This is a genomic window from Nocardiopsis salina YIM 90010 (genome assembly GCF_000341025.1).
Classification (GTDB): domain Bacteria; phylum Actinomycetota; class Actinomycetes; order Streptosporangiales; family Streptosporangiaceae; genus Nocardiopsis; species Nocardiopsis salina.
Window position 1 is genome coordinate 1 of sequence record NZ_ANBF01000169.1, and the last position, 57,671, is coordinate 57,671.

The 57,671-nt window shown below is 68.7% G+C and carries 49 protein-coding genes, 3 tRNA genes and 5 pseudogenes (1 of these 57 running past the window's edge); 27 read left to right on the plus strand and 30 right to left on the minus strand.

Translation table 11 applies throughout. The features are described from left to right. The first annotated feature begins 442 nt into the window (after nt 1-442). The 3 genes from D474_RS0118635 (at nt 443) to D474_RS0118650 (ending at nt 3,597) form a co-directional block, all read left to right on the plus strand. Nucleotides 443-1,369: a universal stress protein gene (locus D474_RS0118635; RefSeq protein ID WP_017615033.1), complete on the plus strand. Its 927-nt coding sequence runs from the start codon at nt 443-445 to the stop codon at nt 1,367-1,369. A gap of 58 nt (nt 1,370-1,427) precedes the next feature. Then, complete coding sequence (locus D474_RS29265; protein ID WP_449289361.1) at nt 1,428-2,249, plus strand: formate/nitrite transporter family protein; 822 nt, start codon at nt 1,428-1,430, stop codon at nt 2,247-2,249. Nucleotides 2,250-2,943: 694 nt separating this feature from the next. Continuing rightward, nucleotides 2,944-3,597, plus strand: a complete 654-nt coding sequence (locus tag D474_RS0118650; RefSeq protein WP_017615035.1) for a GntR family transcriptional regulator — start codon at nt 2,944-2,946, stop codon at nt 3,595-3,597. Nucleotides 3,598-3,603: 6 nt separating this feature from the next. Here the strand turns inward: D474_RS0118650 and D474_RS0118655 are convergent, their stop codons facing one another. The 9 genes and pseudogenes from D474_RS0118655 to D474_RS0118700 form a co-directional block, all read right to left on the minus strand. Continuing rightward, nucleotides 3,604-4,941 (minus strand): (Fe-S)-binding protein, encoded by a 1,338-nt coding sequence (locus tag D474_RS0118655; RefSeq protein WP_040703940.1) that lies wholly within the window; start codon nt 4,939-4,941, stop codon nt 3,604-3,606. Nucleotides 4,942-5,011: 70 nt separating this feature from the next. Continuing rightward, on the minus strand, nt 5,012-6,184 hold the full coding sequence (locus D474_RS0118660) for an FAD-binding oxidoreductase (RefSeq protein WP_026118613.1): 1,173 nt from the start codon (nt 6,182-6,184) through the stop codon (nt 5,012-5,014). A 2-nt stretch (nt 6,185-6,186) separates the two neighbouring features. Next, entirely contained in the window at nt 6,187-7,413 is a 1,227-nt protein-coding gene (locus tag D474_RS29270) for an FAD-linked oxidase C-terminal domain-containing protein (RefSeq protein ID WP_338045294.1), read from the minus strand. Then, nucleotides 7,391-7,615 (minus strand): annotated as a pseudogene (locus D474_RS34120) (FAD-binding oxidoreductase); the annotation flags it as partial. The pseudogene D474_RS34120 and the gene D474_RS29270, both read right to left, overlap by 23 nt. Before the next feature lie 53 nt (nt 7,616-7,668). Then, nucleotides 7,669-9,402: a lactate permease LctP family transporter gene (locus D474_RS0118670; protein WP_083931875.1), complete on the minus strand. Its 1,734-nt coding sequence runs from the start codon at nt 9,400-9,402 to the stop codon at nt 7,669-7,671. A gap of 253 nt (nt 9,403-9,655) precedes the next feature. Continuing rightward, a complete protein-coding gene (locus D474_RS32355) occupies nt 9,656-9,817 on the minus strand; it encodes a hypothetical protein (RefSeq protein WP_017615039.1) in 162 nt (53 codons plus the stop codon). Nucleotides 9,818-10,976: 1,159 nt separating this feature from the next. After that, a complete protein-coding gene (locus tag D474_RS0118685) occupies nt 10,977-11,819 on the minus strand; it encodes a hypothetical protein (protein WP_017615041.1) in 843 nt (280 codons plus the stop codon). Nucleotides 11,820-12,024: 205 nt separating this feature from the next. Further along, nucleotides 12,025-12,945 (minus strand): LysR family transcriptional regulator, encoded by a 921-nt coding sequence (locus tag D474_RS0118695; RefSeq protein WP_017615043.1) that lies wholly within the window; start codon nt 12,943-12,945, stop codon nt 12,025-12,027. Nucleotides 12,946-13,388: 443 nt separating this feature from the next. Next, nucleotides 13,389-14,780: a YcaO-like family protein gene (locus tag D474_RS0118700; RefSeq protein WP_017615044.1), complete on the minus strand. Its 1,392-nt coding sequence runs from the start codon at nt 14,778-14,780 to the stop codon at nt 13,389-13,391. Between the two features lie 289 nt (nt 14,781-15,069). Between D474_RS0118700 and D474_RS0118710 the strand changes: the two genes are divergently transcribed. Beyond that, nucleotides 15,070-16,005, plus strand: a complete 936-nt coding sequence (locus D474_RS0118710; protein WP_017615046.1) for a class I SAM-dependent methyltransferase — start codon at nt 15,070-15,072, stop codon at nt 16,003-16,005. 663 nt (nt 16,006-16,668) lie between these two features. On the opposite strand, the gene D474_RS0118715 is transcribed toward D474_RS0118710, so the two are convergent. Beyond that, nucleotides 16,669-17,121 carry a hypothetical protein gene (locus tag D474_RS0118715; RefSeq protein ID WP_017615047.1) on the minus strand — a complete coding sequence of 151 codons (453 nt, stop codon included), beginning with the start codon at nt 17,119-17,121 and terminating at the stop codon, nt 16,669-16,671. 541 nt (nt 17,122-17,662) lie between these two features. Between D474_RS0118715 and D474_RS33515 the strand changes: the two genes are divergently transcribed. Beyond that, a complete protein-coding gene (locus D474_RS33515; RefSeq protein WP_017615048.1) occupies nt 17,663-17,941 on the plus strand; it encodes a CRISPR-associated endonuclease Cas1 in 279 nt (92 codons plus the stop codon). Nucleotides 17,942-18,077: 136 nt separating this feature from the next. Beyond that, nucleotides 18,078-18,275 (plus strand): annotated as a pseudogene (locus tag D474_RS29280) (MerR family transcriptional regulator); the annotation flags it as partial. Between the two features lie 399 nt (nt 18,276-18,674). Here the strand turns inward: D474_RS29280 and D474_RS0118730 are convergent. Continuing rightward, nucleotides 18,675-19,601, minus strand: a complete 927-nt coding sequence (locus D474_RS0118730; protein WP_026118615.1) for a universal stress protein — start codon at nt 19,599-19,601, stop codon at nt 18,675-18,677. A 384-nt stretch (nt 19,602-19,985) separates the two neighbouring features. Here D474_RS0118730 and D474_RS0118735 point away from each other — a divergent pair, with 384 nt between their 5' ends. Continuing rightward, nucleotides 19,986-20,759 (plus strand): peptidoglycan recognition protein family protein, encoded by a 774-nt coding sequence (locus tag D474_RS0118735; protein WP_017615051.1) that lies wholly within the window; start codon nt 19,986-19,988, stop codon nt 20,757-20,759. Nucleotides 20,760-20,923: 164 nt separating this feature from the next. Here the strand turns inward: D474_RS0118735 and D474_RS29285 are convergent, their stop codons facing one another. From D474_RS29285 to D474_RS29300, 6 genes and pseudogenes are all read right to left on the minus strand, one after another. Then, nucleotides 20,924-21,592 (minus strand): HIT family protein, encoded by a 669-nt coding sequence (locus D474_RS29285; protein WP_017615052.1) that lies wholly within the window; start codon nt 21,590-21,592, stop codon nt 20,924-20,926. Between the two features lie 11 nt (nt 21,593-21,603). Beyond that, the gene (locus D474_RS0118745) at nt 21,604-22,533 is read right to left on the minus strand and encodes a DUF2797 domain-containing protein (protein WP_017615053.1); all 930 of its coding nucleotides are present in this window, start codon (nt 22,531-22,533) and stop codon (nt 21,604-21,606) included. Beyond that, nucleotides 22,530-22,937 (minus strand): hypothetical protein, encoded by a 408-nt coding sequence (locus tag D474_RS33520; protein ID WP_239647115.1) that lies wholly within the window; start codon nt 22,935-22,937, stop codon nt 22,530-22,532. The genes D474_RS0118745 and D474_RS33520 overlap by 4 nt, the downstream gene beginning before the upstream one ends. A 527-nt stretch (nt 22,938-23,464) precedes the next feature. After that, entirely contained in the window at nt 23,465-24,124 is a 660-nt protein-coding gene (locus D474_RS0118755; RefSeq protein ID WP_017615056.1) for an AAA family ATPase, read from the minus strand. Continuing rightward, nucleotides 24,117-24,755, minus strand: coding sequence for a hypothetical protein (locus D474_RS0118760; protein ID WP_017615057.1), 639 nt, complete (start codon nt 24,753-24,755; stop codon nt 24,117-24,119). Before D474_RS0118760 ends, D474_RS0118755 begins: the two co-directional genes overlap by 8 nt. A 636-nt stretch (nt 24,756-25,391) precedes the next feature. Continuing rightward, nucleotides 25,392-25,541: pseudogene (locus D474_RS29300) on the minus strand (helix-turn-helix domain-containing protein); the annotation flags it as partial. A gap of 141 nt (nt 25,542-25,682) precedes the next feature. Here D474_RS29300 and D474_RS0118775 point away from each other — a divergent pair. The 3 genes from D474_RS0118775 to D474_RS0118785 all read left to right on the plus strand — a co-directional run bounded on the left by D474_RS0118775 (nt 25,683) and on the right by D474_RS0118785 (nt 28,316). Continuing rightward, a complete protein-coding gene (locus D474_RS0118775; protein ID WP_040703943.1) occupies nt 25,683-26,234 on the plus strand; it encodes a site-specific integrase in 552 nt (183 codons plus the stop codon). A gap of 129 nt (nt 26,235-26,363) precedes the next feature. Further along, nucleotides 26,364-26,720 carry a hypothetical protein gene (locus D474_RS29305; protein WP_239647116.1) on the plus strand — a complete coding sequence of 119 codons (357 nt, stop codon included), beginning with the start codon at nt 26,364-26,366 and terminating at the stop codon, nt 26,718-26,720. Nucleotides 26,721-26,972: 252 nt separating this feature from the next. Further along, the gene (locus tag D474_RS0118785; protein ID WP_026118617.1) at nt 26,973-28,316 is read left to right on the plus strand and encodes a tyrosine-type recombinase/integrase; all 1,344 of its coding nucleotides are present in this window, start codon (nt 26,973-26,975) and stop codon (nt 28,314-28,316) included. 64 nt (nt 28,317-28,380) lie between these two features. On the opposite strand, the gene D474_RS0118790 is transcribed toward D474_RS0118785, so the two are convergent. Beyond that, on the minus strand, nt 28,381-28,749 hold the full coding sequence (locus D474_RS0118790) for a hypothetical protein (protein ID WP_017615061.1): 369 nt from the start codon (nt 28,747-28,749) through the stop codon (nt 28,381-28,383). A gap of 97 nt (nt 28,750-28,846) precedes the next feature. On the opposite strand from D474_RS0118790, the gene D474_RS0118795 reads away from it, so the two are divergent. The 4 genes from D474_RS0118795 to D474_RS0118810 all read left to right on the plus strand — a co-directional run bounded on the left by D474_RS0118795 (nt 28,847) and on the right by D474_RS0118810 (nt 31,196). Beyond that, nucleotides 28,847-29,623 carry a helix-turn-helix domain-containing protein gene (locus D474_RS0118795; RefSeq protein ID WP_017615062.1) on the plus strand — a complete coding sequence of 259 codons (777 nt, stop codon included), beginning with the start codon at nt 28,847-28,849 and terminating at the stop codon, nt 29,621-29,623. Then, nucleotides 29,620-29,802, plus strand: coding sequence for a DUF397 domain-containing protein (locus D474_RS0118800; RefSeq protein ID WP_017615063.1), 183 nt, complete (start codon nt 29,620-29,622; stop codon nt 29,800-29,802). The genes D474_RS0118795 and D474_RS0118800 overlap by 4 nt, the downstream gene beginning before the upstream one ends. Before the next feature lie 417 nt (nt 29,803-30,219). Beyond that, nucleotides 30,220-30,996 (plus strand): replication-relaxation family protein, encoded by a 777-nt coding sequence (locus D474_RS0118805; protein WP_083931876.1) that lies wholly within the window; start codon nt 30,220-30,222, stop codon nt 30,994-30,996. Next, a complete protein-coding gene (locus D474_RS0118810) occupies nt 30,987-31,196 on the plus strand; it encodes a helix-turn-helix domain-containing protein (RefSeq protein ID WP_017615065.1) in 210 nt (69 codons plus the stop codon). The genes D474_RS0118805 and D474_RS0118810 overlap by 10 nt, the downstream gene beginning before the upstream one ends. Nucleotides 31,197-31,328: 132 nt before the next feature. Here D474_RS0118810 and D474_RS0118815 read toward each other — a convergent pair. The 3 genes from D474_RS0118815 to D474_RS0118825 all read right to left on the minus strand — a co-directional run bounded on the left by D474_RS0118815 (nt 31,329) and on the right by D474_RS0118825 (nt 31,601). Beyond that, nucleotides 31,329-31,405: transfer RNA gene (locus tag D474_RS0118815), tRNA-Val, on the minus strand. A gap of 11 nt (nt 31,406-31,416) precedes the next feature. Further along, nucleotides 31,417-31,487: transfer RNA gene (locus tag D474_RS0118820), tRNA-Cys, on the minus strand. A gap of 41 nt (nt 31,488-31,528) precedes the next feature. Continuing rightward, nucleotides 31,529-31,601, minus strand: a tRNA-Gly gene (locus D474_RS0118825). 275 nt (nt 31,602-31,876) lie between these two features. Here D474_RS0118825 and D474_RS0118830 point away from each other — a divergent pair. Beyond that, on the plus strand, nt 31,877-33,070 hold the full coding sequence (locus tag D474_RS0118830; RefSeq protein WP_026118618.1) for a molybdopterin molybdotransferase MoeA: 1,194 nt from the start codon (nt 31,877-31,879) through the stop codon (nt 33,068-33,070). 76 nt (nt 33,071-33,146) lie between these two features. Here the strand turns inward: D474_RS0118830 and D474_RS29310 are convergent, their stop codons facing one another. Beyond that, nucleotides 33,147-34,784 carry an MFS transporter gene (locus D474_RS29310; protein WP_017615067.1) on the minus strand — a complete coding sequence of 546 codons (1,638 nt, stop codon included), beginning with the start codon at nt 34,782-34,784 and terminating at the stop codon, nt 33,147-33,149. A gap of 174 nt (nt 34,785-34,958) precedes the next feature. Here D474_RS29310 and D474_RS0118840 point away from each other — a divergent pair, with 174 nt between their 5' ends. The 3 genes from D474_RS0118840 to D474_RS0118850 all read left to right on the plus strand — a co-directional run bounded on the left by D474_RS0118840 (nt 34,959) and on the right by D474_RS0118850 (nt 37,964). After that, nucleotides 34,959-35,516: a TetR/AcrR family transcriptional regulator gene (locus D474_RS0118840; RefSeq protein ID WP_017615068.1), complete on the plus strand. Its 558-nt coding sequence runs from the start codon at nt 34,959-34,961 to the stop codon at nt 35,514-35,516. A 645-nt stretch (nt 35,517-36,161) separates the two neighbouring features. Then, nucleotides 36,162-37,544 carry a mannose-6-phosphate isomerase, class I gene (gene manA, locus D474_RS0118845; RefSeq protein ID WP_017615069.1) on the plus strand — a complete coding sequence of 461 codons (1,383 nt, stop codon included), beginning with the start codon at nt 36,162-36,164 and terminating at the stop codon, nt 37,542-37,544. A gap of 45 nt (nt 37,545-37,589) precedes the next feature. Next, nucleotides 37,590-37,964: an FKBP-type peptidyl-prolyl cis-trans isomerase gene (locus D474_RS0118850; RefSeq protein WP_017615070.1), complete on the plus strand. Its 375-nt coding sequence runs from the start codon at nt 37,590-37,592 to the stop codon at nt 37,962-37,964. 136 nt (nt 37,965-38,100) lie between these two features. On the opposite strand, the gene D474_RS0118855 is transcribed toward D474_RS0118850, so the two are convergent. Then, entirely contained in the window at nt 38,101-39,276 is a 1,176-nt protein-coding gene (locus tag D474_RS0118855; protein WP_017615071.1) for an acyl-CoA dehydrogenase family protein, read from the minus strand. A 199-nt stretch (nt 39,277-39,475) separates the two neighbouring features. Here D474_RS0118855 and D474_RS0118860 point away from each other — a divergent pair, with 199 nt between their 5' ends. Both D474_RS0118860 and D474_RS33530 read left to right on the plus strand, forming a co-directional pair. Further along, entirely contained in the window at nt 39,476-40,123 is a 648-nt protein-coding gene (locus D474_RS0118860) for a TetR/AcrR family transcriptional regulator C-terminal domain-containing protein (RefSeq protein WP_026118619.1), read from the plus strand. Between the two features lie 328 nt (nt 40,124-40,451). After that, nucleotides 40,452-40,565 (plus strand): annotated as a pseudogene (locus tag D474_RS33530) (LuxR C-terminal-related transcriptional regulator); the annotation flags it as partial. Between the two features lie 39 nt (nt 40,566-40,604). Here the strand turns inward: D474_RS33530 and D474_RS0118865 are convergent. Continuing rightward, nucleotides 40,605-41,954, minus strand: coding sequence for an MATE family efflux transporter (locus D474_RS0118865; protein WP_017615073.1), 1,350 nt, complete (start codon nt 41,952-41,954; stop codon nt 40,605-40,607). Nucleotides 41,955-42,026: 72 nt separating this feature from the next. Here D474_RS0118865 and D474_RS0118870 point away from each other — a divergent pair, with 72 nt between their 5' ends. The 3 genes from D474_RS0118870 (at nt 42,027) to D474_RS0118880 (ending at nt 45,378) form a co-directional block, all read left to right on the plus strand. Then, complete coding sequence (locus D474_RS0118870; protein WP_017615074.1) at nt 42,027-42,473, plus strand: carboxymuconolactone decarboxylase family protein; 447 nt, start codon at nt 42,027-42,029, stop codon at nt 42,471-42,473. A gap of 133 nt (nt 42,474-42,606) precedes the next feature. After that, entirely contained in the window at nt 42,607-44,406 is a 1,800-nt protein-coding gene (locus D474_RS0118875) for an AMP-dependent synthetase/ligase (protein ID WP_017615075.1), read from the plus strand. An 81-nt stretch (nt 44,407-44,487) separates the two neighbouring features. Beyond that, nucleotides 44,488-45,378: an oxygenase MpaB family protein gene (locus D474_RS0118880; RefSeq protein WP_017615076.1), complete on the plus strand. Its 891-nt coding sequence runs from the start codon at nt 44,488-44,490 to the stop codon at nt 45,376-45,378. Here the strand turns inward: D474_RS0118880 and D474_RS0118885 are convergent. Further along, entirely contained in the window at nt 45,349-45,852 is a 504-nt protein-coding gene (locus tag D474_RS0118885; protein ID WP_017615077.1) for a DUF7144 family membrane protein, read from the minus strand. The two genes, D474_RS0118880 and D474_RS0118885, sit on opposite strands and share 30 nt — an antisense overlap. Before the next feature lie 388 nt (nt 45,853-46,240). Between D474_RS0118885 and D474_RS29315 the strand changes: the two genes are divergently transcribed. Together D474_RS29315 and D474_RS0118895 are read left to right on the plus strand one after the other, a co-directional pair. Next, nucleotides 46,241-46,579, plus strand: a complete 339-nt coding sequence (locus tag D474_RS29315) for an ArsR/SmtB family transcription factor (protein WP_017615078.1) — start codon at nt 46,241-46,243, stop codon at nt 46,577-46,579. A gap of 103 nt (nt 46,580-46,682) precedes the next feature. Then, complete coding sequence (locus D474_RS0118895) at nt 46,683-47,540, plus strand: hypothetical protein (protein WP_017615079.1); 858 nt, start codon at nt 46,683-46,685, stop codon at nt 47,538-47,540. A gap of 59 nt (nt 47,541-47,599) precedes the next feature. Here the strand turns inward: D474_RS0118895 and D474_RS0118900 are convergent, their stop codons facing one another. Genes D474_RS0118900 through D474_RS0118910 form a run of 3 tightly spaced genes read right to left on the minus strand, consistent with a single transcriptional unit; the run spans nt 47,600 to nt 52,093 of the window. Further along, complete coding sequence (locus tag D474_RS0118900; RefSeq protein ID WP_017615080.1) at nt 47,600-49,543, minus strand: ABC transporter permease/substrate-binding protein; 1,944 nt, start codon at nt 49,541-49,543, stop codon at nt 47,600-47,602. Then, nucleotides 49,543-51,072, minus strand: coding sequence for a sugar ABC transporter ATP-binding protein (locus tag D474_RS0118905; RefSeq protein WP_017615081.1), 1,530 nt, complete (start codon nt 51,070-51,072; stop codon nt 49,543-49,545). Before D474_RS0118905 ends, D474_RS0118900 begins: the two co-directional genes overlap by 1 nt. Further along, nucleotides 51,065-52,093 carry a LacI family DNA-binding transcriptional regulator gene (locus D474_RS0118910; protein ID WP_017615082.1) on the minus strand — a complete coding sequence of 343 codons (1,029 nt, stop codon included), beginning with the start codon at nt 52,091-52,093 and terminating at the stop codon, nt 51,065-51,067. The genes D474_RS0118905 and D474_RS0118910 overlap by 8 nt, the downstream gene beginning before the upstream one ends. Before the next feature lie 322 nt (nt 52,094-52,415). Here D474_RS0118910 and D474_RS31175 point away from each other — a divergent pair. After that, a pseudogene (locus D474_RS31175) lies at nt 52,416-53,516 on the plus strand (flavin monoamine oxidase family protein); the annotation flags it as partial. A 105-nt stretch (nt 53,517-53,621) separates the two neighbouring features. Here the strand turns inward: D474_RS31175 and D474_RS0118920 are convergent. Continuing rightward, on the minus strand, nt 53,622-56,138 hold the full coding sequence (locus D474_RS0118920) for an MMPL family transporter (RefSeq protein WP_040703946.1): 2,517 nt from the start codon (nt 56,136-56,138) through the stop codon (nt 53,622-53,624). A gap of 46 nt (nt 56,139-56,184) precedes the next feature. Next, the gene (locus D474_RS0118925; protein WP_026118620.1) at nt 56,185-56,847 is read right to left on the minus strand and encodes a TetR/AcrR family transcriptional regulator; all 663 of its coding nucleotides are present in this window, start codon (nt 56,845-56,847) and stop codon (nt 56,185-56,187) included. A 496-nt stretch (nt 56,848-57,343) separates the two neighbouring features. On the opposite strand from D474_RS0118925, the gene D474_RS0118930 reads away from it, so the two are divergent. After that, nucleotides 57,344-57,671, plus strand: the 5' portion of a protein-coding gene (locus D474_RS0118930) for a nucleoside deaminase (RefSeq protein ID WP_017615086.1). Its footprint extends 164 nt past the window's final position; only the first 328 of its 492 coding nucleotides appear in the window; the start codon lies at nt 57,344-57,346; its stop codon lies beyond the right edge, outside the window.

Below are 57,671 nucleotides of genomic sequence, written 5' to 3' on the forward strand. Positions count from 1 at the left end.
TTCGAGGTCGACCCCGCTGACCTCGGCGCATTCATGCCCGAACCGGGACGCCCGGACTCGGTCAGGCGCGCGGTCTACGAGCCGGGCGAGGACCGGACCGCGTGGCACTTCGTCGGGTGGCAGTGACCGGCGGGGATGCGGGGTTGGGATCGGACCGAAATCGGTCGTCAAGCACTGCATGCTCCAGGGTGCCTCGGAGCATGTTGCAGTCGGCTCCGAGCATCAGGGCCGGGGAGCGGAAGTCCCACGTCCGGTGGTCCATTTGTCGCTGTGAGCGCGCCCAAACTGCCTGTGCCGGAGCCGGGCACATCACGGTTGACTGAGGTTCCGGCCCATGCCGTGTGGTTGGACGGAACGTGATCGGACACGGGTCCACAGCATCGGGCGGAGGGCGCCTGGGCTACCAGCTGACGGTTCGGTGAACCGGGTGAGGAGAGAGGTCATGTCGGTAGAGCAGGAACACAGGTCCACAGTGGTCGTCGGTGTCGACGGCTCCGACCACGCCCGGGCGGCCCTGGAGTGGGCGGCCGCGGAGGCCGTCCGTCGCGGAGCCGTATTGCGCATCGTGCACGCCCTGGGCATGCCGGTGGTCGTCTCGGCCTATGACGGGACGACCCGCTTCCAGCCCACCGATGAGATGAGCGGTCAGGCTACGCGTGTGCTGGTCGAGGCCCGCGAACGGGCGGTCGGACTCCAGCCCGGCCTCGAGTCCGAGACCGTCACGGCTTTGGAGGAAGCGCCGCTGGCCCTCATCCGGCACAGTCACCCGCACGATCTGATCGTGTTGGGCGCCCGGGGGTTGGGCACGGTCGCTGCCGCGTTCGTGGGGTCGGTGAGTGTGCGCGTGGCGGCCCACGCCCCTTGCCCGGTCGTGGTGGTACCCCACGACGACCAGGGGCGGCCGGCCACGACCTCGCTGGATCGCATCGTCGTCGGTGTCGACGGCTCCCGCAATGCCCGGCGCGCTCTGGGGCTGGCGGTGGACATGGCCACCGAGAACGGGGGTGAGCTGCTGGTCGTTCACAGCTGGGAGGTGCCCTACCCCTACGACCCCGTCGCGATGACCGCCGCCGGCTATCGGCCGCAGGAGGATGTGTTCGAGCAGCAGGCTCAGGAGCTGGTCGCCGACCTGCTCGCGGACACCCTCGAGGACGGCAACGACGCGAACATCGAGGTGAGTGTCGTGCGCACGCAGGCCCCTCCGGTCGATGCGGTGCTGCGGGCCGCCGAGGGGGCCGATGCCATCGTGGTCGGCTCTCGTGGGCGGGGCACGGTGCGGGGGCTGCTGCTGGGGTCGGTGAGTCAGGGGATCCTGCACCGCTCGCGCATCCCGGTCGTGGTGCTGCCCAAGCACGGGAACGAGGACTGAAGACGCTCACGCCCACGTTGAACCCGGTCATCCGTGTCCGAGGAGCCGCACGATGAGCATGGATGCCTACTCCCCGCCCGAGATCGCCAGGCGTGTGGAGCAGTTCGGTGTCGACAAGGCCGGCACGGTGTGGCCCCGGACCGTCATGTTGGGGATCCTGGCCGGCGGGTTCATCGGCTTGGGCGGGCTCTACTTCACGGTCGTCACGGTCGACGGCGGCCTCTGGCACCAGCTCGCGGGCGGGGTGGTCTTCTCGACCGGCTACATGCTCGCGATCCTGGCCGGAGCAGAGGTGTTCACGAGCAACAACCTCCTGGCCATGGCCTGGGCCTCGAGGAAGGTCACCGCCCTGCACGTACTCCGGAACTGGGCGTTGGTCCTGGTCGCCAACGCCGTCGGCGCCCTCGGGCTGGCCGGCCTCTTCGTTCTCTCCGGGCTCCCCGAGAGCCAGGGCGGCGCGGTGGGAGAGCATGCGGTCCAGCTCGCAGCGGAGAGGGCCTCCCTGGCCCCCGTCTCGGCGTTCGTGCTGGGGGTGCTGGGCAACCTGTTCGTCTGTCTGGCCGTGTGGGTGTCCCTGGCCGGGCGTTCGGTCACCGACAAAGTGGTCGGCACGATCCTGCCGCTGTCGGCGCTGGGCGCGCTCGGGCTCGAACACGTGGCGGCGAGCCTGTACTTCATCCCGCGTGGGCTGCTCGTGGCTTTGTTCGTTTCCNGTTCCCGAGGCCGCGGCCGGCGCGGCCGCGATATCCGTGCCCGGGGGAGTGCTGAACATCCTCCTCGTGGCGCTGGGCAACATCGTCGGGGGCAGTCTCATGGTGACCCTCGTGTACTACTTCGTGTACCTGAGGCCGGGGCCGTCCCTGCGCTGACCGGGCGCTGACACGTACCGTCTTGCACGGATCGGCGTACTGACGGGTCGAGTCTGCTTTCGGCTCCTGGCAACCCCATGGCCGGGAGGTTCCTCGCGATCGCGGCTACCAGCGTCGGCCGTGCCATGCACTCGACCTCCTCCAGCCGCGTCCACGGGCTCCGGTTACGGACGAGCTCGGCCTTGGACAGGGAGTGGAACGCCTCGGCCAGAGCCTTGTTGTAGGAATTGCCCGTCGTGCCGACCGAGGCCATCCCCGCCTCGTGCAACCGTCGGGTGTAGCGACGACCAGTTGAAACCGCCTTGCACACAGCACGCAGGCCTGCGCCCCCTCGACCAGATCCCGCCTCATCGCCCCTGTGAGGGGTAGCAACATGGTGTGGGGGCCGGGCCCGCTCAGGATTGGTTCTGGCAGGGATTTGATGAAGCCTCCGAAGAGGTCGCCTTCATGCGGCGAGCCCGCGCTTGCGGAGCAGGTCGGTTTTGGCCCGTCCATACATCTGCCGCTTGAGCATCTTGAGTCGGTTGACGTGGCCTTCGTGGTGAAGAACCCTTCAGCGGTGGCCGTACATGTTCGCTCAGCCGTCCTGGAAGGATGCGGTGACGCGCGTCGTTGCGGGGCCAGGACCCCTGGTCATGGAAGCAGGTCAAGCGTTGCTTGATAGCGCACTAGTATAGGTATGTCTCGCATCTCAGAAGGAGTATTTTGCCCAGGGGTGAACGACTGGCGGCCAAGGATAGAGCGTACGCTTTCGTTAAGGACCAGGTCCTCAGCGGCGCGTTCGAGGGCGGCGAGCTGATCAGTGAGGGGGACATTTCCAGATCCCTGGAAATGTCCCGTACGCCGATCCGAGAGGCGTTCCTACGGCTCGAGGTCGAGGGCCTCCTTCGTCTCTACCCTCAGCGCGGAGCCCTTGTTGTGCCGGTTTCTCCTTCAGAGGTTCGGTCAGTTCTGGAAGCGCGCCTGGTCGTGGAGCGTTTCGCCGCGGAGAAGCTCGCCGACGCCTCCTTGACCACCCGGGAGTCCGTTCTTGTCCGGCTGGATGACCACTTGGCCCGGCAGCATGAGCTTGTCCGGGACGAACGCCTCAGTGCGTTTCTGGAGGAAGACCGCCTCTTCCACTCGTGCATGGTCGAGGCTGCTGACAACCTGCTGTTCACACCGTTCTACGCCTCGCTCCGCGACCGGCAAGTGCGTATGATCGCCGAGTCTCTGCTGCTCGAACAGGGGCGGCGCCAGACCATACTCGACGAGCACCAGCAGATCGCAGATGCTGTTAGGAAAGGGGACCGGGAGCAGGCGTCGGTCGCTGTAGCGACCCACCTCGCCAGCACCCGGTCCGCCCTCGGACTCACGTAGGGGCATCTACTCGCTGCGCGGCCTGTCGAGTGGATCGGTACCCCGAATCGAGGCGTCGACCAGTTGGACAGGGTGCAGTAGAGGTACGCCTTCCTCGAGATAGCGGCGAATCTGCAACAAGCAGCCGGCGTTGGCCGTGGCGATCACGTCGGGCTGTGTGTCGGAAAGGTTCTCGGCCTTGCGCCGACCCAGCTCTTTGGCCGTCTCGGGTTGCACCAGGTTGTAGATTCCCGCCGAACCGCAGCAGACCTCTGCCTCGGCGACGTCGACTACCTCCAGACCGGGCACCTCGCGCAGGACTTTCCTGGGTTGCTCCCGGATGCCCTGGGCGTTGGAAAGGTGGCAAGCATCGTGGTAAGCGGTGCGCATACGCAGCGGATGGCGTGGCGCGGTGCTCGGTAGCTCGGCGAGTAGCTCGCTGACGTCGCGAACCCGGGATGAGAACGCCGCGGCACGTTCGTGGAAGTCCGGGTCGTCGGCGAGCAGTTCCCCGTACTCCTTGAGCGTGGAACCGCAGCCTGCGACGTTGGCCACGATGATGTCGAGGTCGTAGCGCTCGAACATTTCGATGGTGCGCCGCGCACGCACAGCCCCCTCTTCCTCCAGCCCCGCGTGGACGTTCAGAGCGCCGCAGCACTGGGAGTCCCGTGGCACGAAGACATCGCACCCTTCTGCTGCCAGGACCCGGATCGTGGCCGCATTGACATCACCGAAAAACACTCTCTGCGCGCAACCCGGGAGCAGGCCCACGCGTAGCCGTGCGGGGGCACGGGCCGCGGGCACGTGCCGGGGGGTGCGCCGGAACAGGTCGCGGATCCCTACCGGAGGCAGCAGTGCCTCCAGGGCCTGGATTCGTTCGGGCATTCTGCCAAGCAGCCCCGACCGCCCTAGCAGAGTCCGGATGCCGAGCCGCTGGTAAGCGATCCCACCGAGAGCCGCGAGGCGGAGCCGGCGGGGGTACGGGAAGAGTGAGAAGACCAGGCGACGAAAGAGTCGGTCGGACATGGAACGGGGGATGTTGCGTTCTACCTGAGGACGCACACTCTCGATGAGCTTGTCGTACTGCACCCCGGAGGGGCACGAAGTCGTGCAGGCCAGGCAGCCTAGGCACGAGTCCATACGGGCACCGAAGGCGTCGTCTACCGGAATCTCGCCCTTGGCGGCCAGTTCCATCAGGTAGATGCGGCCGCGCGGGGACTCCATTTCCTCACCGGTGGTGAGGTAGGTGGGGCAGGTCGGCAGGCAGAAGCCGCAATGTACACAGTCGCTGAGAAGCTCGAGACTGGGCGGGTGATGTGCATCGAAGGAGCCGGAACCCGACTCTGGGCCGTGTGAGTGTGCCATGGTACGTCTCCTGGGAGCTCTGTTCGGAAGGAGCGGGCTGGGATGTGTACAGGGAGTGGTTGGCTCGTCGTCACAGCCAGGGGGCCAATCGACCCGACCCGAACCGGTCATCGGGGTCGAGCTGACGCTTGATGGTGCGCATCACTGACACGTAGGCGGGCGGTGTGCCCCACAGGTCGGTGTCCTGGGGTAGGCCGTCCCTTCTGCGCACAACCGTCGTGGCGCCGAGTTCAGTGGCGGCTGCGCGCAGATCGGTCAGCAGGTCAGCCCGCTGTTCGGGATTTCCCGAACGCAAGCGAATCGTGTGCACCCCCGCGCCGACGTCGCTGGCAACGTCGGCGTCAACCTGTCTGCGGTCCACGGATCTGTCCAGCGCGGCGATGAGGGCAGGACCGGCCGTGGGGCGGCCACCGATACGGAGAACGGTGTCGCCGGGCTCGGCGACCGCCAGTTCGTCGACCTCCTCCCACACCTGCGCCCCGCTGTGGTGGAGGGACACCGGCGCACGGATGGTCTCGGCGAGTGCGCGAGTCCGGTCGGCCACACCCTCCGGGTTGCCTTCGAACCGTACGGACAGGTGATTGTCATGCCAGGTCAGCGCTGAGGGCTCCAGGGACGAGGCGAGGACACGCTCACCCGTCCGGACCGCCTCCTCGAAGGTCAGAGGCAGTTGGGCCGTGGTGACCGCACGCGGTTGAGGGTGGGCCCGTAGTACGACTTCGGTGATGATGCCGAGCGATCCGAGCGAGCCTTGGAACAGCTTGGCTAGGTCGTATCCGGCCACGTTCTTGATGACGTGACCGCCCGAGCGGGCGAACGTACCGTCGGCCAGGGTCACGCCGACGCCGATGACCAAGTCCCGCAGGGTGCCGTGGACCAACTGCGCGGGTCCGGAATCAGCTGTGGCCATCAGCCCGCCCACGGTCGCACCCTCGGAGATTCTGGCCGCGTCGAGGGCGATCTGCTGGCCGTGCTCGGCCAGTGCCGTCTGGACTGCTCGCATCGGGGTACCCGCCAGGACGGCAATGGTCATGTCGGCGGGGTTGTGGCGCAGGATCCCGCTGAGGGCGCTGACATCCAGCTTCCGGTCGTGGGGGGCGGGAGGGGCGCCCCAGCCGGGTGCTGTCCCCGCACCCGAGACGCTCAACCTCGGATGTGTCCGTTCGGTCTCGTGCAGGGCTTCCACCAGCTCGGCCGTGGTGAGTGGGCGCAGCGGGGCCTGCGTGTGTGTGGTCTCGGTCATGGTCACATCCGTTCGATCAGACCAGCGTCTTCCAGGGGGTGCGGACGGTAGGGGCCGGGCCGTTCTCCGCACAGACGTGGCGTGGGCAGGAGTTTTCCGGGGTTGCACAGTTGCTCGGAATCGAAGGCCGAGCGCAGTAGCCGCATCGTGTCCAGGCTGGCCTCATCGAACTGTCGGGGCATGGAACAGGCTTTGTCGGTGCCGATGCCGTGCTCGCCTGAGAGGGAACCGCCCAGGTCGACACAGAGCTCGGCGATGTCTGTGGACAGGCGCTCGGCCCGGTCGTGCTGGCCCTCGTTCTCGCTGTACAGGACCAGAGGGTGGAGGTTGCCGTCGCCGGCATGGAAGACATTGGCCACGCGCAGCCCGGCCTTGCTGGCCAGGTCTCCGATCCTGCCCAGTGCCTCTGTGAGCCGGGTCCTGGGTACGACCCCGTCCTGGACCAGGTAGTCGGGGCTGATCCTGCCCACTGCGGCGAAGGCGGCCTTGCGCCCTTTCCAGATGATGGCGCGCTCGGCAGCGTTGTCGGCGATGCGTAGGTGGGTGCTGCCGTGCTCCAGACACAAGCGCTTCACTTGGGAGAACTGCGCTCGGACCTCTTCTTCTGGGCCCTCGACCTCGACGATCAGCGAAGCGGCGGCGTCTCTGTTGTAACCCGCGGCGACAGCGGCTTCCACGGCCTCCACCGTGAGCGCGTCCATCATCTCGATCGCGGCGGGGATGATGCCTGCGCCGATGATCGCTGAGACCGTGTCGCTGGCCTCGTCCACCGAGTCGAAGTCGGCGACGAGCGTGCGCAGGGAGGCAGGGGAGGGCAGCAGGCGCACCTCCAGGCGCACTGCGATTCCCAGCGTTCCTTCGGATCCGATGAAGGTGCCCAGCAGGTCGTATCCCGCCTGGTGGGGAGCGTCGGAACCGAGGCGGACGAGGCTGCCGTCGGATAGTACGACGTCGGCTGTGTGGACGTGGTGCACGGTGAATCCGGACTTGAGGCAGTGGGCACCGCCGGAGTTCTCCGCGACGTTGCCGCCGATCGTGCAGACTTGTCCGCTGGAGGGGTCGGGTGCGAAGTACAGGCCGTGGGGCGCTGCAGCACGGCTGATGTCCGCGTTGGTGACACCCGGCTCGACAGTGGCACGGCGGGTGGGNTAGGCGTTGGAGAGAGATGACCACTCCTTCGGCGACGGGCAGGGCGCCGCCGGAGAGCCCGGTTCCCGCGCCCCGCGCAACGAACGGCACGTTGTTGCGGTGACAGACCGTCACGCACGCTGCGACCTGTGCGGCGTCGGAGGGCAGCAGCACCACGGCGGGAACAACACGGAAGCCGGTCAGGCCGTCGCACTCGTAGGAGCGGAGCGAGGTCGGGTCGGTCACCACCTCCTCATCGCCCAGCAACGACCGGAACTGTTCGATGACCTCTGGCATCACCATGTCTTGTTCTCCTTGGGTATCTCGGTGATGTTCTGGTCGGGGCCTAGGAGGGGTCACGGCACCATCCACCCCAGGGCGGGCCCCGATTGGAGGTACACCAGGGCCGACATGGCCACGAGGAAGAGCAGGCTCCAACCCACGACCTTCCGGAGTAGGTCACCTTCACGTCCGGTGAGACCTGTAACGCCTGCGGCGATGGCCAGGTTCTGGGGCGAGATCATCTTTCCGATGACACCGCCCGAGGTGTTCGCCGAGGTGTAGAGAAGCGGATCGGCCCCGGTCTGGGTGGCCACGGTGGCCTGCATGGAGCCGAACAGGGCGTTGGCGGAGGTGTCCGAACCCGTGACTGCCACACCAAGCCAGCCCAGGACGGGTGACAGGAGGGCGAAGGCGGAACCCGCGCCGGCGAGCCAGTAGCCGATGGCGGGGGGNAGCCCCAGGACGAAGGCCACGGTCAGGATCGCCGTACGCAGTTGAACCAGCGTGTGCCAGTAGGCACGAACGGCCCGCCCCGGGGCCAGGTGCAGCAGGGGCATGACCACAACTCCGCACAGGAGCAGGAGGGTGCCGCTTGAGGCCAGCCAGTCAAAGGTGAATGAGGCCGAGCTGGAGGGGGTGCCCTCGACGGTTAGAACGTCCAGCCCAGGCCAGTCGAACGTGATGGTGGTACGTGCCAGGGCTTCTTTCAGAGGGGCGAATTGGGTGACGGAGAAGACCGCGATGATGACGAGGTAGGGGGCGTAGGCCCGGAGAACCTCCTTCCTGGAGTCTCCGGGGTCGGGTGTATCCACGGACGTGGGACTGTGGTTTCCGCTGGCACCCGTCTCGACGCGATGGGCAAGGCGCACGGCGCTGCGCAAGCTCATGTCGTTGCGCCCCTGCTGTGAGTTCTCCGCGGACATGACCTGAGAGGGCTGCCAGTAGCGCAGCAGGACTACCAGGGCAGCGGTCGCGGCCAACGCGGCGACGACATCGGTGAGCTGGGCGGACAGATAGTTGGCAGCGGCGAACTGAGTGACGGCGAACACGATGCCGACCAGGATCGCGGCAGGCCAGGTCTGCCGCACCCCCCGCCTACCGTCGACGATGAGGGCCAAGACCAGGGGTACGACCAGCGCGAGCACGGGGGTCTGACGGCCCACCATCATCGAGACCTCGTGCTCGGGTTGTTGGGTCAGGGCAGCGAGGGTCGTGATCGGGGCGGCCATGGCACCGAAGGCCACCGGGGCAGTGTTGGCCACCAGCGCCGCCGCAGCCGCCTTCATCGGCTGGGGGGCGGGGGGGATCAACATTGCCGCCGAAATCGCGACCGGAGTGCCGAAGCCAGCAAGTGCTTCCAGAAGCCCGCCGAAGCAGAAGGCGATGACAACGGCCTGAACGCGCAGGTCGGGTGAGACGGAGCAGATGGAGCGGCGTAGTACCTCGAAGTGGCCGGTTGCGACCGTCATGTTGTAGATCCAGATGGCGTTCACGACGATCCACATGATCGGGAAAAGACCGAACGCTGCTCCGGCGGCGATCGAATTCAAGGCCGTGAACAGGGGCATTCCGAAGCCCAGGGTGGCGACGGCGATCGCGCAGCCCAAGGCGATCAGGCCGGCCAAGTGCGCCTTCATGCGTATGGCACCGAGTAGCAGGAACAGGACTATCAGTGGGCTGGCTGCGGCGAGTGCCGACAGGGCGGCCGATTGCCCTACCGGATCGAGCAGGGGTTGGAACGAAGAGTTCGACACCTCATACCATCCAATTCCGCAATGCGGATGTCTGGGTTCACTAACCGGAAACATACGCCCAGGCTTGCATCTCGTCAAGGTGCAACTGAGATACAAGTCATGTCCGAGTATTGGCTGAGGGTGGGTGGGTGGTCGACGGTCCGTGTTCGGCTCGCTGGTCGCAGCTCGGAAAGTCGGAGCCCCACGCACGTGGGGATGGATCAAACCGGGGGGCAGCTCGGGTCTGATGCGTCAGATGCTGCAGCTGGCTAGACGCGTGAGGGTGCCCTACTCATAGGGGGCACCCTCGCTGGTTCAGGCAACGGTGTCAGGCGGCGTTGGTCTCGCCGTCCTCGTCGGCTCCGGATCTTCGACGCGTGGCCCTCAAGGCCGTAGTCTCGGCACCGGTCGCGGTCACCGCTGCGACCAGCAGTCCGGCCAGTGCGCTACCGGTGACGGGCAGTGACCGGTCGGAGGCGTCGCACCCCAAGAGTGGCCGGTCATGGACCAGACGGTGGGAACGCCCGAGCCGCTGCCGATGCGGTGACGACTGCGACGCTGATGCCGGCGTTTTCGGCCAGGGCTCTCCGCGTCAGGCCGAGCCGGCGTCGACTTTCCTGCGTCGGTCAATGGACCGATGTCTCCCAATCGGGCATAGCCGCGGCCCTTCCCGCTGGACCGCATTGTCAGATTGGGGCGCGCCTTCCCATGTCGGTGGCAGCGGGCATTCGTGGCCTGGCGGCGTGACTCCGGCCATGGCACGGGTGTATCTGAGTGGCTGGCCACCACCCGCCCGTCGGGGGAGCGGATGGTTCATTCCAACTACATGTCAACGGGGTTGGCGATCATGCGGTGCGTTGAAGTGAGCAGCTCCTGGAGTCGATCCTCCGCCTCGGACAAGTCTTCCAGCCCATCAGCCAACAGGGCGCCCGATTGCTCGTCCAGATCTCGAACATTGCCCCTCCTCACCCTCCAGGACGCGGCTGGCGGATAACGGGTTCGCCAGGTCGAACCGCTGGCCTGTGGATTGTTCCCAGGGGAGTCGCCTCGTGCTCTGGGGACTCTAAGCTCAGAGGGACTCCCCGGGTGCTGCGGGGTCGGCGCGTCCTGTGTGCCGCACCCGGGCGCTGGCCCCGCACAACGCGCCCCCGCATGGGCGCGGATCTCGTCTATGGAGATGCCTCGTCGAAGCCCCGAGGAACTGGCTGTTGCCGGCCTTGACGGTGTTTGTGCCACTGGCTCGAAAGCCGCTCTCAGCAGTGGAACTCGTTACCGCGCGGTGGCTTCAAGGAGACAGTCTGCGGTGCTGCCTGGGGCGTCCAGATCCGGCATCAGAGCCGCGCCGCAACCGACCGCTGCGCACACCAATGGAGGTCGGCGTCGGGTACCACACCCTCCTTGGGATCCACATCCCGCGCACACAGAGCCCCCCGTGGAGTGGATCCCTCGGCGTAAGGGTCGGCGTGCGGGGTCGGGATATCATCCCGAATCCGTGGCACCGCGTCATCGCGTGGCGAACCCGATAAGGGGCCGGGCCGTGTGATCGGCCTTTGGTGCCGGTTCGATCCACGCGCGTGCGTCGACACCGCAAGGCCGGCTCCTCGTCAGCGATCGCTGACGCCGAGATGGCGACCGCAGCCCTGCCCCTGTCACAGGGCTGCGGCGTCTGCTTGGGCCTGGCTCAGGTCGAGCTGGCGTCCCTGTTCGGCCGCCATGGCTGCGTGTAGGTTCACGAGGTGGCGCCGGGTGTAGGCGCGCGCGTGGTTCTGGTCCCGGGGCTGCCTCCAGGCAAGCCATTCCCAGGTCTGGGAGGCCGCCTGCCGGGGACTCAGCCCCGCTCCGACCGCGTGCTGGGCCGTGGTGATGATCGCGCGCAGGTAGGACTCGCGCATCCGGACCTCGGCCACGGTGGCCAGGTGTTCGGTGGGCACCGGACCGTCGGTGGCCACCTGGGCGTGGGCGCTGAGGATGCATCCGCGGCTGCCGATGAGCACCATGGGCGCCTGGGCCGAGGTGTACATGAGCCCTTCGAGAGCGCGGCGGGGGCTGGTATGCGACAGGTCGGGCAGATGGGGGGCCATGAGGTCGCCGGCGATGACGGTCTCGTCGTCGCCCAGGGCGACGATGGCTCGGTCGGGGGCGACTTGGTAGGCGCGGGCGCGCGGCACGTGCGGCAGGGGAGTCCCCCCGGCGCTGGCCTGGGCGGGCATCAGCGCGGTGACGTGCTCGGGAATCCACTCCTGCCATGTGATGTCGGCACGGGCGTGCATCAGCACAACACTGGAGGCGGGACGTCCTTGGAGCGAGCATTGGTGCAGGTACTCGGCAACCTCTGGGGGGCTGTTGCCGTGGTCGACCAGCGTCCAGCCCGGGCCCTGAGCGGGACTGTGTGAGATCAGGGTGGCTCCGGGCTCGTGCCCTGTGGTGGTCAGGACGCGGTCGGTGACCACGTTCAAGTCCAGGGACAGGTGTTCGGTGGTGGCCGTGCTCACGTGGGCCTCCGGCGTTCGGGTGCGGTGCGCGGGCCGCCCGGGGCCGGGGGCAGAGGTGGAGTGGTACAGCCCAGCCCTGACAGGCATCGAGCTGTCGCGTCTGCCCTGGGCCAAGCCCTTGGGCGGCCTTAACTTCAGCATGGCCGCCTGAGGGGTGTGTGGCATTGCCCGAATCCGTAACGCCTTTGCCTTGAAGCGGGAGGGGCTAGCTGGTATGCGGCGTGGGGTCGGGGCCGGTGATGGTGCACGCCTGCACGATGTCGTACAGGCTGAGCACGGCCGGTCGCTGCTCCTGGGCGTGGATCTGTACGCCCATGTGGACGCGGGGGCCGGACAGGGGGACGAAGGTGGTGCCCTCGACCGCACCCAGGCTCGCGGCGGCCATGGAGTGGTTGGCGATGCGCCCGGTGGTCAGAACGCTCAGGGCCACGTAGGCGGGGTCGGTGATGATGACGTCTTTGCGGCCTTGGTCCACGGGCAGGTCCGACCAGAGCTGGCCCAGCCGTCCGGGGATGACGGAGTAGAGCATTTCCCGGTCGGCGACCTGCTCGGGGTGGACCACGTCGGCCTCGGCCAGCGGGTCGCCCGGGGGGACGACGATGGCGCGTTGGGTGGAGTAGGCCGTATGGGAGCGCAGTTCGTCTTCCTCGGTGCCAGTGATGCACACGACGGCGATGTCGACGCGGCCGGAGAGCACGGCCGTGTCGTGGGTGTGTGAGTCCAGGGGGACATACACCAGCTCCACTGCGGGCCACAGCTCCCGCCAACGCCGGATGATCTCGGTGGTATCGCCCCCGCCCAAGCCCGCGCCGAGCACACCCATGCGCACCGCGTGGGTTCCGGCCTCATCGCCCCTGTCGGTGTTGGGCAGGTCCTGGAGTGCCTGCATGGCCTGTTGGGCGCCTGCGTGCAGGTGGTGCCCCTGCGGGGTGGGGGTGACCGGGCGCCCGGGGCCGCGGTCGAACAGTTTGGCGCCGAGTCTGTGTTCGAGGTCGGTCAGGCCGCGGGAGACGTGGGCGGTAGACATGTACAGCTCCTCGGCGGTGCGTCCGAAATGTCGAGTCTCGTACAAGGACAGGACGATTTCCAGTTTGCGGGGGTCCATGATCTGCGTCATCTGCGGCATTGCTCACCTCCAGTAATGGGCGGCACTATACGCGGGCAAGACAACACCGAACGTCAAAATGCGGTAAAAAGTCAGGCCTCGTCCAGCACTGTCCTCTGAAGGATGGAATACCAGCCTTTGGTGTATTTCCGGTTCGTCCTTCCCTGATTGGTGGGCACCGACACGCACACCAGGTGGGCTCCGGTGCCGACAGGCCGACGGGCACGTGATCATCAGGGCCGCTCAGGACCAACACATCGCGGCCGCGACCTCGCGGTGCGCGGTCACCGACGGGGTTCGCCTCCGTGCTTGCCATCCCGCCCGTGAGCTCGCTCAAGTTCACCCTCCAGCGCACTGCGTGGCTCCATCGGGGCTCGACTCGGACGCTCACCTGGTAGCGCCCGATCTTCTTCGTCATCGGCGAACGCTCCGTTTGCGCTCGGACCCTTCGAGCGGCCCGCGCGTCAGAGCGGGGCGGAGCCGCGATACCGCCAACGGCGCCCGCGTTTGCCGGGCAGAGCGAGGTGTCCCTCGGTGACCAGGTGGAAGCGTTCGAGCCCCGGGCACTGCACCTGGACGACCGTCGTGCCGCGCTGGGAACGCCGGAGCGCGTGGGCCCCCACCCGATGGCCGGCGGCCGCGATCCGTTCCACCACAGCCTCGCGCTGGTCGGATACGGGCGTGCCCTTCGGGACGGCCTCCGCCGGCAGTGGGCCCCGAGGCGATCCCTCGAGGCGTTGCATGAAGTCCAGCTGGGCGCAGGCCAGCAGCCGGGGATGTTCCCGGAACCGGGTGTCCACGTCGTGTCGGATGTCGTGATCGGCCATGAGTTGGGCGTAAGGACCGGTGCGACCCTCGGACCCTGCGTGCTCGGCCACGACCCGAGACAGCAGCTCGTCCTGGACGAACTCGGTGATCGCGCGCTCGGCGGCGAGGGTGCCCGACAGCGAAGCGCCCAGCCCGTAGCGGTGTTTGCTGCCGGACGGGCCGTGTGCGTAGGCCATGACCACGGGCACGCCCAGGTCGCTCGTCAGGTCCAGGAGCGCCACGGCCCCAGCGGTGAGCTCCTCGGCGCGGTCCAGGTGGGACCTCAGGGCTGCGGGCAGGTCCGTACGCGGCACGTGGGCGGGCATGGGCCCGCCGTCGTAGATCGACCGCAACAGGAACAAGGAGAACGCATCGCGTTCCACCCATTCGTTGAGGGCATGCAGAAGCGCTTCGTCCTCGCTGGCACCGATGGCACATCCGGAGTTGACGCTGAACGCGAGCGCGGAACCGTAGTCGACCGTGTCCCCCAGTCCCCGGCGCATCGAAACGGCCTCGGGGGCGGGTGCGGAATACCAAGGCGCCCACAGGTAGAGCGGGACGTCGAAATCCACACCTCCGTCGAGGGAACGGTAGGGCAGGCATGCCACACGACGGCCCGCCTGACCCCCGACGTCGCCGATCGCGCGGTCGCCCGCGTAGGGGCCCTCCTTCAGCTGCGCGGCCTCGAGCAAACGCACCGGAAGCGAGTCCAGCACGAAGGGTCCGGTGAATACATGTTCCATCGCCTCGAACTGCGCACCGATGCGGGCAGGGACACACGGCCCCTTCCCAGCTCCCAAGCCATACGGGATCTCCGCGCCCTGAGCGTCCCACAGCGCACACTGGGCGGCGGTCGGATCGGAGCCGTCGAGGAGGCGGAACTGCGAACTCCATCCCAGCTCATCGATATCGGCCAGAATCCGGGCCTGGGCCTCGGACAGCGTGAATTCGCGTTCTTGAGAACCCGACCAGAGGTCGGGCGTAGCAACGGGGGACCGGACCTCGGGGGCCGGCCCCCCGCTGAGGCGGACCCAGGAGGGTCTCGCCATGATTACTCCGTGGTCTGCTCGTCGAGTTCGTCCACCGCCGGCGAGATGTCCTCGGCGGGGTCGATCGGGGACGACTGCATGAGCGATGCGCAAGCCATATTCGACTCCTTCTGGAGGGTCCGGCACCAAGGAAGACCGTTGGAAACGCCTTCTGACCACACGGCCTTTCTGTGCACAGCATCTTGGGGGAGTATCGAGCGGCTTTCAAGGGTGAATTTCACGTTTGAACCGCGGACAAGGTCTCATCTGCGGGGATGCGCTCACCGAACCCGGGTGGAACACTTCCGCCATGGAGGAAGCGCGCGCAGAACTCATGGCCCGCATCGACGAGCTCCTCGACGGCGCCTGGTCGTTGGCGGCACTGGCCGCAGCGGTGAACGAGCCCCGGCTCTCGGGCGAACACGAAGCGCTCTTGGCCGCCTGCGGCTTCGCCGAGAACGGGGACGGAGGCCATCTTCGCCACGACTACCGAGAGGTACTCGCGGCCCAATCGGATCCGTCCGCTTTCGGGAGGCGGATCGCTGAGATGCTCCGTCGAGCCGCGGACGCGGCCGAAGGACGCACCGTGCCCGACCGGATCGACGACGCGGCCTTCCTCTCCGACGGGCGCTCCTCGGGGGCGCACATGCGTGTCTTCCTGAAAGTCCTGGCCGACCGGGTTCCGGGCTTCGCGGACCTGCTGGATCGAGGAGCCCCACGCTTTCTCGACGTCGGGGCCGGGGTCGGAGCGGTCTCGGCCGCGGTCCTGCAGCGGGCCCCGGGCGCACGCGCGGTGGGCCTGGACGTGGATCCCCGCGCACTCCGCTTGGCGAAGGGCTACTTGCGCGACCAGGGGGTGGACCAACGCGCCGAGATCCGCCTGCAGGATGTGGCCGAGCTGGTGGAGACCTCCAGCTACGACCTGGCGTGGTTGCCGCTTCCGGCTCTGTCCAGTGGAGCCACCGAAGCGGCACTGCCGCGGCTCAGGGCGGCCCTGCATCCGGGCGGCTATCTGCTCGCTGCGACCGCGCTGCCCGCCGACACCGAGGGGACTGGGGAGGACCTGCACACGGCTGTCCTCCGCTGGCGGCTGCGCCGGGAGGGCGTGACCTCCTGGGGGCCCGAGATGCTCCGGGACCGCCTGCGCGAGCACGGGTTCGAGGATGTCCGGTCGGTGGGTTCACCCAGTGGGACCGTCGAGCTCCTTGTCGCCCGTACCCCGGCTCACACAGCCCCGATCGACTGACCTGACACGTCGGCCCGGACTTCGAGCGCAACGTCACCGACCAACCCGACTTCCTCGCCCGCCACGTCCCGGTCGGCCGACCCCCACCTGAACCCACACCCGACAGATCCCTAGACCCGGAGACCACCCTGGCCGCTACAACCTGGCCCCTCGCACCGTCCTGATCACCGGCTCCACCGGTGGCCTCGGCACCGCCCTGGCCCGCGCCCTGCGTGAGCGCGGCGCCAATTTTGGGCCTCCTCGACCTCGATCGTCGGCGAGCAGACTCGGGTGGCTGCCTGGGAAGAGCCCATCACATAGCCAGGTGATCTCCGGCTCCACCTGCGAAAGTACGGTGGATCGGGATATCATTCCATACATTCACCATCTACGATCTTTATCTCACCACCCTCCCAGCCGTCAATGTTGCGACTATCGTCCCCGTCAAGCCATTCGATGCTGCATTCACTGAAGTACACTTCATCGCCACCCTGAAGGGGGTACGATGCTTCAATTCTTGCCCACCCTTGATCAGTCTCGGATGTTTCATCCGGCCAGGAAGTCGAGAGCCTCCCGAAACCCCACGCTGACTCTTCATTCCAGGAAAGCCACGTCATGGAATCGATCTTGACGTAGTTCGATGGCGTGTATGAATTCGGTGCGCTCATCGTCCGGTCCGCTTGATCACGGGTCGATGAGCACTAGAGCCGGACCCAGCACCGTGAAACCGAACAGCATCAGCGCAGCCAGGGCACCGCCCCACCCCAAGGCGATGGATACTCGCCCGCTGCCTCCTGACTTCTGCAACTCCCTCCTTGAAGAACCGGCGCCCGTTAGCGACGGCACGGTGCCAGGGAAGAAGGGCATGATCACAACAAACGCACCGATGAAGAAGATCGCGGTCCCCAGAACGGTGATCGTCGGCGCAGCCTGGTACCATTTCGGAAGTAGCTGGATCAAAACCGCCCCGAGAACCAAGCCGGGCACCAGCACTGCGACAAGCAGACCGAGAACCCGCAACAAGGAATCAGCGACAACTCGCAGTATCAGATTGTGAAGATCACGCTCGAAGAACATTGCCAGGATGAAACCTATGACCGTTCCTATGACGAGTATTGTAATCTCCCAGATGGCCATTCTCACGCCCACTATATCGAATCACATCAACGCTCGGTCAGCGTAGATTCTCATTGACTCTTGACGGTACCGGAGCCTCGCGCCATGATCGCGATGGGCCCAGGGGCCGCCAACGCCCCTCAACGCGCCCTCACCCGTGTAGGCGTCCGATACCTCCACCCCGCCCTGGAACACTCCAGGCTCTTACGAGCTGGTGCGTGATAGCGGGTGAGGTTTCACTGGAGAGCTGTGGCATGCTCTGGTCGTGATGATCAAGGTCAATCGTGTGGTCCTGGACCCACGCCCGGCTCACCGGCATCCCCCAGCGCCACCTGGCCGCCCTCATCGAGGAACTGGCCCGCCCCCTGCTCGGCTCGGGAACGTCCATTACCCAACGGGCGCTGTCGACCTTTATGTGTTACGGGACGACCGTGATCGCCGTGGGGGCCGGAGGGGTGCGCTGCTATGGCGCCCTGCAACCGACGGACCGCACCACCAATGGCTCGAATGTCAGGTCAGAGCGTGGTCCGATCCCGCAACGCGGTTGGACGTGGCCCGGAGGATGTACGAGCTCAGGTTCGGCGAGGACATCGCCCCCGGCGCCCTGCTGGAGAGCATGCGCGGAATCGAGGGGCAACGCATGAAGGCCCTGTACCGTGCGTTGGCGCAGCGCCAGAAACTGCGACCGTTCAAGCACAGCTACGACCCTCTCGACTGGAGTGCTCAAGATCCGGTCAACGTGGCCCTGTCTGCTGCCAGCGCGGCGTTCTACGGGATCGCGCACGCCGCCATCTCGCACCTGGGATGTTCTCGTGCACTGGAGTTCGTTCACACAGGCTGAAGACACCGGGAGCCGGTAGGACAGCAGTACAGAAGTTGAGCAGTACCCGTAGGACCGGCGTCCCGCCAGAACGGGGGAGGCCGGAGCAGCAAAGCAGGACGGGGCAAGGCTTGACCGGCGTGCTTGGTTGTAGGGCGTCGAGCCTTTGCGGTCGGAGGGCGGGCACCGCCGCTACTCCCGCTATCAGCTCAGGATCGCCGCGCGAGCACGTGAACTCGTGGACGAGGGAACACCGATCGAGGCCGCGTGCCGGATCATCGTCCTGGAGGACCAGCTCGAGGAGGCCCACGGGATCAACGAGGAACTGCGAGCCGACGACCCAGCCAAGGAATGAGCGCCGGTCGAACGAGGTGAGGGCAGTCGTCGGACGGCCTCGGCTCCACGCCGGCCATGCGTGGCCAGCTCTGCGGGCCAGGCGTGGGACGCATCGTTCATCGCGCCGGTTCTACCTGGCCGTGGACGGTACCCCGGGTGAGGTGATCGCGCGTGCGGGCTCGCAGAGGTGTTCCTCGTCGGCCTGTCGTGTCTACCACGGTAGGCTGCGGCACCGGTGGGAGGTATTGCTCGGCGGGTGCGAACGACGCTGCTGTAGGGGCTGCACGAGCGATCGCGCGCCATATTTCCGTCCTTGCCGCACAACAAGTGACGGATCCCTGGACGCAGCCACGGGGCTCCTCCGCGCGCCGGGAGCAGTGCAGTGGCTCGCACGAGCGTGCACCATACAAAAAGGTGTTCAGTCCTGGGCCCCGTGCTTGGGCAACACCACGATCGGAATGTGCGAGCGGTGCAGGAGCCCCTGACTCACCGAGCTGAGGAGCCACCCCAGCACTGTGCCGTGCCCGCTCGAGCCCACGACGATCGCGTCGGCCCCCTCGGCCACGCGCAACAGCCCGTCGACCGGGTCGGACCGGGTGCGCACGACGCTCACTTTGATGTCGACAGCGCCCCGTGCCTGCGAGAGCTCGGTGAGTAACCCGTCGACCAGCTGCTCTGACTGACGGTCGAACATCTCCTCCAAGGACTGATGTCCGCTTCCGGTCACTTCGAACTGATAACCGGAGGACTGGGGCATCTCCCAGCTGGTGGCCACGACCAGCTCGCCCCTGGTCTCCCCAGTCAGGTCCATCGCGAGTTTCAGGACGCGGCGGGCGTCGCGGGAGAAGGAGACGCCGACGACGATGCGCTGGAGGCAGGTGGTGGCCGGCCGGCCCAGATCGTGGGGTACCACCACGACCGGGCAAGGGGCCCGAGCTGCCACGCGTACACTCACCGACCCCACCAGCACCGCCGCGACGGGCCCCAACCCCCGGGTGCCGACCACGAGCAGGTCGTGCGGACGGCTCTGGTGGAGCAGTGCGCGCGGTCCGTCCTCCGAGGTGGCGACGGTCTCGGTCTCGACATCCGGATGTAGTCCGACGACGTACTCTCGGGCCTCGGCGAGCAGGGCGTTGGCCCGGCTTCTCATCTCATCGCTGGGGTGAAAGCGGGCCGACGCCTTCCCGGTCGGAACGAGTGACGGCGGCCCCATGGCATGAACGAGGCGGACCACGGCCCCGCGACGGACAGCTTCTGCGGTCGCCCACTGCAGAGCCGCCCCGGCGTGGTCGGAGCCGTCCACACCGACCACCACTCTGGGAAAACGCTCCCGGTGCTCCGCCATGATCTCCTCCTCGCCCACGTTCACTTCTGAATCGTCGACCGGACGTCGTGAGCTTTCTTGAGAACGCACGAGCCGTCGGCCGAATTCCGTCCAGCTGCATGGAAGGCCTGAATACCCCGATCGAAGGGGGATGTACCCGGAGCCGAATGTGGCGTTGGTCGCCCTGCCCACATCGGCCTCCAGCCGGCGGCCGGAGAATGTTTCGAGAAGATCACCTCCCATGAGCTGATGTTTCAGGGGGATGGCAAGGAATTCATGCCAAGGGGTGCAGACAAGGGGTTCTTGTGCTGTTACCTTTCTCGGGTTCGGTATCCCCCCGTGAGCATTGGACCGAGAATGTCCCGTCATCACGAACTCCGCCCCAGAATCATCTCCCGCCGTAACATGCTGGTGACCTCCGCTGCCGCCGCCGGAACCGTTGCCTTCGGCGGGCTCGCTCCCCCCGCCTTCGCGGAGGCTTCCGCCAGTGCCCCCTCGCCCACGATCCGCAACCGTTCGGCCTGGAACGCCCGTCCGCCGACCAGCACCCCGCAGACCGTGTCCGGGTCGCCGACCTACATCGTCGTGCACCACACCGCGACCGAGAACCAGACGGATTACTCCCTGGAGCGCGCCTATTCGTTGTCCCGGGGCATCCAGAACTGGCACATGGACAACAACGGCTGGATCGACGCGGGCCAGCAATTCACCATCAGCCGTGGTGGGCACATCATGGAGGGCCGCTCCGGGTCCCTGCTCGCGGTCGACGGCGGATACCACCTGGTCGGCACGCACGTCGCCAACTACAACGGCGTCGCCGTCGGTATCGAGAACGAGGGAACCTATAACTCGGTCAGCCCCACCGACGCGCTGTGGAGCTCACTCATCCGAACCTGCGCTTGGTTGTGCTATTTCTACGACCGGCCCACCAGCGCGATCGTCGGCCATCGGGACCTCAACTCCACCGAATGCCCCGGCGACCAGCTGTACAGCCTGCTGCCCACCCTGCGCAGCGACGTCGCCGATTACCTCAGCAGCAACAATGTGAGCCTTTCGGCCAGAGACCTGGCGGGTCCGGAGATCCCGCCCTACCCGCCGGTGCCCTCAGGCGGGCCGAGCGGCGCCCACGATCACGGCCCCGCCCTGGGATCGGACGATCTCAACGCCCACGAGGGCTGAGGCCACGGCGCCGGCCCGGGGGAGTGGCACCCCGGGCCGGTACTGCCAACGCCCTCGGAACGTCCCCGAAGGGCCTGTCTTCCTTGCAACTCGCGGCGCATATACGACAGCACGGTGGTTCGCCGTTCGGTGGTGCGCGGCCCTGCCTTCAACGTTGGTGTGATTCACCTGTAGGCGAAGTGGGTGATCATGCGCTGGACCCGCTCGGCTTGGGGGAAGACGAGCCAGTCCCACGTTCCTTCCTCAGCGCCCATCCATGTGGCCAGGCATCGGCGGAAGAACTGCGAAGGGGCGCCCGTGGCTTGGCCGATCCAGTCCTGCCCGGGGGTGCCCAGGGCCAGGTAAGAGCGCTGGTGTTCCTGGACCAACCGGTGGGCCGAGTCGGTCCAGTCCATGCACTGCTGCATGGCCACGGGCGGGGGGGATCTGGTCGAGGAAGGCGTGGTGGTCGCGGTCGGTGGCCACGACGTGGACGTGCGTGTGGTCGTAGCAGGCCCCGCCCTTGTTGCGAAAGTCCAGGCTGCCGTGTTCGAAGATGAGGCTGCGCAGGCCCGTCGGCGTACGAGCTCGGTGACCTCGTTGACGAGGGCGCGCAGGTCAGCGCGTTCGGCCTCGTCGAGCCATCCCACGGACAGGGTGTGGCGTTTGGAGACGATCAGCAGGTACCAGTCCGTCAACGCTCCGATGCAGGGCACGACGACGAAATGGTCACTCTCGTGAAAGATGTAGTCCTCCCGCGAGCGTCCCAGCCCCAGGTCGAAGAAGAGGTTGGAGCCGGCCTGCCCGTCGACCTCGTGGCAGAAGGTGCAGATGTCGTCGAAAGTGGTGCTCATCGGCCCTCCATTCAGAACAGGGTCGGGGACGCGGTCGGGGCCGCTTCGGATGCGGGGTGCAGGCGCCGGCCGACCAACGTGCTCAGGTCGGCGCAGTAACGGGCCGCGCCGGGGGTGGGGTCGGTGCTGAGCAGGGCCACGGGGCCGCTGGCTCCGTGGATGTGGATCCGGTGGCTGCCCGTGGTGAGCTGGTCGGGGTAGGCGAGCACGGGCGCGGCTTCCAGGACGGTGTCGGCGCACGCGGGGCGGACCCAGGCTTCGGGATCGCAGAACACCTGCATACCGCTCCGATCGGCGGTGATGTCGGCAAGGTAGGAGCACACCCGGGCCGAGAGCGCGCCCAGGTCCTCGGTGAGGGCGGCCGGGTCGACCTTGTTCTGCAGGCCCCGGACCTTGCGCGTGGAACGAACCTGTTGGGTGAGGTTGAAGCGCTCGGAGACGGCCGTTTCCAGGGTCCGCACGGCGATGCCGTCATCTGTGCGAGCGACGTAGAGGGCCGCGGCCGGCCCCTGTTCGGCCAGGCGGCTGCGCCGTCGTGATTCGGCTGCAGTGCCGACCTTCTTGGTTCCGTCGGCGAAGATGTCCAGGTAGAGCCAGTGCGGCTGCTGCAGGTACTCGCGGATGTTGGTCGGCAGGGCCGCCGGGTCGGAGTGGGCCTGGTGGGCGGCGAGGAACCCTTCGCGGTACTGGCAGTGGCGGCACTGGCGGCCACGCTCGAGGGTCTGGGACCGCTCGCACACGCGGTGGTCCGCCTGCGGCCCGGTCAGGTCGAACCACCCGACGCAGTGCTTCTGCTCGTCCTGGATGTGGAAAGTGTGCTCGCCCAGCAGGGGCACGAGCCTGCTGCCTGCTTCTTCTCCGGGGTCGGTGGTGCGCAGTTTCGGGGCGTCGGGCTCGCTCCAGTCCAGGCCGAGCAGCGTCACGGGGGCGTCGAGGTTCATGTCAGGCTCCGGTTCAGAACGGTTTCGATGTCGTGCAGACACCGTTGGCGCCGGGTGGCCACCGGTGTGCTGCGTTCGGCGTAGAGGCCGTGGGCATGGGTGCCGTTGAGGTTGTCGGTGACGATGTGCAGGTAGGCGAACCCCACACCGGCCTTGGTGGCGGCCTGGGCCATGTGTCCGATCTCGGGGTCGACCACGTCGGTGTCGGCACGGTGGGTGTGCAGCCACGTGCGGGTTTCGTCCATGACGCTGGCGAGGGTGGCGTGGCGAACCTCCGGGCGCACACTGGGTGGCGCCTGCATGGGGTCGAGGAAACTGTTCCACGCCAGGGGCCCGTCGCGCAGGCGTGTCGTGGTTCCGGTGACCACGAGCGTGTTGGGCACCATGTCGGGGTTGCAGGCCACCGAGCTTGCCGACGTAGACCACGCCCGCCGCTCGCGCGCGTTGTGCCAGGACCGAGACGAGGTTTCCGGCCAGGTCGCCCCAGAAGCTGAACTCGCAGCCCAGCATGAGCAGGGTCGCGCTGCCGACGCGGACCGTGCGCCACGCGAAACCGGGGCGGTGCGTCCACTCCCCTTGGTTCTTCCACAGGGCTTCGACATACCCAAGGACGACCAGGTCGGCGGTGGGCAGGTCCGTGGGGAGCCAGTGGTCGACGAACGCGCGTCCGTGGCCCTCGGTCGGCAGCTCCACGTCCACGTGTTCCTCGGGAAGGCCGGCGATCAGACAGGCGCTGCGCAGTAGCTCGGCGTAGTGGTGGATGTAGTCGTGTCCGGGCGGGGCGACGCAGTGCAGGACGCTGCCGACTTGCGTGAGGTTCGGGTAGACCCACGCCCTGCCGCCAGTGGCGGGGGGGCGGGCGGNACGTAGTCGGCCAGCCGTTCACCCATGGTGTGTTCGGACGGTGCGACGGCCGGACGCGTGGTCGCGGTCATGGGCGCGGCTCCTCGGACAGCAGGTCCACCAGTTCTGCGGTGAGGTCATCGGCGGCCAGGGTGTGTACAGGAGCGCTGTGCACATGCAGCAGTTCGTCCATGAGTTGGGCCGTGCAGCTCTGGTAGTCGGTGAACGCCTCCGGGCGGGTGGTGGCCTGGCCGGTGAGGAAGGCCCCGTGCTCGGACGGTTTCGAGCTGCCCTTTCTCCGGCGCGCAGCGACCCCTGCCGGAGTGGGGAGCCAGAGCACCCGGTCCGGCTGCGCAAGGGAGGAGAAGACCCGCTCGGCCAAGGACGCCAGGGCCGCGTCACCAGAGAGCTTCATCCGGGCCAGATGCTTGAAGTGCCACCCGTCGACGATCACCGTCCGGTTCTGAGCGAGTGCGGGGGCGACATGCGTGGCGTGGAAGAGTTCGTACCAAGCCGCCAAGGTGTGCACCCAGTAGCGGCTCGGATAGGTCCACACGGGTTCGGCGTGGTCGTAGCTCCAGGTGAGTCGGTGCATCGTCGTCAGGCGCTCCTCCGCCCACGGAGAACCACTCCGGGGGCGGGCGTCCTTGCACACGACGGTTGCGTTCGGGTGCCGGTCGGCCAACTGGGTGAGCAGGTGGCTCTTGCCGGCGCCGTCGATGCCTTCCAGGGTCCAGAACTCACCCATGGGCACCTCGCACCGTCAGCCCGGCCTCACGCAGGTTGATGGCCAAGTGGGACAGCAGCCCTGAAGCCAGGTAGACCTCCTGGGTGCCCGCCCGCGTCAGGCGCTCAACGAACTCGGACAGGCGTTGGTGTTCTTCGCGGGCGACGGAGACGTCCAGCAAGAGCGGGCCGGGTGGGATGTCGACCGCGGTGGAAACGATGGTGTTCAAGGGTGGTGCTTCGGTGGGTGCGTCCCACGCCGAGAGTGCAGGAACCGTGCTGCGCAGGTTCTGCGGGCTGAGCCCGTACCGGGAGGAGTACTGCAGCTTCATACCGAACGGCCCACCGTGCTGTTGGAAGAGCGCATCGAGCCCATCTCTGTACTCGCCGACCCATTGGGCCACGGTGGCCAGCTGCCAGTCGTCCACACGTGCCGACTGCTCGTGGTGGCCGGTGGTGGGACAGTGGAAGCGGGCCGGCTGCAGCCCGCTCTCGGGCGCATCGAGCGCGGAGTACTCGGGGTAGAGATGCAGGACCACGGGGGTGATCCGATTGTCCAACTCCCAGATCCCGGGAACGAGCTCGGCGACCGTCCTATCGGCGTAGACGGCCAGCTCCACGGAGAACCTGACGTATTCGTAAGGCTGGACCACCAACGACAGGTGCGCGGGTAGCCGACGAGCCCATCCGTGAACCTCACCGGGGGGTGGCTCCGAGCAGGCGGGGCAGGTTGCGCTCTTCGTCGGTGGATGCCCCCCGGGCGACCAACCTCGTGTCTTCACCCAAGAGCCGATCCAGTTCCCCGGCCCAGGCTCTGCGCGCTTCGTCGAAAACGTGGACCGGTACTCGGAGCAGCCCGTGGCGCCGGAGTGTCGCGACAGCGTCACCCTTGCCCTGAGCGCTCATGCTGCCCACCCCGCCAGGGGCCGTGTGACCGGTCGGACCTGGAGTACGACCACGGTCGCCCCGGTCCACGCCCACTCCACATCCACCTCGAAGCCGAAGTGCTCGCTCAACTGTGAACAGAGAGATCCGAGCCTGCGAACCAGCGCCAGGTTCGGCAGCATGCCCTGCTCCCAACGCGCCGTGATGTGGCGGCCGGTCGCTCCAGCACGCACGGTCGGTTTGGTGCCGGAGGTGATCCCGTCAGGGGCGAAGGAGGCCTCGACCGACAGATGCCTCGCACCGTAGAAGGCCACCCCGTACAACGGTGCTTCCACCTGCTGTTGAACCACGATGCTGGCGCCCGGGACAGCCGTTTGGGGGCCGAGCGGCAACAGCTCACCCTCAGCCCGCTCGTATTTGGGCGGGTTCTCGCTGGCCAGAGCGCGTTTGACGGTGTTGCGGGCGATGCCCAGGTGCCGGGCGATGGCCTGGATCGGCATGTGTTCTGATCTGCGCAAACGGCGGATCTCGGCCCAGTCCTCCACAGTGATCACCCCTCCGATGATCAACCGGGGTGGTCAGATTTCACGCGACGTCACCTGGTCAGTTTTCACGCGTCGTCGACATGGATCGACCCCGAGCATGCCAAGGAACGGTTCGGCCCCTTCGCTGAAGAGGTCTTTGAGGCGGTGCGCGTGAGTGCGACGACCCGGGCCAAGTACCGCTCCCACCTCGACCAGCACCTGCTGCCGCAGTGGCAACACTGGTCTCTGGGCGCGATCCTGACCAGTTACCTGGAGATCGAACAGTGGGTGAAGGACCTGCACGAGGACCTGAGCGAGCCCTCGGTTGCCTCGGTCTTCGCCTCCTTCTCCAAGGTCATGGAGGCCGCGGCCAAGTCCCGCAAGATCCCTGCGAACCCCGCCCGAGGGGTCCGCATCACCAGCGGCGAGTACGAGCCCCAACACCAAGTCGCGACCCCGGTGCAAACATTGCGAGCGGCGATGCGCCTGGGGAAGTCCTTCGGCCACGCCGGGTTCGTGCTGACGTTGCTGAACTTCTACACCGGGGCTCGATGGTCAGAACAAGTCGGGCTGGGCCCGCACGACTACGACGAACTCCGCCGAGCGATCGCCGTGCGCACACCGCTGACCGAGGCCGGAGGGCACCTGCACCGCAGGAAGCGGACCAAGACCCCGGCCGGGAAGCGGTGGGTTCAACTGCCCGCTTTTCTGCACACGCTCTGAGCTGATCGACTCCTGCGAAGGCGAGCACGTGTTCACCGGTCCGCAGGGCGGGGTTCTGCGGCGCAGCAACTTTCGGGGCGCTTCTGGCGGCCGGCCTGGGACGGGGCGCCCACACACGAGGTGGTGTGGATGCGGCGTCCTCTGCTGCCGGGGGTGACGTTCAACGAGGCCGGTCGGCACTCGTTGCGTACGCAGTTGGCAGCGGAGGGCATCCCGGAGGTGGCCCGAGCGGCCCGGCTGGGCCATCGGGTCCCCGGGATGGCCCGGGTCTACGAACACGTCACCCCCCAGATGGAGGAGCGTGTACTCAGCGTGCTCGAATCCCTGTGGGCGCAGAGCGTGGCTGACCTCACCCCGGTCGAGCGAGAGCGCCTGTTCTCCATGGCCCCGAGCCTGGAAGAGCACTACCATGGGCACACGAAAAGCGGGCTCCCGCAGGAGCCCGCTTCGAAGATGATCTCCCAGATATCTCCCATTGCTGGGTGACCATCCAGGACCTGCACACCAGAGGAACCCTCTGACCTGCAGTGATGCTGGTGGGCGATACAGGATTCGAACCTGTGACCTCTACCGTGTCAAAAACCCTTCTCGCGTTCAACTCGACCTCGACCGTTCCCTGTCTGCTGGGTAAAATCCCAGCTAGATTAGGGAATCGGAATGCCGTGCAGGGTCGGCGACTACCGCCCGATGACGCACGGTCCACGGTCAGATCACGGTCAACCCCCCGAGGTGAACGACGTGGGTTTCTCCCGCAAGAGGGCCGGACGCAACGGCCGGGTGCGCTACACCGCCTACTACAAGGACCTGAAGGGCCGGGAACGGTCGGCGGGCACGTTCCCCAACAAGAAGGACGCCGACAAGGCGTGGCAACGGGCCGAGACGCAGTTGGCCGAAGGCAGGGTCGGTGACCCCGCACGCGGGCGCATGACCTTCGCCCGCTACGTGGAAGAGACTTGGCTTCCCCACCACCAGATGGAGGCCAGCACACGCCAGCGCTACACGTACTCGCTGCGCAAATACATCCTCCCGGAGTTCGGCCCGATGAGGATGGTGGACATCCTGCCCGAACACGTACGTGCCTGGGTGGCCCGCCTGCGCGACGAGGGTGTATCGGCGGGCACCATCAACGCCAACAAGGCCATCCTCAGCGCCGTCTTCACCACTGCACTGAACGACCAAGTGACCTTCGTGCACCCCTGCAAGGGGGTCAAGACCCCGCCCGTGGCGACCAAGCCGCGCACGATCATCACCCCGGAGCAGTTCGACACCTTGTACTGGGCCCTGCCCGACGCACGCATGCGCCTGCTGGTGGAAACCGCCATCGAAAGCGGCCTGCGCTGGGGCGAACTCTCCGAGCTGCGTACGCACGACCTGGATCCCCGTTCGAGCGTGCTCACGGTCAGCCGTGCGGTGGTCGAGGTCAACCCCCGCTTCCACCCCACGGGCGGAAGGTTCCACGTCAAGGATTACCCCAAGGACCGCGAATACCGGCGCTTCAAGCTCAGCCCACCCCTGGTACGCAGGCTCGCCGACCACATCACCGCGTACGCACTGAAGCCGCAAGATCTGCTGTTTGCCGCCGAAGAGGGGCCGTCTCCCGAGAAGCGCCTGCGGCCAGTGCCCGACCCCGACGCCCTGGGCCTGACCGAACCGAACGCGCACGGGCGCCAGTACAAGCACGGCACGCTCAGCGGCTACTCGGCGGGCAAGTGCAAGTGCGAGCACTGCAAGGGCGCCTACGCCCACTACCGCGCGCAACGGCGTGCCAAGGGCAAGGACGAACCACGCCATCCGCGCACACGTGACACCGACGGCCACATCCCGGCCGACTGGTTCCGCCGACAAGTCTGGCGGCCTGCGCTGTCCCGCGCCGAAGTGGGACAGCGGGTGCGCTTCCACGATCTACGGCATGCGCATGCTTCGTGGCTGTTGGCCGGGGGAGCAGACCTGCAAGTGGTCAAGGAACGGTTGGGCCACTCCGACATCGCGACCACGGCCCGCTACCTGCACACCCTGCCCGAGGCCGACGAGACCGCATTGACCGCGCTGGACTCCATCCGTGGCCGTGCTCGGGGCGGGTAGAGGGGTATGCGTACGCAGCTGGGCCCCGACCAGTGCGGTCGGGGCCCAGCTGCGCGGAGGGCGGTCAGGGGTGGTCGTTTCCTCGCCGGTGTTGGCTTCGACGCGGTAGGGGCGGGGGCGCGTGGCGTTCTGCTTCTTTGCGCCACTCGGGCAGTTCGGGCGGGGTCTGTGTGCCCGCACGGGTGCGGATGAGGTCGTCGACCACGAGTGAGGCGAACACACGGGCGTGGGTCTTGTAGTTGCCGCGCCCGTCCAACCACCGGTAGAGACCGTGGTCGGTGACAGTGACCTGTGCGTACCCGAGGTAGGGGCCACAGGTCAGGGTGGGCAAGGGGTCCAAGCTGAACCAGTGGGGCTTCTCGCCGATCTGGGAGTGCAGGCCGCGAGCGTTGAGTTCGTCCTGAAGGTGCTGTAGCTGTTCGATCACATCCATGGACTCACCCTGAACGTGACCTGTGCATTTACACAGACAGTAACAACTAACTGGAAAGCAATGGGTCCGCGTGCAAGCTCGTGTATAGCCTCGACGTGTGCCTGAGAACGACTTCACATCGCTGCTGTGCAAGCTCCGTGAATTGTCCGGTTTGAGTCAGGGTGAACTCGCTGACCGGGTCGAATCTTCCTCGGCCTCCGTGTCCCGATGGGAGAACGGTGTCGTCACCCCCAAGCGTGCGAAGGTCGAAGAGCTGGATCAGGTCTTGCACGGCCGTGGGCGGTTGGCGCGAGCCTGGGAACCGGTCGCGACAGGGCTCCAGATGCCACCGTGGATGCGCTCGGCCGGGGCTCTGGAGGACAAGGCCGTCTCGATCGCGAGTGTGACCGTCTCCAACCTGGTTCCCGGGATGGTCCAATCGATCGAGTACGCACGTTACGTGTTCCGCACAGGTCATCCGACCGCGTCGGCGGACGAGGTCGAGCGGCTGGCGCAACTGAGGGTGGCACGGTACGAGTCGTTGACCGGCAGGAACGACCCCTTCGTGACGGTGGTATTCCCACTCTCCGCGCTCAAGGGTCTTCCCGGCCATGTCAGGGTCGACCAGCTCGAAGCGTTGCTCCGACACATAGGTCGGGGACGCTTGGCGGCCCACCTGATCCCTGACCACACCCCGATCTTTCCGGTCTCAACGCCCATCCAGGTGTACCGCTTGATGGACGGCAGGAAGGTCGCCGCCTCCGATCACGCCCTCGGCAACCACGTGTACGAGTCGACCGAGGAAGCTGACAAAATCGAGAGGATCGTGACGCACGTGATCGGTCGTTGCTTCCCCGTGGATGACACGGTCCGACTGCTGGAGGAGTTGCTGTGAGCGAGTGGTACAAGTCCTCGTACTCGGAGAACGCTGCTCAGTGCGTGGAACTGCGCCACCTGCCGAGTCGGGTCCAGATGCGCGACACCCAGAACCGGAATGACGCCCTGCTGTCCTTCCCCGCTGCGGAGTGGGCCGCGCTGGTCGCTGTCGAATCCGGGCCCGATCACCGACGCTGACGCTCCTCCACTGGCTGGCTGTGGCCCGTCCTCGACTATTGGGATGGGCCACACCCATGTCGGCCCCATGGCCTGGCCTTAGACCGTGGTTGCGAAATCGGTGCCCGCAAGGGTGAGCGATTTCGGCTAGTTCAATGCCCTGGATGGGTGAGGGGAGTTTTTGCGGATTGCTCCCGGCTGTTCCCCCGACGGATCGGTGGGCGCATACGTGGACTCCTCTGACCCGCTGGGGCGCGCGCATCTGCTGTCCCAGTACAGAGCGTGCGCAACCCCGGCGGGTGATGGATCCGAAAACCTTCCCACCCAGAAGGGGTTGTACAGATTCTTACCGAGAGGACTCCCGCCCGCGTCGACGGAGGCCACCTGCTGCGACTGTCCGCGCATCTGACCGACCGTGACCGACGCATCCTGTCGCTCATCCACACCCACCGTGTGCTGACCACTCCGCAGGTCGCTCAAGTCGCCTTCAACAGCCAGAGCCGAGCCGTCCAACGCATGCGAATCCTGACTGGTCTCGGTCTGGTCGCGCGTTTCCGTCCTCGGCGCGATCGAGGATCAGCGCCGTGGCACTACGTTCTCGACACTGCTGGCGCTCACGTCATGGCGGCCGAAGGCGGTCGCAACACCGATCGCGCGAGTGTGCGCCGGGACCGTCAGCTTGCCCTCGCACGGAGCGCACATTTGGACCACAGGGTGGGGGCCAACGGGTTCTTCACGGCCTTGGTGGCGGCCGGCCGCGCCAGCGAGGGAACGGCCGAGCTGGGGGAGTGGCTGAACGCCTCCGGCGCCCATGGTTGGGCCGAATTCCACACGCGTGATGGGCTCATCCCGGTCCCGCGTGCTGACGGGTTCGGTCGCTGGGACGCCGACGGCCAGTCTGTGGCCTTCTTCTTGGAGTGGGACACCGGTAGCGAGACCCATCGTCAGTTGCACGCCAAGATGCAGCGCTACGTCGACTTCGCACCAACCCTGGTGGGCCCGATGCCGTGGGTGCTGTTCGTCTTCCCCACGGCCCGACGCGAAACGCACGCACGGAGTGCCCTGCGGCGTGTGCAGGGCACTGATCATGCACCGGTCGCCACGGCCCATCTGCCCGAAGCACACCACCCGGAGAAGGCGGTGTGGTGGCCCTTGAAATCCACTGCTGGCCGGGTTCTGCTGAGCGGGCTTCCGGAGGTGGATGCGTGGGTCTGACCGTGGAACAGGTGCGTGAGCTTCCGCCGACGGTGGACCTGATGACCGCTGCACGTGTGTTGGGCATCGGTCGGACCAAGGCCTACGAACTCGCCCGTGCCGACGAGTTCCCGGTGCACGTGGTGCGCATCGGTGGCCTGTACCGAGTCTCGACTGCCGACCTGTTGCGGTTCATACGGGCTGACGCGACCGGAGCCTGAGGTGTCGCCGAGTGCCGGATCTGAACGGTCGGGGCCGCCCGGTGACGTCCTGTGCCACGGTCGAACGACGGTCAGACACAACTCAGGGCATGTGCCGGATGGCTCCGAAACATGCCCTGAACTGGTCAAACGTGGTGGGCGATACAGGATTCGAACCTGTGACCTCTACCGTGTCAAGGTAGCGCTCTAACCAACTGAGCTAACCGCCCCATCCGATGGGAGGTGGAGACGGGATTCGAACCCGTGTAGACGGCTTTGCAGGCCGCTGCCTCGCCTCTCGGCCACTCCACCGAGTACACGTGAGGCGCATGAAGCTCCCCGCGTCTCCTCCGAGCGGACGACGGGATTCGAACCCGCGACCCTCACCTTGGCAAGGTGATGCTCTACCAGCTGAGCTACGTCCGCCTGCTGCCCGGCGTCTGTGTGGGCCCCGTTTCCGTGGCCCTCGCCGTGCCGCTGGTTAAGACTTTATCGGAAAGTGGCGAGACGGCAAATCGGAGCGGGCCGCCCCCTTGCGTGGACCGCCCCGGGGTGCGTGGTGCGACGGGCGCACGGTGCTCCAGTGGCGGTCGTGGCCCCTGCGCGCGGGCACCGACAAGCCGCTCCGCCCTGGTGCCTTCAGCGCCTTCGTGTGGCGGGGACAATGGGGGATCCGGTGGCGAGGCGACGTGGAGGCCGACATGGACGGGTGCGAACACGAAGCGGACGTGTCCTGGGGGCAGGCACGCAGACGGGCGCGGGAACTGGGGGAGTCCTTGCCGGTGCCGGTCCGGGACCTGCCCCTGGAGCACGCCGCGGGCGGTGTGCTCGCACGCGACGTGCACGCGCTCGTGGGGCTGCCTGCCTACGACGCCTCGGCCATGGACGGTTACGCCCTGGCCGGCCCCGGTCCCTGGCGCCTGGTGGGACGCCACCTCGCCGGCGGGGCCGGCCCCTGTCGGGCTCTGGGCCCCGGCGAGGCGGTGGAGATCGCGACCGGTGCGCGTGTGCCCAAGGGCACCGAGAGCGTGCTGCCCTACGAACGAGCCCGTGTCGGACACGACCCCGATTCCGGTGGGAGCCGTGTGACGGGTGAGGTCGAACACGGGCGCCACGTGCGGTGGTCCGGTGAGGAGACCGCGCTGGGTGAGACGGTTCTCACTGTCGGGCACCGGGTCGGGCCGGCCACGCTCGGCATCGCCGCGAGCCTCGGACACGAGAGCCTGCCGCTGCGCACCCCGACGGTCACGATCGTGGTCACCGGCGACGAGATCACCCGCAGCGGCCTCCCGGGCGACGGACGTGTGCGCGACGCCATCGGCCCGATCATGCCCGGCGTGGCCTCCTGGGCGGGCGCACACGTCGAACCCGTGCGGTACCTGGGCGACGAGCGCACGGAGTTGGCCGAGGTGATGGCCGGGGGCGACACGGACGTGGTCGTGGTGTGCGGTTCCTCCTCCAAGGGCCCCGCCGACCACGTGCGCTCGATCCTGGCCGAGGCGGGAGCGGAAACGCTCGTCGACGGCGTGCGCTGCCGCCCGGGACACCCGCAGCTGCTCGCGCGCTCCGGGGACCGGGTGGTGGTGAGCCTGCCCGGTAACCCGGGTGCGGCGATGGTCGCGGCCCTGACCCTGTTCACGCCCCTGGTCAGTGCTCTCGCCGGCCGACAGGATCCGGCGAGGGTGGAGGGGCGCTTCACGGTGGACGGTGAGGTGGGTTCGCACCCGCGGGACACCCGCCTGGTCGCGGTGCGTGTGGAGGAAGGCCGTGCGGTCCCCGTCGGCCACGACCGCCCCGGGAGCCTGCGCGGCGCGGCACTGGCCGATGCCTACGCGGTGATCCCGCCCGGACCACAGGGCCGGAGGAACGCCGTGGAGCTCGTGCGCGTGCCCTGAACCCTGTGCCCGTACACGACAGAGCCCCGGCTGCGGTGCCTGTCCGCGGCCGGGGCCCTTCTGTGCCGGTTTCCGGTTACTTCTCTGAACCGGCCTCCGCGGGCTCGGTGGCGTCCTTGCGGTGTCTGACGACCTCCGGCTCGGGCTCGGGGGCCCGGTTCTCCACGGCCGGGTTGCCCTGGCCGCGCAGCGAGAACCAGGCCTGGCACGCAGCGGTCACGATGATGGCCGCGGCGATGGCCGAGGTCAGGTGCATGCCGTCGGTGAAGGCCGCCTGTGCGGCGTCCATGAGCGCGTCACCCGCGGAACCGCCCACGGACTCGGCCGCGTTGGCCGCGCCGCCCAGGGTCTCGCGCGAGGTCTCCATCAGGGACCCCGAGATGCCTTCCACACCGTCGAGGTTGGTGCGGTAGAACCCGGTCAGGATGCTGCCCAGCACCGCGACACCGAACGCACCACCCAGCTCGTAGGCGGTCTCGGAGATCGCCGAGGCCGCCCCCGCGCGCTTGGGCGGGGCGGTCGACATGATCGCGCCGTTGGTGAGGGTCTCGGCGAACCCGGCACCGGTCGCGATGAGCGCGAATCCGACCGAGATCAGCACGACGCCCAGGGTCACGTTCTCCACCGGTGTGAACACGAGCGTGGCGAACCCGCTCGCCGTCACCAGCAGGGCCAGCCCGATCACCGTCGACAGGCTCAGGTTGCGCGCCACCCGGGCGGCAATCAGGCTGGCCACGATCGACAGCACCAGTCCGGGCAGCAGGACCAGGCCGGCGCGCATCGGCGAGACGCCCAGCACGAGCTGCAGGTACTGGGTGAGGAAGAACAGCGACCCCACCATCGCGAAGACGATCATCAGGTTCGTCACGACCGCGATGCTGAACACGCGGTGGCGGAACAGCTCCACGTCGATGAGCGGGTCGTCGAGCCTGTGCTGGCGGGGGGCGGNCAGGCCGAACACCAGGGAGACGAAGGGCAGCACGTCCACGCCGTCGGTGGCGAGCTTCTTGATGCCGTAGACGACGGGGAGCATGGCCGCCATCGACAGGAGCACGCTCACCAGGTCGATACGGCCGGCGTCCGGGTTGCGGGACTCGGTGACCAGCAGTGGGACGAGCACCAGGATCAGTGCCATCACCGGCAGGTTGATGAGGAAGACCGAACCCCAGAAGAAGTGCTCCAGCAGCCACCCGCCGAGGATCGGGCCCAGTGCCGCGCCGCCGGAGAAGCCGGAGGCCCAGATCGCGATCGCAAGCAGCCGCTGGCGGGCGTCGAGGAAGATGTTGCGCAGCAGCGACAGCGTCGACGGCATCAGGGTGGCGCCGGCCAGGCCCAGGAGGGCGCGCGCTGCGATGAGCACCTCGGGTGTGGGTGAGAGGGCCGCCATCAGCGAGGCCAGTCCGAAGGCGGCCGATCCGATCATGAGCAGGCGGCGGCGGCCGATGCGGTCGCCGAGGGAGCCCATGGTGATCAGCAGGCCGGCGAGCACGAAGCCGTAGATGTCGATGATCCACAGCAACTGGCCGCCGGAGGGCTCCAGTGCCTCGCTCAGAGCGGGCACGGCGAAGCCCAGAACGGTCATGTCGACCGAGATCAGGATCACCGGTAGGACCAGTACCGCGAGTGCGGCCCATTCGCGGGGGCCCGCGAGCGCGGGCGGGTTCTGACCGCCGCGCGTTTCGGTGGGGCCGTTCCCGGCCATGGCGGAACTCATCTTTCCTCGTTACGTGTGATTCGTGTTCGTGCCGCCGCACGGTGTGAGGGCGGCCGGCCCGGGGGTGTGGTGTCGTCTCGGCCGGGCTCGGGGGAGGGACGGGGCAGATTCAGCTCCCCATCTTGAACCGTCCAGCCGGTACAGTACCGTCCGGCCGGTATAGTGTCAATCGTGATGACTGCTTCGAACACGCGCGACCGGATCCTGGACGCACTACAGGACATCCTGATCAGCGACGGCTATTCCGCCGTCACCTTGGAGGCGGTGGCCCGCCACGCCTCGGTCTCCAAGGGCGGGCTGCTGTACCACTTTCCGTCGAAGGTGGCGATGCTGACCGGGCTCATCGACCGGCTCACAGAGATGGCCGAAGACGAGTTCCGCGAGGCCGAGGAGGGGGGCGAAGGCGTTGTGCGGGTCTTCCTGCGCACGTCACTGCCGCAGAGCACCGAGGAACGTGAACTGTACTGGGCGGTGATCGCAGCGCTGCGTAGCCACGACGACCTGCCCGAGGAAGCGGTGCGCAAAGTGCAGAGCACGTTCACGCGCTGGGGGGAGATGCTGCGCGAGGCTGTACCCGACCCGGTGCTGGCGGAGGTGATCCTCCGGGCCGGCGACGGGCTGTACATGTCGGCGATCGCGGGGATGCCTCAACCCTCGCCCGAGATGAACCAGCAGATGATCGACCGGCTCGTGGAGATGGCCGACGAAGCCAACGCGAAGGCGGGGCGGTAGCCCGGTTCGGGGGCGATTACGGGTCGAGGCGGTGCGCCAGGCCCAGCACATCGGCCGCCTCGGCCAAGAGTTCGAGGGCGCCCGGACGGCCAGCAGTGCCTGAGGCTCCTGGTGACCGAGCACGCCCCGGCCCTGTTGGACGGGCTCGCGGCCGGCCCGGTCGCGGCCGCGACCGTCCTGAGGGCCTGGTCCCACCCGGGCCGGATCCGTTCCGAGGCCGCCTTTCACCCAGATCGCGGGCGCGTCTCCGAGCCCGGTCACCATGCTCTGTCCTTGCCCGGAATCGTCGTAGTGTCCAAAACAGGGCATAACGGTCAACAGTGAGAGAGCCAGGTAGAGAGGGCCGGGCCGCGCGCAGCTATCGGAAGGTGACCATGTGGTGCTGTTCACGTGGCCCAGCTCGTGGTTTACTTCCGAGTAACTTTCGTGGTCGTCACGGCGGACCCGGTACCATCCAGGCCCGCTCTGCAGGCAACGTGCCAGGTGAGGTGCACAGTGTCCGAGCCCCGACGAGAGGGGGCGCGCCGGATCGACTCCGGCGGGGCTCTTCGCGAGACCGAACCGGCCTCGCGGTTCTCGCGGCCCGTACTGTCCTCGCGTCACGGCCACGGGGAGGGACGACGCAGACCGGAAAGCGGGGAGCGCATGCACAGGCTCACCAACCAGGTACGACCGTACGCCTGGGGAGCGCGCACCGCCATCCCCGACCTCCTGGGCACCGAACCCGACGGCTCTCCGCAGGCCGAACTCTGGCTCGGTGCCCACCACGGGGCCCCCAGCGCCGCGGTGTCCGACGACGGCTCCGCGCACCCGCTGCCGCACCTGATCGCCGACGCCCCGCACCGGGTCCTGGGGTCGGAGGTTGCCGAGCGGTTCGGGGCGCGCCTGCCGTTCCTCCTCAAGTACCTGGCCGCAGAACAACCCCTGTCGCTGCAGGTCCATCCCGATGCCGCACGCGCACGCCAGGGTTTCGACGCCGAGGAGAGCAGCGGGATCCCGGTCGACGCCCCCCACCGCAACTACCGCGATCCCCACCACAAACCCGAGCTCCTCCTGGCGTTGGAACCCTTCGAGGCCCTGTGCGGCTTCCGTGAACCCGAGGCAGCCCGCCACGAACTGCGGGGCATGGCCTGCGAGCTCGCGTGCGCCTTGCGCGCGGACCTGGCCTCCTCCGACGACCACACGGCCCTGCGCTCGGCCCTGACCCGTCTGCTCACGCTCTCCGACGACCGCCGAGAACGTCTGCTGTCGGAGTTCGTCGAGGAGTGGTCGGCCTGCGACCGGCGTGGCCCGCACGGGCGTATCGTCCCCGACCTGGCGCACCGGTACCCGGGCGATCCGGGGGCGGTCGCCTCGCTCCTGCTCAACCGCATCACCCTGTGGCCCGGTGAAGCGCTGTTCCTGCCGGCGGGCAACCTGCACGCGTACTTGCAGGGGACCGCGATCGAGGTGATGGCCAGCTCCGACAACGTGCTCCGCGCCGGTCTGACCCGCAAACACGTCGACGCCACCGAACTGCTCGACGTCGTGGACTTCTCCGTGCTGCCGATCCCTTACGCGCAGCCGGCGTTCCGCGAGGGCAGGCGCGAGTTCAGACCCGGGGCGCCGGAGTTCGCGCTGCACGAGGTCGGCCCGGGCCGTATCGCCGCACACCTGCCGGGTACGGGCCCTTGCGTGGTGCTGGCCCTGGACGGCCAGGTCGACCTGGTGGCCGAGGTGGGCCAGGGGGTGGCCCTCGACCGCGGGCAGTCGGTCTTCGTCCCCGCCGACAGTGGACCTGTGAAGGTCGAGGGCCGTGGACACGTGGTCGCCGCGACCGTGGGTGCCGCCTCCGGTGCCGCCCTGGCGACGGCCGGCGTGCCCTCCGCCGACCCGGGCACCGAGTCCCGCAACACGGCCGGTGCGTCCGCCGCCCCCGTCGGCGCCGGGGCCGGGGTCCGGGCCTCCGCCCCTTCTCCGGCCCCGACCTCCTCCACGGCCCCCACCCCTTCCCCTGCCTCGGCCGCCGCACCCCGGCCCCGCGGATAACCTGGGCCCTTCTGTCCACACCCATGGAGAACGAGGGGTACCACCATGGCGCTCGAGCGTCCCGAGATCGACTTCATCGACGGCCCGCCTCCGGCCGACCTGGAGATCACCGACCTGACCGTAGGTGAGGGCGAACAGGCCGGCCACGGCAGCACGGTCCAGGTCCACTACGTCGGTGTCTCCCACTCCACCGGCGAGGAGTTCGACGCGAGCTGGAACCGCGGTGAGCCCCTGGCCTTCCGCATCGGGTCGGGCATGGTCATCCCCGGCTGGGACCAGGGCGTGATGGGCATGCGCGTGGGTGGCCGCCGCCGGCTGGTCATCCCGCCGCACCTGGCTTACGGTGACCGCGGCGCCGGCGGCGTCATCAAGCCGGGCGAGACCCTGGTCTTCGTCTGTGACCTGGTCGGCGTCAGCTGAGACGTCCTGCGGGTGCCCCTGCGCCCGCGCACGCGAGGGGCCCGGCGGCACGACCACATCGTCCCGCCGGGCCCCTGGCCGCGCTCGGCGGGCACCCGGTTGCGGAAGGGCACCCACCGACCACGGCCATCCCGCGTCAGCCCAGGGTGGCGCCCACCTTGACATGTCCCTTGAGCAGGTCACGGGCGATCGTGCGCCGCTGGATCTCGTCGGTGCCCTCGAAGATCCGCAGCAGGCGCAGGTCCCGGTAGAAGCGTTCGATCGGGAGCTCGCGCGTGTAGCCCATACCGCCGTGGATCTGCATGACCCGGTCGACGATCTCGTTGGCCTTCACACCCCCGTACAGCTTGGCGATCGACTGCGCGTGGCGGGAGTCCAGCCCCTGGTCGACCTGCCAGGCGGCGTGCAGCACGAGCAAGCGCAGCGCCTCGATCTCGGTCTGGGAGTCGGCGATCATCCACTGAATGGCCTGGCGGTCGCTGATGGGTGAGCCGAAGGTCTGCCGGGTCCTCGAGTAGTCGATCGCCATGTCCAGCAGACGCTCGCAGCCGCCGAGCGCGCGGGCGGGGAGCAGGTAGCGGCCCTTGCCGATCCACTTCATCGCGAGCTCGAAGCCGCGCCCCTCCCCGCCGAGGATGTTGGCGTGGGGGACCCTTACGTCCTGGAACACCAGGGAGGCGGGTCGGCGCTCGCCCATGGTGTCGATGGGCTCGGAGGTCCACCCGTGCTCGCGGTCGACGAGGAAGCAGGTGACGCCGCCGTTGGCGCCCTTCTCCTGGTCTGTGACGGCGAAGACGAGCGCGAAGTCGGCCTCGCACCCGCCGGTGATGAAGGTCTTCTCGCCGTTGATGACCCAGGAGTCGCCGTCGCGCACCGCGGTGGAACGGATCGCCTTTGCGTCGGAGCCGGCGCCGGGTTCGGTGATGGCGAAGCAGGACTTGCGCTCGCCGTCGATGGTCGGCTGCAGGTACTCCCGCTTCTGCTGCTCGTTGGCGTAGAAGAGGATGTTGTCGGCCTCGCCGCCGAACTTGAAGGTCAGGAAGGTCCGACCGAGCTCGGTCTCGATGACGGCGGCTGTGATCGGGTCGAGCCCCATCCCGCCGTACTCCTCAGGGGTCTCCACGCCCCAGAAGTCTGACTTGCGGGCCAGGGCGCGCAGTTCCTTGACCTCGTTCGCGTTGAGGCCCGGTTCGGCGCCGGCGCGTTCGCGGCGCAGGACCTCGTTCTCCAGAGGCATGAGCTCACGCTCGACGAAGGTTCGGACCCAGTCGCGCACGGCTCGTTGTTCGTCGCTCAACGAGAAGTCGATCACGGTCAGCTCCCCAATAACCTAACACTGTTCGGTTATTGGAGGGTACGATCTCCCGAGCCGCTCGTGCAAGACCCGGTGCGTCCCGGATCACCTCCGCGTCCGGGCCGCGATGGGGAAGCCGCCCGGCCGACGTGCGATGATCGGGCCGGACGCCGACAGTTCCGGGGAATCCGCGCCCGGAGAAGAGGGAGACAGGTCCGTGGCCCGACCCAAGACGCCGATCCTGAGCAAGCCGGCCATCCGTGCGGCCGCCCTGGCGCTCATCGACCGGGACGGGCTCGAGAAGCTGTCCATGCGCAAGCTCGCCCAGGAGCTCGACGTGCGCGCCGCCTCCCTGTACAGCCACTACGGCAACAAGGACGAGCTGCTCACGGACGTCTCCGAGGAGGTCACCTCCGACATCGACGTCACCGGGTTCGCGGAGGACTGGCGGGAGGGGCTGACCCGCTGGGCGCGTTCCTACCGTGACGCCCTCACCCGCCACCCCAACCTGCTGCCCGTCACCGCCGCGGGCCCCGGCCGGCGCGAGGAGGCCCTGCGCCGCGCCGACGCCGTGCACGGGGGGCTCGTGGGTGCGGGCTGGCCGCCCAAGCAGGCCACGATGATCGGCGCCTCGGCCAAGTACCTGGTCGTCGGCGCGGCCACTCAGTCGTTCGCGCGGGGGTTCGAGGACGACGTGCGCATCTACCGCGACCGTTACCCGAACCTCACACAGGCCCACCGGTTGCCCGAGCACGCCGCCGAGATCGACGATGCCAGTTTCGAGCTCGCGCTGACCGCCTTCCTCGACGGTCTGGAGGCACTGTTCGCCACGGTCACGCAGGCCGAGTCCACCGGTGACGCCTGATCCGCCGCTCGGTCGGGTGAGCGCGTCCACCCACGTGCACAGCGCCCCCAGCCCGGACTCCGCGCGTCCGCGATCACCGGTGACGAGCAGGTCGGTCTCCAGCCCGGAGTAGGCGGCGTTGAGCAGTGTCGCGCCGGCCAGGGCGCCCTGGGGCGGGACACCGCGCACCCTGAGGCACTCGGCCACGAATTCCGCGCACCCTCGGACGAACCCCGGGTCCACGGGCAGGCGTCCGGCCGCCGACCCGCTGCAGGGCGTCCAACCACGATCCCCGGTCCGGCAGGGCCTGCAAGGCCGCTTCACGCCCGTGGGGCATGTGCGTGAAGGTTTCCGCATGTCGATGGGCACCGTGAAGGCGCACGTGTCCAACGCCCTCACCAAGCTCGATCTCACCGGCCGGGTACAGCTCGGCCTGCTCACCCACGACGCAGCCGAGCCCGATCGACTCAGGCCCTCGAACCGGACCCGACGTCCCGGGCGTTCACAGACGGACGAGGGCGACGCGGAAGGCGGTGGTCTGCCACAGGAACAGCGCGCCGGTGGTGCCGGCGTGCGCCCACCACACCAGCGCCGGCCCGCCCTGGGCGGCCAGGGGCATCGCCGCGGCGGCGAGCAGCCCGTAGCAGACCACGAAGGCGTGCAGCGACGGCTGCGGGTGTTTCAGCCCCAGGAGCCCCATTCCGGGCAGGGCCTGGAGAGCATCGGCCACCACCACCGCGGCCAGCACCGGCATCAGCGCCACGACGATGCCCTGCACCTGCGGATCGTCGGTCAGCAGCGGCACGAGTGCACCAGCAACGGCCCACAGAAGCACCGCGCTGCCGACCACGACCGGAACCGTCACGGTGTACCCGGCGCGGAGCACGGCGGCCACCCCCGCACGGTCGCCGTCCTTGGCGGCACGGGCCACGAAGGGCACGAACGACTGCCCCACCGCGGTCGCCGGCAGGAACACGAAGGTCGCCACCACCACGAGGAGCTGGTGGGCCGCGGCCTCGGCCACCCCGACCCGGGCCACCGCCACCGTGAGCACGCCCATCGCCGCGAACTTGACCAGGAGCGTGGCCCCGGACGGCAGGCCCACCCCTGCCATGCGCCACACGCTCGCCCACTGCGGCAGGGGCACCCCGACCCGGTACCCGCGCAGCACGGTCCGGGTGCGCAGCACGTACTGCGACAGCGCCGTGGTGAGCAGGGTGACGGTGAGCATCGCCGCGCCCGCCCCGAACAGGCCCAGGGCGGGCACCGGCCCGGCGCCCAGTACCAGCAGCGGGCTCAGGACGACCGACAACGCGGTGGTGGCCAGGCTGATCACCAGTACACCCGTGGTCTTGCCGAGCCCGATGAGCAGGGTGGTGACCGACAGCTTCACCGACAGCACCAGCACGTGCACGGCGATCAGGAACGGGAACGCCCCGAGCGCGGCGACGGCAGCCGGGTCGACGCCCAGCAAGGGTGTGCTCAGCGGCAGGGTCGCCAGTACCGCCGAGCCCACGGCGCCCGCGCACACCGACAACCAGATGCTGTCGCGCACCACCGGCCCGAGCGCGGAGGGATCGTCCTCGTTCTCACCGACGAACGGCATCGTGCCCCGGAGGGATCCCTGCACGACCATGATCAGCGGGTTGAGTACCGCCACGGCCAGTGCGTAAGCGGCCAGTTCCGCGGTGGCGGTGCGGCCCAGCACGGCCGCGGTGACCAGCCCGCCGACCATGTTCGACAGCATCGAGAGGTACAGCGGGAACGCCTTGCGGCCGACCTGCCCGGCCAGGACCCGTGCGGGCGGGGCTGCGGAGGCGGGGGAGGGGGAACGGTTCTCGTCGAGGGGCACGGGGCGATTCTCACACGGCCCCGGTAGCGTTGCCCCGACGTTCCGCACCGGTCTTTTCGAGGAGGGGTCCCCGTGGACGGAAAACGTGTCGTCTGGGCCAAACAGCTGCCCGAGGTCTACAAGAAACTCGACGAGATCGACCAGATCATCGGCGGCCACCTCGAGGTCGGCCTGCTCGAGCTGGTGAAACTGCGTTCGTCCATGCTCAACGGGTGCGCGTTCTGCGTCGACCTGCACACCCAGAAGGCGCTCAAGGAGGGGGAGAGCCACCAGCGCCTGATCCAGGTCTCCACCTGGCACGAGGCCGGAGAGCTCTTCACCGGTGCCGAGCGCGCCGCCCTGGCGCTGACCGACGAGATGACCGGTCTGGGCGAGCGCGGGGTCTCCGACGAGGCCTACGAGGAGGTCGCCGAGCATTTCGACGACCAGCAGATCGCGGCGCTCATGGCGGCGATCTCCATGATCAACCTTTACAACCGGTTGGCGGTCACCAGCGAGCTGCGCCCCAAGCAGCGCTGAGCCCGGCCACCGGCCATACGCTCCGCGGACACGGCGGCGGCGCCCATCGGGTGNGATGATGATGGATCCTTCCGCTATCGTCCGTTGTGGCGTGGATCACATACCCGGATCATCACCGGACAAGGAGAGCTGGATGCCTCCACAGGCGACCGCATGCCGGACCATCCCCGATCTGCTCACCCACAACGCGGAGAAGCACCCCGATCTGCCCGCCCTCTCCTGGAAACAGGACGACGGAACCTGGACCACCCTGACCTGGGCCGCCACACGCGACCGTGTCCTCGAGCTCGCCGCCGGGTTCTCCGGCCTCGGGATCGGACCCGGCGACCATGTCCTGATCCTCATGGGCAACCGCCACGAACACTGGCTCACCGACGTGGCCCTCTCCCACCTCGGAGCGCCCACGACCACCGTCTACAGCACCGCAGCCCCCGAACAGATCGGCTACATCGCACGCCACAGCCGGGCGCGCACCGCCGTGGTCGACACCCCCGGCCCAGCCTGGCGCGACCTGGCCGCCGACCCGGAGACCCCGCTCGAGCGCCTCGTCGTGGTCGACGCCCCCGAACCCGGCCACGGCGACGTGCCTTTCTCCTCGGTGGTCGACCCTGCGGGGGTCTCCGCGCTCCTGGACCGGCCCGGAGCAGTCCCCGAGGACCTCCTCACCGTCGTCTACACCTCCGGTACCACCGGGGACCCCAAGGGCGCCGCCATGACCCACGGCGACGTCCTCTCCAACATCACCTCCCTCGACCGTCTCGTCCAACCCCTCGACCACCCCGAACACGTCAGCTACCTGCCCCTGGCCCACATCGCCGAGCGGGTCCTGAGCATCTACGCCGCCCTCCTGCGCGCCGGCTCGGTGTGGATGTGCCCGTCGCCCGACCACCTCGTGGAGACCCTCCAGCACGTGCGGCCGCGCACGTTCTTCGGCGTCCCCCGCGTCTGGGAGAAGCTGACGGCCGGGGTGCAGGTGGGTCTCGACCAGCTGCCGGAGGAACAGCGCGCCGCCGTCGACGCTGCCCGTGGGGTGGGGGAGGAGTACGCGCGCCGTCTCGAACAGGAGGGCACCGTCCCCGACGAGCTGCGTGCCCGCCACGAGGACCTGCACGAGGAGGTCACCCGGCCGATCCTGTCCCTGATCGGCCTCGACCGCGTCGAGCAGGCCACCTGCGCCTCCGCGCCCGTCCCGGTGGAACTGCTGCAGTTCTGGTCCGGGCTCGGGCTCATCGTGCGTGAGGTGTGGGGTCTGACGGAGTCGGTCGGGGTCGCCACCGGCAACAGCCCCACGGAGGGCACCCGCACCGGCTCGGTCGGCCGCGCCCTCGATGACCTGTCCGTGCGCATCGCCGACGACGGCGAGGTGCTCTTGCGCGGTGCCACCCTCTTCTCCGGCTACGCACGCGCCGACGGGACCCTCGACCCGGCCATCGACGCCGACGGCTGGTTCCCCACCGGCGACCTCGGCCACCTCGACGAGGACGGCTACCTGTGGATCACCGGTCGGAAGAAGGACATCATCGTCACCTCCGGGGGCAAGAACGTCGCCCCCGCGCCGGTGGAAGGGGCTCTCAAGGAACATCCGCTCGTCGGCCACGTCCACGTGCACGGTGACGCCCGCCCCTACGTGGTCGCACTCGTCCTGCTCGACCCGGACGCCGCACCCGCCTGGGCCCGCTCCCGCGGGCTGGAGGCCGACGCACTGTCGGACCTGGCAGCGCACCCTGAGGTCCGGGCCGAGATCGATCGGGCCGTCGAGCAGGCCAACACCCGGCTGAGCAGGCCCGAACAGGTACGCCGCCACCGGCTGCTCGGTGACGAGTGGGCGCCCGAGACCGGCGAACTCACCCCCACGCTCAAACTCCGCAGGCCGGTCGTGGAGGAACGCTACGCCGCCGAACTCGACGCCCTCTACGCCCACGGAACCGACTGAACCGCGTGCCCCGCGCACCGGGCGCCCCCTGTCGCCGCCATGATGGCTCCGGAACCGCACACCCGCGCACGAGGGGGCACGATGGCCGGCACACCCGCACGCGTGAGGGCGCCGCGGCCCGGTGGCGCGGTCTGGCGCAGGTTCGGTGACGTGCGGTCCCTGCTCATGGGGCCGCAGATCCTCCTGCTCCAGGTCGCCCACCCGGTCGTGGGTGCCGGCGTGTCCGAGCACAGCACGTTCCGGCAGCACCCGTGGCGGCGGCTGTGGCGCACCCTGGTCTCGCTGAGCACCGTGGTCTACGGGGGCCAGGACGCCGCCGTGGCCGAAGCCCGCCGACTGCGCGGGGGGCACGCCTCCATCAGGGGAGTGGACGTGGCCGGGCGGCGCTACCACGCGCTCGATCCCGAGGCCTACCACTGGGTGCACGCCACTCTCGTCCAGGGTCCCGTCGACGCCCATCGCCTCTTCGGCCCGGGCCTCGATCGCGGTGAACTGGACGCCTACCACGCCGGTATGCGGGACGTCGGGCGGGTGTGGGGGTTGGCCGAGAGCCACATGCCGCCCGACCGCGACGCCTTCGCCGCCTATTACGACAGAACGGTCCACGAGCGGCTCGAACACACCCGCGCCGTCGACGATCTCGTGTGGGCCCTGGCGCACCCGGTCCGTCCCGCCGCATGCGTCCCGAACACCCTGTGGGAACCGGTCGGGGTGCTGCTGGCCCGGCCCGTCCTGCTCGTCACGGTGGGGGCCCTGCCTCCGGTGCTGCGAGAGCGCTTCGGACTGCGCTGGGGGCCGCGACAGGAACGCTCACTGCGCCGACTGGCTGCGGGAGTGCGCGCGGCTGCAGCGCTCACCCCACCACCCCTGCGCCGCGGCCACAGCCGGATCCTCGCAGCCGTCGGCCGGAGGGGACAACGGCAGCGGGAACGCACCGCCGGATCAGCCGTTGCGCCGGGCGCTGCCGCCTGAGTCCTCGGGGGAATGCGCGGGGCGGGGAGCGGTCCGGGCCGCCTCGTATCCGCTGCGGTAGACCGCTTCGCGTTCGCTCCCGTCCTCCTCGGAGCCGTCCATGCGCGGCCACCCCGCGGTGAGCCCGTAGATGACGAGCACGTCGATCGCGATCGCCACCATCGACCACAGCGGCATCGCCACCACGAACGCGAGCTGGGCCAGGGCGTTGAGCGAGGCCAGCACGATCGCGAAGAACCGCGCCCACGCACTGCCCGAGAGCACTGCCATCCCGGCCACGACCAGGACCACGCCCCACAGCCCCAGCAGAACACCCCACGAGGAGTACTCGAGCACGAGCATCTCGGTGTCGGTGGCGAAGTAGAACTCGGGGGTGAACAGTGCGACCAGGCCCTGGATGATGTTGATGCATCCGATGACGACCAGCAGCGTCGCGACGAAGAACTGCCAGCCGTTGGCGGCATCGAAGCGCATGTCGTGCTCCTCACCGGGTCCCGTCCGGCCGGGCCCTCGGGTGTCACGGTCGGGTGCGCCGGTTCGCGCGCCGCCCCACCATGATCACGGAGGGAACGCCATGGCCGTTCACAGGTCCGTCCAGGATCGGGTAAAGCCGGGCACGGCGCGGGGAGGAGGCGGAAGAGCGTTCATCGCCGCACTTCCCGAGGATTACGTAACCGCGTCACCGTTAGGGTGGGCGCGTGGCAGACGACAAGACCGAACAGCGCCTGGCCGATCTGGAAGCCCGTGTCGCGGCCCTGGAATCGGCCGGCCCNCACCCGCCTCCACCGAGGACACCTTCTTCGCGGTCAACGAGCTGCGGCGCCGTCTCGGGGGCCGGGGAGGGGTCCTGTACGCCGGGACCGTGCGCGCGTCCGAGGGCGACGAGCCCCTGGAATGGCAGTACGGTCACCCCGTCGAACGCCTCGAGGACTCCGACTGGTCGCGCCTGGCCCCCCGCCTGGACGCCCTGGGCAACCCGGTCCGCCTCAAACTGCTGCACGAGATCTGGAACGGGGCCGGGACCGTCGCCGAGCTGGCCGAACTCCCCGGTTTCGGGACCACCGGCCAGATCTACCACCACGTCAACCAGCTCACCTCCGCCGGATGGCTGGCCCCCACACGCCGGGGCCACTACTCCATCCCCGCCGAACGCATCGTGCCGCTCCTGGTGATCCTGGCCGCCACCGGCGACACCCCCTGACGGGTCGACCGCCGGCGCGCACCGCGACGCCCGTACACGGGTGGGATCGTGTGGGACTTTCGAGCACATTGTGCCGGGAGCGGAGTCTTCCTAGCCTGAACACGTGCCAAGAGCGATCGTCACCTCCCGCAAGATCAACGAGCACGTCCGCCGCCTCGGTGAAGAACACCCGCCGGTGCCCTTCGAATCGGTGGACTTCACCGTCGCAAACCCCCGGGCCCTGCGTGCCCGCTACGGAAACGTCTTCGAGTACCTCTCCCGCGTCGAGCTCGAGGTCGAACGCAACGTCCTCGAACTGCTCGTGCTCATGCCCGACGTCACCGAGAACGACCGCCTCTTCTACGCCGACGTGTGGCACCCCCAGGAGCTGCGCCACGGCCACATCCTCGATCGCCTCCAGCAGGACCTGGGCATGGAACCCGCCCAGCCCCGCCTCCGGGTCTCGCCCGCCATGCGGGTCCTCGGCGCTCTGGCGCACCTGAGCCCCGTCCAGGACGTGGTGCGCATGCTCTACTACCTGACCGGAGCCAGTACCGAACGCCAGGCCGTCCTGGCCTACAACACCCTCAATCGCGGGCTGCTCGAGATGGGCGAGGATGCCGTGGCCCACACGATCGTCACGCCCATCAAACGCCAGGAACCCGGTCACTTCGCCTTCTACCGCATGTCGGCCACCTCGCTGATCCAGCACGGCGTCCTGCGGCCCTGGCAGCTCTTCCTGACACGGGTACTGCGCAAGCACAGTTTCTCCCCGGTGGGCGCCAACACCACCGAGCAGATGGGCGACTACGGCGGGGTGGTCACAGCCCTGGGACTGGCTGACGAGACCGAGGCCTACGCGGCCGAGGTCGGGCGGGTCGAGTCCCAGCTCCTGTGGGCGCACAAGGAAGGGATGACCGTCCCGCCCTACGTCCTGGAGGCCCTGCGCGAGAGCCTGCGCCTGCACCGGGAACGCTCCTGACACACGTGCGCCCGGCCGCCGACCCGCAGGACAGCGACCGGGCACAGGGTGACCCCGGCTCAGGAGAAGTCGTCCACGTTGTCCTCGGTGACGACCTCCACCGGGACCCGCACGTCCTCCTCGACGCTCTCGCCGCGCGCGGCGTCGATCGCGTTGCGCACCGCCACACGTCCGAGCTCGGAGGGCTGCTGCGCGATGGTCGCGAACAGGGTGCCCTGCTCGACCGCCTCGAAACCCTCCGGGGTGCCGTCGAAGCCGACCACCACGGCCTCATCACCCGCGTCGCTCAGCGCGGCGGACGCGCCCAGCGCCATCTCGTCGTTCTCTGCGAAGACGGCGTCGATGTCGCCGTTGCCCTGGAGCATGTTGGTCATCACGTCCAGGCCGCGCGTGCGGTCGAAGTCGGCCGGCTGTTCGGCCACGACCTCGATGTCGCCGTATTCGGCGATGCCCTCGCTGAAGCCCTCACCGCGTTCACGGCTCGCGGAGGCGCCCGGGGTGCCCTGCAGCACCGCGATCCGTCCCTCCTCGCCGATCTCCTCGGCCAGGACCTGCGCCGCCAGACGCCCGCCCTCGACGTTGTCCGAGGTCACCAGCGCGTCCGCCTCGGCGTCGTTGATCCCTCGGTCGGCGGCCACCACCGGGATGTCGGCGTTGTTGGCGCCGCGCACCGGCGGGCCCGCCGCGTCGGAGTCCACCGGGTTGATCACCATCGTGTCCACACCGGTGCTCACGAAGTTCTCGATCTGGTCGGCCTGCTGCGAGGGGTCGTCCTGGGCGTCGGTGACCACCAGGTCCACACCCGCGTCGGCGGCCTCCTCCTCGGCACCGTCCCGCATCTGCAGGAAGAACGGGTTGTTCAGTGTGGACACCGACATGCCCACTCGGGGCCCCTCGGGGGAGGAGCCCGGGGTCAGGAAGGACAGCGCACCCACGATGAGCGCCGTCACCGCAGCCGCACCGCCGAGCGCGGCCAGGCGCTTGCCGCGCCCGCCGGACCCGCCGGCCGTGCCCACGCCGCTGCCCGCACCGCCCGAACCGGAACGGCGGCGCACGGTGTCGAACAGCACCGCCAGGGCGATGACCACACCGATGACGACCTGCTGCCAGAACGCCGACACCGAGAGCAGGTTCAGGCCGTTGCGCAGAACCGCGAGGATGAGCGCACCGATGAGCGTGCCCGAAGCGGTACCGACACCGCCGGCCAGGCTCGCACCACCGATGACCACGGCGGCGATCGCGTCCAGCTCGTAACCCTGCGCGGCCTGCGGCTGCGCCGAAGCCAGGCGGGAGGCCAGGATGACACCGGCCACGGCCGCGAACAGGCCGGAGAGCGCGTACACACCGAGCTTGTGGCGCTTGACGCGGATCCCCGACAGGCGGGCGGCCTCCTCGTTGCCGCCGATCGCGTACATCGCACGCCCGGCGAAGGTCCGGCGCAGGATCACTGCGGTGATCAGACCCATGAGGACCATGATCAGCACCGGGACCGGCAGCCAGCCGCCCAGGGAGTCCCCCAGGCGCGCGACCGGGTCCGGGAGAGCGATCGGGCTGCCCTCGGACAGCACCAGCGAGAGACCGCGACCGATCGAGAGCATCGCCAGCGTCGCGATGAACGGCGGCAGTTTCCCGTAGGCGATCAGGGCCCCGTTGACCAGCCCGGCCGCGGTACCCGTGGCGGCGGCCAGGGGCACCGCGAGATGGACGGGAACCCCTTCCACGGTCGCCAACCAGGCCAGCATCGTCGCCGACAACGCCGCGACCGAACCGACCGACAGGTCGATGCCCCCGGAGATGATGACGAAGGTGACACCGAAGGCCAGGACCGCGATGACAGCGGCCTGGACACCGACGTTGAGGAGGTTCTGCGCCGTCAGGAAGTCGTCGGACAGCAGCGACATGAACACGACCAGGACGGTCAGTGCGGTCAGCGCTCCGTTGTCCAACAGGAATCGGCGCACGACGGGCCAGGTGCCGCCGCTCTTTGCTGTGTCAGTGGGCACTACCGGCCCTCCACTTCGTTCTCTTCGGGGCTGGTTCCGGGGTTGGGGGCGACCGCGAGCGACATCACGGAGTTCTGGGTGGCCTCCTCGGCGGAGAGCTCACCGGTGACGCGGCCCTGTGCCATGACGAGGATCCGGTCACTCATCCCCAGCACCTCGGGCAGGTCGCTGGAGATCATCAGAACTGCGTGACCGGAGGCGGTCAGCTCGTTGACGAGCCGGTAGATCTCGACCTTGGCGCCGGCGTCGACACCGCGGGTCGGCTCGTCGAGCACGAGCACCCGCGACTCGGCCAGCAGCCACTTGCCGATGACGACCTTCTGCTGGTTGCCGCCGGAGAGCGTTCGCACGTGCTGGCCGATGTGGGCCATGCGGATCGACAGCTCGTCCGCGATGCGCACCGCGGACGAACGCTGGCCCTGCAGGTCCACGAACCCGCCCCGGCTGGAGGGGCCCAGCGTGACCAGGCCCAGGTTCTCCTCCACGGACGCGTCCAGGACCAGGCCCTGCCCCTTGCGGTCCTCCGGGACCAGACCCAGGCCGGCACCCAGGGCCGCGCCCACGTCGCCGCCGGGCAGCCGGTTGCCCAGGACCTCCACGGAACCGCTGTCGTAGGGGTCGGCGCCGAAGACCGCGCGGGCGACCTCGGTACGGCCGGCGCCCACGAGCCCGGCCAGACCGACGACCTCGCCGGCGCGCACGTCCAGGTCGATGTCCTCGAAGACACCGGCGCGGTGCAGACCGCGCACCTTCAGGAGGGTCTCGCCGGGTTCCGGGCGTTCACGGGGGTACTGCTCGTCGATGCTGCGGCCCACCATGAGGCGCACCAGTTCGTGCTCGGGCTCGGAGGCGTCCACGTGGGCGACCGAACGCCCGTCGCGCAGCACCGTGACCCGGTCGCCCAGGTCCGCGATCTCCTCGAGGTGGTGGGTGATGAAGACCAGCCCGACCCCCTCGTCGCGCAGCCGTCGGGCGATCGTGAAGAGCCGCTCGACCTCCTCGGTGGTGAGCACCGCGGTGGGCTCGTCCATGATGAGGACCTTCGTGTCCAGACTGAGAGCCTTGGCGATCTCCACCATCTGGAGCTGGGCGATGCCCAGGCCGCGCACCTTCGCACTCGGGGTCACGTCGACCCCGACCCGTTCCAGGAGCTCGGCCGCCTCGGCCTCCATGCGTTTGGTGTCGACGAAGCCGAACCGGCGCGGCTGGCGGCCCAGGAAGATGTTCTCGGCCACCGTCACGTCGGGGACGAGGTTGAACTCCTGGTAGATCGTGGCGATGCCCAGGCCGGCGGCGTCCTGGGCATCGCGGATGACGACCTCGCGCCCCCCGACGAGGACCCGGCCCTCGTCGGGGCGGTGGGCGCCGGACAGCACCTTGATGAGGGTGCTCTTGCCGGCTCCGTTCTCACCGAGCAGGACGTGCACCTCGCCCCGGCGCAGGTCGAAGTCGACGTCGTCGAGCGCGACCACGCCCGGGAAGGCCTTGCGTACGCCCTCGATGCGTAGCAGTTCTTCCGGACTACTCACGTGTGGCTCCTCCGGTCGGGGAAGACGGGTCGGGCTCGCCGCAGGAACGGCGGACGACCAGGTGGGCGGGCAGGACGGTCGACGTGGCCGGTTCGCCCGCGATGAGGCCGGCCAGTGCCCGCACCGCCACCCGCCCGAGTTCCGCGGTCGGCTGGGCGATCGCGGTGATGGGCGGCGCGGTGTGCGGGAACCAGGGGATGTCGTCGAACGCGGCCAGGGCGATGTCGTCGGGCACGCGCAGACCCCGGTCGCGGATCGCGTCGAGAGCGCCCAGGGCCATGAGGTTGTCGTTGGCGAAGACCGCGTCGGGGCGTTCGGGAAGGTCCAGGAAGGCCTCGGTGGCCAGACGTCCGCTCTCGGCCTGGAAATCGCCGCTGCCCACGTGGGAGTCGGACAGCGACAGTCCGAACTCCGACAGCGCGGCGCGGAAGGCCTCCACCCGCTCGCGGCCGGTGGTCGTGGCAGCGGGACCGGTGATGACCGCGAGCCGGCGGTGGCCGAGTCCGTACAGGTGGGCGACCAGGTCCCGGATCGCGCCGCGGCCCTCGGAGCGCACCACGGGGGCGTCGGAACCGGGGATCCAGCGGTCGACGAAGACCACGGGGGTGGGGCCGGAGACGGCGTCGAGCGTAGTGGGGGAGCGGCCGTCCGCGGGGGAGACGAGGAGGCCGTCGATGCGGCGTTCCATGAGGGAGCGCACGTGGTGGCCCTCGAGGTCGGCGCGCTCGTCGGCGTTGCCGATGATGACGCTGTAGCCGAGCGCGCGGGCCTCCTCCTCCACGGACCTCGCGAGTTCGGTGAAGTAGGGGTTGAGCACGTCGCTGATGACCAGTCCGATCGTGCGGGTCCGGTCGGTGCGCAGGGAACGGGCCACGACGTTGGGCCGGTACCCGAGCGTCTCGGCGGCGGAGAGGACCTTGGCGCGGGCGCCGTCGCTGACCGCCGACTGCCCGTTGAGGGCGCGCGAGACCGTCGCCACCGACAGCCCGGCCGCCCGGGCGACGTCCTTGATGCCCACCACCTGCGTTCACCTCCTCGAACACGTCGTGTGTGCGGGGCCTGGAAGGTGCGGTCCCGGCACGCTGGAAACGATTACATGATCGGAAACGATTACACCATGACCAAGCAACACAGAAGTTCACAGAACAGGGCGCACTGGGACGGGGCGGGGCCTGCGGTGCGTTCGGTGTGTGCCGGAGTGCGGGGGTTCCGGGGCCGCTGCGGGGCACGATCGTGCGGCCGTATCATCCCGGTCACGATTTCCGGGGCGCGGTGAGGGGACGCACAATGGGGCCATGGAACGCAGGGACGCCGTAGTGATCGGAGCGGGCGCCGCCGGGCTCATGGCCGCGCTCGAGCTCACCGCCGCCGGATACGACGTGGAGGTGATCGAGGCCCGCGAACGTGTGGGCGGGAGGGCGCACACCGTGCGTTTCCCCGACGGGCGCTTCGCCAACGCGGGGGCGGAGTGGGTCAACCCCGAACACCACGAGGTGCTCGGCCTCGTCGACCGCTACGGGCTCGGGTTGCGCTCGGGCGGCGGGTTCGAAGCGCTCGTCGTCGACGGATGGGCGCGGGTCGGCGAACCCGCGGACGCCGAACGCGTCGAAGAGGCGCTCGAAGGCCTCGAGGGGCGCCTGACCGACCACGAACGCCCCTGGGACGACCCGGTCGCGCGCGAGATGGACCGCCGCAGCGCCCTCGACTGGATTCACGACGCCGGGCTCTCCGCGGGCGAGCGTGCCCGGATGACCGCCTACATCCACGCCGAGTACATGGTCGAACCCGAGGAGCTGTCCGAACTCGCCCTTGCGCTGGCCGCCGACCTCGACTCCGGCGACACGGCCTACCGCATCGCCGGCGGCACCACCGAACTCACCGACGCCATGGCCCGGGAGCTGGGGGAGGAGCGCATCCGCCGCGGCGATGCGGTGCGCAGGATCGAACACGGGCAGGACGGCGTCGTGGTCCGTACCGACACCCGCGCCGTCGCCGCGGAGCGTGCGGTGGTCGCCGTGCCCCTGCCTGCCCTGGACCGCATCACCCTGGACCCGGCGGTGCCCGTGCCCTCGGTGCACCAGGGCCGGGGCGGCAAGCTCCTGGTCCCCTACGCCCGGCGCCCCGACACCGGTACCGGAGACCGGCACGCCGGCCGTGTCGGGTTCCAGCACGTGTACGACAACGCCCCCGACGACCAGCCGGGAGACCCGGGCGTTCTCACCGCCTACACCTACCGGCCGCTGTCCGAGGACGAGGTGGTGGAGACCTTCGGCGAGCTCTACCCCGAACTCGGCGCCCCCGACGCGGCACCCGTCGCGGCCTGGTGGAGCGAGGAGCCCGAGTCCGGCTGCACCTACTCCGCCCTGGGCCCCGGCGACCTGGACGCCCTGCGGCGCCTGCGCGAGCCCTTCGGGCCCCTGTATCTGGCGGGGGAGCACACCGAGATCATCTGCGGGTTCGTCGAGAGCGCCCTGCGCAGCGGCCGCCGTGTGGCCGCCCGCATCACCGGCGGGGNTTCATCCAGTCCCCGGGCCCCTCCTCGCGGTCGGTCAGCTCCGGCTCGGCGCCACCCCGTCGGGGGAACCCTCCGGAACGTCGGCCGTGCCCGGCTCACCGGTGCTCTCACCCTCGGTGCGGCGTTCCTCCAGTGCCGAACCCTCCACGTCGATGTCGGGCAGGATCCGGTCCAACCACTTCGGCAGCCACCAGGCGCCGTTCCCGGCCAGATGCATCAGTGCCGGGATCAGCAGCATGCGGACCACGAACGCGTCGATGAGTACACCGAAGGCCAGCGCGAACCCGATCGAGCTGATCATCATCGTCTCGGAGAAGATGAACCCGCCGAAGACCGAACCCATGATGATCGCTGCAGCGGTGACCACGGCACGCCCGGCCCGGAAGCCCTGCACCACGGCCAGGCGCGCGGGTACGCCCCGCACGTACGCCTCGCGCATACCGGTTCCGATGAACAGCATGTAGTCCATCGCCAGGCCGAACAGGATGCCCACCAGCAGCGTCGGCAGGAAGTTCAGCACCGGCCCCGGGTTCTCCACCCCGAAGAGCGCGCCGAGCCAGCCCCACTGGTAGACGGCGACCACACCGCCGAGCGCGGCGAAGTAGGACAGGATGAACCCGAGGGTGGCCACGACCGGGACGAAGATCGACCGGAACACCAGCAGCAGGATGACCAGCGACAGGCCCATGACCACCGACAGGTAGGTCGGCAGCGCGTCGCTCAGGGTGTCGGAGATGTCGATGTTGCCGCTGGCCATGCCTGCGACGCCGAGCGGCCCGGCGCCCTCGATGGGTTCGAGGTCCCGGAAGGTGTGGACCAGGTCCTCGGTGGACTCACTGGAGGGCCCGCCCTCGGGCACGACCTGGAAGATGGCCATCTCGTGGTCGTCGGAGATCCCGATCGGGGCGACGGCCGTGACGTCGTCGCGGGAGTAGAGTTCTTCCGCGACCTGGAGCTGTTCCTCCTCGGCCTGCTCCTCGGCGGCCTCCTCCGTGGGGCCGCCGGTGAGGTCGGACGCGACCAGCAGCGGGCCGTTCATGCCCTCGCCGAAGTTCTCCTCCACCGCGGTGTAGGCCGCGTACTGCGTCGAGTCGGTGGGCTCGGCTGCGCCGTCGGGCATGCCCAGGCGCAGGTCGAGCGCGGGCAGGGCGATGATGCCCAGTGCCAGGACGGCGATCCCGGAGCGCAGCAGTGCCCGCCCTGTCGACATCGGCCGGAGCTCGTCCTGCTCGCCGTGGCGGTGCTTGCCGTCCGCGGCGCCGCCCTCACCGTCCAGACGTGCGCGCTCCTTGCGGGACAGGATGCGCATGCCCACCAGCGACAGCAGCGCAGGGACCAGGGTCACCGCGATGAGCACGGCGGTGGTGATGGCGATCGCGCCCACGCTGCCCATCAGGCCCAGGAAGCCGATCCCTGTCAGGTTCAGGCCCAGCAGCGCAACGAGCACCGTCGTGCCCGCGAAGACCACCGCGTTGCCGGCCGTGCCATTGGCCAGCCCGACGGACTCGCTCAGGCCGGTGCCCTCCTTGAGCTGGCGCCGGTGCCGGTTGACGATGAACAGCGCGTAGTCGATACCCACGGCCAGGCCCAGCATCAGGCCCAGGATCGGTGTCACGGACGCCATCTCCAGCACACCCGACAGCGACATCGCGATCAGGGTGGCGATACCGACACCGACCAGCGCCGTCAGGATCGGAAGTCCGGCGCCGATCAGGGTGCCCAGCATGACCACCAGGACCACACCGGCAACGATCACACCGATGACCTCGGCGGTGCTCACCAGGCTCGGCATGCTCATCGCGATGTCGTTGCCGAACTCGACCTCGGTGCCGGGCACCGGGGCGTTCTCGAAGACCTCCATGACGGCGTCGCGGGTCTCCTGGGAGACTTCCTCCTGCCCGTCGGTGAAGGAGATGTTGACCAGGGCGGTCGCACCGTCGTCGGAGACCGTGCTGATCTCGGAGGACATCTCGAGCATGGCCTCGCCCCGCTCGAGCTCTTCCTCCTGTTCCTCGATGACCGCGCGGTTCTCGTCGATCTGCGACTGCTGGATCTCGAGCTCGTCCTCGACCTGGTCGAGCATTCCGGCCATCTCGGCCTGGGCCCGGCCCTCGTCGAGCTCCTCCTGGCCGGCGTCGAGTTCGGCGAGCCCGTCGTCGATCTCCTCGCGGCCCTCCTCCAGCTCCTCGCGCTGGTCGGCGGTCTCCTCCTCGGTGACGAAGGGGTCCACCACGTCCGCGACACCGGCGACCTCGGCGGCCTCCTCGGTGCGGTCGGCGATCTGCTCCTGTTGCTCCTCGGTGAAGGGTGTGCCGTCCTCGGTCTGGTAGACGACGGTGCCCGCACCGCCGCCCATCCCGTCGAACTCCGACGACAGCTGCTGGTTCACCTCGTCGGTCGGGGTGCCGGGGATGGAGAAACTGTCCTCCAGCTCGCCCGAGAAGAGGAAGAACGCGGTCCCGGAGGCCAGCAAGAGGGCCAACCAGACCGTTATGACGGTCTTCGCCCGGCTCGCGCACGCGCGTCCGAGTCTGTAGAGAAATTCAGCCATGGGTCTTTCGCCAAACGAAGGTGGGTGGGGTGAGCGCGGTGGACGCTCAGTGCGTCGCGGGGCCGATGGAGCCGTAGCCGTCGCGGTTCACCGAGATCATGCGTTCGAGGAGTTCGGTCCAGGTGCGGCGCGAGGCGTCGGTGTCGACACCGCCGGTGCTCTCCCGCCAGCGGCGGACCACGACCACGCCGCCGCCGACGAGCCCGCCGCACATGAGGTCGACCACGAGCGGGTCGGCGTCGGGGTGTCGGTGCATGACGATCGCGCTGAGGCGGGTGGTCATGTCGTTGATCGCGCTCTCGAACAGCGCCGCCTCGCTCGGGGAGGGCTCGCACTCCCCCCGGGCGAGCATGCGTTTGAGGCGGGTGATCGGTGTGACCAGGTCGGCCGAGCGCACGGCATCGGCGACCTCGTCGAACATGGCGCCGGGGCTGGTGTCGACCTCGGTGCCGAAACCGGACGCGATGTCGTCGAGGATCGACTCGAGTATCTCGCCGAACACCTCGAGCACGATGTCGTCGAGGGAAGCGAAGTGGTTGAACACGGTCCGCCTGGACACGTCCGCCCGTTCGGCGAGCTGGTCGACGGTGAACCCCGTGCCCTCGATCTCGGACATCAGTTCTGCAGCGGCATCGATGATGGCGCGGCGGTGGCGTGACTTCAGCGCTTCGCGCCGGTCGCGCGAGCGAGTTCTGCCCTGTTCGTTCACACTGTTCACGCTATGCGCGTGAATGCACTCAGTGCAACGACGCACTTGGTGCACCCAGTCACAGTGGTGCGCAAGGGCGTCCGGAGGGCTGGGGGCCGGGCCCCGGGGGCGGGGTGGTGGCGCCGCTCCTCGACGTCTTCGGAGGAGAGGGGCTGTTCCCAGGCGTAGGTTCACGCCGTTGCGCGCGAATGGGCCCTCGGCAGGCGGCGGTGCACCGCGTGGGCGGTGAGTGGGCGGTCTGTGGGGTCGTGGTGGGGGGAGAGGGGGCTGGGAACTCAGGTGCTCCGGGGGAGGCTCCCGTGTCGTGGGGCGGGCCGGCTCCTGTTGTGCGGCCTGCAGCCCCGCGCGCGTGTCCTGACGTGCGGGCCCTCCGTCGTGGAGGCTCTTCAACGCAGGCGCACGGGAAGGGCGTCCCAGGTGTTGGCCACGATGGAGGGCTCCCGTTCGGTTCCCGGTAGGCGCTCCCCTCCACGTGGGCCGGTGCTAGGCTCCCCCCATGGGGAGCACACACGTCGCCGACGGGGATCTGGTCCATCTGCGCCGCTGCGTCGACCTGGCGCGGGAGGCCCTGGAAGCGGGCGACCAGCCCTTCGGATCCCTCCTCGCCGACGGCTCCGGAACCGTGCGCTTCGAGGACCGCAACCGGATCTCCGGAGGGGACCACACCCGGCACCCGGAGTTCGCGATCGCCCGGTGGGCCGCCGAGAACCTCACCCCCGAGGAACGCGCCGCCTCGATCGCCTACACATCGGGCGAGCACTGCGCCATGTGCAGCGCGGCACACGCCTGGGTGGGGTTGGGGCCGATCGTCTACGCCTCCAGCA

Bases quoted from the DNA above. Each gene is read 5' to 3' on its own strand.
- D474_RS0118710 (WP_017615046.1), top strand. From the start codon at position 15,070: ATGGAGGAAGCGCGCGCAGAACTCATGGCCCGCATCGACGAGCTCCTC.
- D474_RS0118745 (WP_017615053.1), bottom strand. From the start codon at position 22,533: ATGAACCTCGACGCCCCCGTGACGCTGCTCGGCCTGGACTGGAGCGAG.
- D474_RS0118885 (WP_017615077.1), bottom strand. From the start codon at position 45,852: ATGCGCTTCGATGCCGCCAACGGCTGGCAGTTCTTCGTCGCGACGCTG.
- D474_RS0118700 (WP_017615044.1), bottom strand. From the start codon at position 14,780: ATGGCGAGACCCTCCTGGGTCCGCCTCAGCGGGGGGCCGGCCCCCGAG.
- D474_RS0118695 (WP_017615043.1), bottom strand. From the start codon at position 12,945: ATGCCGCAGATGACGCAGATCATGGACCCCCGCAAACTGGAAATCGTC.
- D474_RS0118715 (WP_017615047.1), bottom strand. From the start codon at position 17,121: ATGGCCATCTGGGAGATTACAATACTCGTCATAGGAACGGTCATAGGT.
- D474_RS0118735 (WP_017615051.1), top strand. From the start codon at position 19,986: ATGCTGGTGACCTCCGCTGCCGCCGCCGGAACCGTTGCCTTCGGCGGG.
- D474_RS0118660 (WP_026118613.1), bottom strand. From the start codon at position 6,184: ATGACCGAGACCACACACACGCAGGCCCCGCTGCGCCCACTCACCACG.
- D474_RS0118790 (WP_017615061.1), bottom strand. From the start codon at position 28,749: ATGGATGTGATCGAACAGCTACAGCACCTTCAGGACGAACTCAACGCT.
- D474_RS0118920 (WP_040703946.1), bottom strand. From the start codon at position 56,138: ATGGCTGAATTTCTCTACAGACTCGGACGCGCGTGCGCGAGCCGGGCG.
- D474_RS0118880 (WP_017615076.1), top strand. From the start codon at position 44,488: ATGGCCGGCACACCCGCACGCGTGAGGGCGCCGCGGCCCGGTGGCGCG.
- D474_RS33515 (WP_017615048.1), top strand. From the start codon at position 17,663: ATGTACGAGCTCAGGTTCGGCGAGGACATCGCCCCCGGCGCCCTGCTG.
- D474_RS0118635 (WP_017615033.1), top strand. From the start codon at position 443: ATGTCGGTAGAGCAGGAACACAGGTCCACAGTGGTCGTCGGTGTCGAC.
- D474_RS0118755 (WP_017615056.1), bottom strand. From the start codon at position 24,124: ATGGGTGAGTTCTGGACCCTGGAAGGCATCGACGGCGCCGGCAAGAGC.
- D474_RS0118850 (WP_017615070.1), top strand. From the start codon at position 37,590: ATGGCGCTCGAGCGTCCCGAGATCGACTTCATCGACGGCCCGCCTCCG.
- D474_RS0118830 (WP_026118618.1), top strand. From the start codon at position 31,877: ATGGACGGGTGCGAACACGAAGCGGACGTGTCCTGGGGGCAGGCACGC.
- D474_RS0118655 (WP_040703940.1), bottom strand. From the start codon at position 4,941: ATGGCACACTCACACGGCCCAGAGTCGGGTTCCGGCTCCTTCGATGCA.
- D474_RS0118730 (WP_026118615.1), bottom strand. From the start codon at position 19,601: ATGGCGGAGCACCGGGAGCGTTTTCCCAGAGTGGTGGTCGGTGTGGAC.
- manA (WP_017615069.1), top strand. From the start codon at position 36,162: ATGCACAGGCTCACCAACCAGGTACGACCGTACGCCTGGGGAGCGCGC.
- D474_RS29305 (WP_239647116.1), top strand. From the start codon at position 26,364: ATGCGGCGTCCTCTGCTGCCGGGGGTGACGTTCAACGAGGCCGGTCGG.
- D474_RS29285 (WP_017615052.1), bottom strand. From the start codon at position 21,592: ATGAGCACCACTTTCGACGACATCTGCACCTTCTGCCACGAGGTCGAC.
- D474_RS0118840 (WP_017615068.1), top strand. From the start codon at position 34,959: ATGACTGCTTCGAACACGCGCGACCGGATCCTGGACGCACTACAGGAC.
- D474_RS0118875 (WP_017615075.1), top strand. From the start codon at position 42,607: ATGCCTCCACAGGCGACCGCATGCCGGACCATCCCCGATCTGCTCACC.